The organism is Agreia sp. PsM10 (assembly GCF_030433855.1).
Lineage (GTDB): Bacteria > Actinomycetota > Actinomycetes > Actinomycetales > Microbacteriaceae > Agreia.
On the sequence record NZ_JARUXC010000015.1, the window covers coordinates 1 to 54,989 of the forward strand.

Annotated in this window: 59 protein-coding genes (1 of these 59 running past the window's edge); 25 read left to right on the top strand and 34 right to left on the bottom strand. The window is 68.1% G+C overall.

What is annotated here, in order from left to right:
• Window positions 1-487 precede the first annotated feature (487 nt).
• Window positions 488-1,474, bottom strand: a complete 987-nt coding sequence (locus QCD70_RS15800; RefSeq protein WP_441004950.1) for a 1,4-dihydroxy-2-naphthoate polyprenyltransferase — start codon at window positions 1,472-1,474, stop codon at window positions 488-490.
• A 127-nt stretch (window positions 1,475-1,601) separates the two neighbouring features.
• Between QCD70_RS15800 and QCD70_RS15805 the strand changes: the two genes are divergently transcribed.
• Window positions 1,602-2,783: a Na+/H+ antiporter NhaA gene (locus tag QCD70_RS15805; protein WP_301218014.1), complete on the top strand. Its 1,182-nt coding sequence runs from the start codon at window positions 1,602-1,604 to the stop codon at window positions 2,781-2,783.
• Here QCD70_RS15805 and QCD70_RS15810 read toward each other — a convergent pair whose 3' ends face one another.
• The 9 genes from QCD70_RS15810 to QCD70_RS15850 form a co-directional block, all read right to left on the bottom strand.
• Window positions 2,784-4,013: an AMP-binding protein gene (locus QCD70_RS15810; RefSeq protein WP_301218016.1), complete on the bottom strand. Its 1,230-nt coding sequence runs from the start codon at window positions 4,011-4,013 to the stop codon at window positions 2,784-2,786.
• Window positions 4,014-4,171: 158 nt separating this feature from the next.
• Window positions 4,172-4,639, bottom strand: coding sequence for a hypothetical protein (locus tag QCD70_RS15815; protein ID WP_301218018.1), 468 nt, complete (start codon window positions 4,637-4,639; stop codon window positions 4,172-4,174).
• A gap of 111 nt (window positions 4,640-4,750) precedes the next feature.
• Window positions 4,751-6,361 carry a sensor histidine kinase gene (locus tag QCD70_RS15820; protein ID WP_301218020.1) on the bottom strand — a complete coding sequence of 537 codons (1,611 nt, stop codon included), beginning with the start codon at window positions 6,359-6,361 and terminating at the stop codon, window positions 4,751-4,753.
• Window positions 6,351-7,028, bottom strand: a complete 678-nt coding sequence (locus QCD70_RS15825) for a response regulator transcription factor (protein WP_301218023.1) — start codon at window positions 7,026-7,028, stop codon at window positions 6,351-6,353. The genes QCD70_RS15820 and QCD70_RS15825 overlap by 11 nt, the downstream gene beginning before the upstream one ends.
• 153 nt (window positions 7,029-7,181) lie before the next feature.
• Window positions 7,182-7,604, bottom strand: a complete 423-nt coding sequence (locus QCD70_RS15830) for an organic hydroperoxide resistance protein (protein WP_301218025.1) — start codon at window positions 7,602-7,604, stop codon at window positions 7,182-7,184.
• An 11-nt stretch (window positions 7,605-7,615) separates the two neighbouring features.
• Window positions 7,616-8,128: a MarR family winged helix-turn-helix transcriptional regulator gene (locus QCD70_RS15835; protein ID WP_301218027.1), complete on the bottom strand. Its 513-nt coding sequence runs from the start codon at window positions 8,126-8,128 to the stop codon at window positions 7,616-7,618.
• Window positions 8,129-8,273: 145 nt separating this feature from the next.
• On the bottom strand, window positions 8,274-9,194 hold the full coding sequence (locus QCD70_RS15840; RefSeq protein ID WP_301218029.1) for a 1,4-dihydroxy-2-naphthoyl-CoA synthase: 921 nt from the start codon (window positions 9,192-9,194) through the stop codon (window positions 8,274-8,276).
• Between the two features lie 50 nt (window positions 9,195-9,244).
• Window positions 9,245-10,423: a hypothetical protein gene (locus QCD70_RS15845; protein WP_301218032.1), complete on the bottom strand. Its 1,179-nt coding sequence runs from the start codon at window positions 10,421-10,423 to the stop codon at window positions 9,245-9,247.
• A 29-nt stretch (window positions 10,424-10,452) separates the two neighbouring features.
• Window positions 10,453-11,460, bottom strand: coding sequence for a hypothetical protein (locus QCD70_RS15850; protein WP_301218034.1), 1,008 nt, complete (start codon window positions 11,458-11,460; stop codon window positions 10,453-10,455).
• A 75-nt stretch (window positions 11,461-11,535) separates the two neighbouring features.
• Here QCD70_RS15850 and QCD70_RS15855 point away from each other — a divergent pair, with 75 nt between their 5' ends.
• Together QCD70_RS15855 and QCD70_RS15860 are read left to right on the top strand one after the other, a co-directional pair.
• Window positions 11,536-12,063 carry a ribonuclease H family protein gene (locus QCD70_RS15855; RefSeq protein WP_367316737.1) on the top strand — a complete coding sequence of 176 codons (528 nt, stop codon included), beginning with the start codon at window positions 11,536-11,538 and terminating at the stop codon, window positions 12,061-12,063.
• Between the two features lie 41 nt (window positions 12,064-12,104).
• A complete protein-coding gene (locus tag QCD70_RS15860; RefSeq protein ID WP_301218036.1) occupies window positions 12,105-13,100 on the top strand; it encodes an o-succinylbenzoate synthase in 996 nt (331 codons plus the stop codon).
• A 90-nt stretch (window positions 13,101-13,190) separates the two neighbouring features.
• Here the strand turns inward: QCD70_RS15860 and ccsB are convergent, their stop codons facing one another.
• Genes ccsB through QCD70_RS15885 form a run of 5 tightly spaced genes read right to left on the bottom strand, consistent with a single transcriptional unit; the run spans window position 13,191 to window position 17,930 of the window.
• Entirely contained in the window at window positions 13,191-14,192 is a 1,002-nt protein-coding gene (gene ccsB, locus QCD70_RS15865) for a c-type cytochrome biogenesis protein CcsB (RefSeq protein ID WP_301218189.1), read from the bottom strand.
• Window positions 14,193-14,205: 13 nt separating this feature from the next.
• Complete coding sequence (gene resB / locus QCD70_RS15870) at window positions 14,206-15,933, bottom strand: cytochrome c biogenesis protein ResB (protein WP_301218038.1); 1,728 nt, start codon at window positions 15,931-15,933, stop codon at window positions 14,206-14,208.
• Window positions 15,917-16,672 carry a cytochrome c biogenesis CcdA family protein gene (locus tag QCD70_RS15875; protein ID WP_301218041.1) on the bottom strand — a complete coding sequence of 252 codons (756 nt, stop codon included), beginning with the start codon at window positions 16,670-16,672 and terminating at the stop codon, window positions 15,917-15,919. Before QCD70_RS15875 ends, resB begins: the two co-directional genes overlap by 17 nt.
• Before the next feature lie 5 nt (window positions 16,673-16,677).
• A complete protein-coding gene (locus QCD70_RS15880; protein WP_301218044.1) occupies window positions 16,678-17,289 on the bottom strand; it encodes a TlpA family protein disulfide reductase in 612 nt (203 codons plus the stop codon).
• Window positions 17,286-17,930, bottom strand: a complete 645-nt coding sequence (locus QCD70_RS15885; RefSeq protein WP_301218047.1) for a histidine phosphatase family protein — start codon at window positions 17,928-17,930, stop codon at window positions 17,286-17,288. The genes QCD70_RS15880 and QCD70_RS15885 overlap by 4 nt, the downstream gene beginning before the upstream one ends.
• A 166-nt stretch (window positions 17,931-18,096) precedes the next feature.
• On the opposite strand from QCD70_RS15885, the gene QCD70_RS15890 reads away from it, so the two are divergent.
• Together QCD70_RS15890 and QCD70_RS15895 are read left to right on the top strand one after the other, a co-directional pair.
• Window positions 18,097-18,225, top strand: a complete 129-nt coding sequence (locus QCD70_RS15890; RefSeq protein WP_301218050.1) for a hypothetical protein — start codon at window positions 18,097-18,099, stop codon at window positions 18,223-18,225.
• Window positions 18,226-18,327: 102 nt separating this feature from the next.
• On the top strand, window positions 18,328-18,648 hold the full coding sequence (locus tag QCD70_RS15895; RefSeq protein WP_055924682.1) for a helix-turn-helix domain-containing protein: 321 nt from the start codon (window positions 18,328-18,330) through the stop codon (window positions 18,646-18,648).
• A 4-nt stretch (window positions 18,649-18,652) separates the two neighbouring features.
• Here the strand turns inward: QCD70_RS15895 and QCD70_RS15900 are convergent, their stop codons facing one another.
• From QCD70_RS15900 to QCD70_RS15910, 3 genes are read right to left on the bottom strand one after another with little or no spacing between them, the layout of a single operon-like run.
• A complete protein-coding gene (locus tag QCD70_RS15900) occupies window positions 18,653-19,219 on the bottom strand; it encodes a GNAT family N-acetyltransferase (protein WP_301218053.1) in 567 nt (188 codons plus the stop codon).
• A gap of 4 nt (window positions 19,220-19,223) precedes the next feature.
• Complete coding sequence (locus QCD70_RS15905) at window positions 19,224-19,523, bottom strand: Dabb family protein (RefSeq protein WP_044442496.1); 300 nt, start codon at window positions 19,521-19,523, stop codon at window positions 19,224-19,226.
• Window positions 19,520-19,801, bottom strand: coding sequence for a glutaredoxin family protein (locus tag QCD70_RS15910; RefSeq protein WP_301218058.1), 282 nt, complete (start codon window positions 19,799-19,801; stop codon window positions 19,520-19,522). Before QCD70_RS15910 ends, QCD70_RS15905 begins: the two co-directional genes overlap by 4 nt.
• Before the next feature lie 60 nt (window positions 19,802-19,861).
• Here QCD70_RS15910 and QCD70_RS15915 point away from each other — a divergent pair, with 60 nt between their 5' ends.
• A complete protein-coding gene (locus tag QCD70_RS15915) occupies window positions 19,862-20,635 on the top strand; it encodes an HAD family hydrolase (protein ID WP_301218061.1) in 774 nt (257 codons plus the stop codon).
• A gap of 181 nt (window positions 20,636-20,816) precedes the next feature.
• Here the strand turns inward: QCD70_RS15915 and QCD70_RS15920 are convergent, their stop codons facing one another.
• Entirely contained in the window at window positions 20,817-20,915 is a 99-nt protein-coding gene (locus QCD70_RS15920; RefSeq protein ID WP_003792170.1) for a 30S ribosomal protein bS22, read from the bottom strand.
• A gap of 157 nt (window positions 20,916-21,072) precedes the next feature.
• Between QCD70_RS15920 and gabT the strand changes: the two genes are divergently transcribed.
• Entirely contained in the window at window positions 21,073-22,404 is a 1,332-nt protein-coding gene (gabT, locus tag QCD70_RS15925) for a 4-aminobutyrate--2-oxoglutarate transaminase (RefSeq protein WP_301218064.1), read from the top strand.
• A gap of 179 nt (window positions 22,405-22,583) precedes the next feature.
• Window positions 22,584-23,543, top strand: coding sequence for a type IV toxin-antitoxin system AbiEi family antitoxin domain-containing protein (locus tag QCD70_RS15930; protein ID WP_301218067.1), 960 nt, complete (start codon window positions 22,584-22,586; stop codon window positions 23,541-23,543).
• Between the two features lie 83 nt (window positions 23,544-23,626).
• Here the strand turns inward: QCD70_RS15930 and QCD70_RS15935 are convergent, their stop codons facing one another.
• Complete coding sequence (locus tag QCD70_RS15935; protein WP_044442490.1) at window positions 23,627-23,824, bottom strand: helix-turn-helix domain-containing protein; 198 nt, start codon at window positions 23,822-23,824, stop codon at window positions 23,627-23,629.
• Window positions 23,825-23,935: 111 nt separating this feature from the next.
• Complete coding sequence (locus QCD70_RS15940) at window positions 23,936-24,436, bottom strand: ArsR/SmtB family transcription factor (protein WP_301218070.1); 501 nt, start codon at window positions 24,434-24,436, stop codon at window positions 23,936-23,938.
• Window positions 24,437-24,578: 142 nt separating this feature from the next.
• On the opposite strand from QCD70_RS15940, the gene QCD70_RS15945 reads away from it, so the two are divergent.
• Both QCD70_RS15945 and QCD70_RS15950 read left to right on the top strand, forming a co-directional pair.
• Window positions 24,579-26,021, top strand: a complete 1,443-nt coding sequence (locus QCD70_RS15945; protein ID WP_441004951.1) for a TrkH family potassium uptake protein — start codon at window positions 24,579-24,581, stop codon at window positions 26,019-26,021.
• Window positions 26,014-26,682 (top strand): potassium channel family protein, encoded by a 669-nt coding sequence (locus tag QCD70_RS15950; protein ID WP_301218073.1) that lies wholly within the window; start codon window positions 26,014-26,016, stop codon window positions 26,680-26,682. The genes QCD70_RS15945 and QCD70_RS15950 overlap by 8 nt, the downstream gene beginning before the upstream one ends.
• Before the next feature lie 77 nt (window positions 26,683-26,759).
• Here QCD70_RS15950 and QCD70_RS15955 read toward each other — a convergent pair whose 3' ends face one another.
• Both QCD70_RS15955 and proC read right to left on the bottom strand, forming a co-directional pair.
• Window positions 26,760-27,491 (bottom strand): SGNH/GDSL hydrolase family protein, encoded by a 732-nt coding sequence (locus QCD70_RS15955; RefSeq protein WP_301218075.1) that lies wholly within the window; start codon window positions 27,489-27,491, stop codon window positions 26,760-26,762.
• Window positions 27,492-27,561: 70 nt separating this feature from the next.
• Window positions 27,562-28,410: a pyrroline-5-carboxylate reductase gene (gene proC, locus QCD70_RS15960; protein ID WP_301218077.1), complete on the bottom strand. Its 849-nt coding sequence runs from the start codon at window positions 28,408-28,410 to the stop codon at window positions 27,562-27,564.
• A gap of 71 nt (window positions 28,411-28,481) precedes the next feature.
• On the opposite strand from proC, the gene QCD70_RS15965 reads away from it, so the two are divergent.
• Entirely contained in the window at window positions 28,482-29,441 is a 960-nt protein-coding gene (locus tag QCD70_RS15965; RefSeq protein WP_301218079.1) for a cation diffusion facilitator family transporter, read from the top strand.
• A 79-nt stretch (window positions 29,442-29,520) separates the two neighbouring features.
• On the opposite strand, the gene tadA is transcribed toward QCD70_RS15965, so the two are convergent.
• Entirely contained in the window at window positions 29,521-29,952 is a 432-nt protein-coding gene (tadA, locus tag QCD70_RS15970) for a tRNA adenosine(34) deaminase TadA (RefSeq protein ID WP_301218195.1), read from the bottom strand.
• A gap of 90 nt (window positions 29,953-30,042) precedes the next feature.
• Here tadA and upp point away from each other — a divergent pair, with 90 nt between their 5' ends.
• The 4 genes from upp (at window position 30,043) to QCD70_RS15990 (ending at window position 33,516) form a co-directional block, all read left to right on the top strand.
• Window positions 30,043-30,675: a uracil phosphoribosyltransferase gene (upp, locus tag QCD70_RS15975; RefSeq protein WP_301218081.1), complete on the top strand. Its 633-nt coding sequence runs from the start codon at window positions 30,043-30,045 to the stop codon at window positions 30,673-30,675.
• A 400-nt stretch (window positions 30,676-31,075) separates the two neighbouring features.
• Entirely contained in the window at window positions 31,076-31,783 is a 708-nt protein-coding gene (locus tag QCD70_RS15980; RefSeq protein WP_301218083.1) for a winged helix-turn-helix domain-containing protein, read from the top strand.
• Between the two features lie 69 nt (window positions 31,784-31,852).
• Window positions 31,853-32,959, top strand: coding sequence for a carboxylate-amine ligase (locus QCD70_RS15985; RefSeq protein WP_301218085.1), 1,107 nt, complete (start codon window positions 31,853-31,855; stop codon window positions 32,957-32,959).
• Window positions 32,956-33,516 (top strand): SRPBCC family protein, encoded by a 561-nt coding sequence (locus QCD70_RS15990; protein WP_301218087.1) that lies wholly within the window; start codon window positions 32,956-32,958, stop codon window positions 33,514-33,516. Before QCD70_RS15985 ends, QCD70_RS15990 begins: the two co-directional genes overlap by 4 nt.
• Before the next feature lie 12 nt (window positions 33,517-33,528).
• On the opposite strand, the gene QCD70_RS15995 is transcribed toward QCD70_RS15990, so the two are convergent.
• Window positions 33,529-33,957, bottom strand: a complete 429-nt coding sequence (locus QCD70_RS15995) for a hypothetical protein (RefSeq protein WP_301218089.1) — start codon at window positions 33,955-33,957, stop codon at window positions 33,529-33,531.
• A 62-nt stretch (window positions 33,958-34,019) separates the two neighbouring features.
• The gene (locus tag QCD70_RS16000) at window positions 34,020-35,567 is read right to left on the bottom strand and encodes an ABC transporter C-terminal domain-containing protein (protein ID WP_301218091.1); all 1,548 of its coding nucleotides are present in this window, start codon (window positions 35,565-35,567) and stop codon (window positions 34,020-34,022) included.
• Window positions 35,568-35,700: 133 nt separating this feature from the next.
• Between QCD70_RS16000 and QCD70_RS16005 the strand changes: the two genes are divergently transcribed.
• Window positions 35,701-36,153 (top strand): hypothetical protein, encoded by a 453-nt coding sequence (locus tag QCD70_RS16005; RefSeq protein ID WP_301218092.1) that lies wholly within the window; start codon window positions 35,701-35,703, stop codon window positions 36,151-36,153.
• 45 nt (window positions 36,154-36,198) lie between these two features.
• Here QCD70_RS16005 and QCD70_RS16010 read toward each other — a convergent pair whose 3' ends face one another.
• The 7 genes from QCD70_RS16010 to QCD70_RS16040 form a co-directional block, all read right to left on the bottom strand.
• Window positions 36,199-36,852 carry an HAD family hydrolase gene (locus tag QCD70_RS16010; protein WP_301218094.1) on the bottom strand — a complete coding sequence of 218 codons (654 nt, stop codon included), beginning with the start codon at window positions 36,850-36,852 and terminating at the stop codon, window positions 36,199-36,201.
• 40 nt (window positions 36,853-36,892) lie between these two features.
• The gene (locus QCD70_RS16015) at window positions 36,893-38,587 is read right to left on the bottom strand and encodes a dipeptide ABC transporter ATP-binding protein (RefSeq protein ID WP_301218096.1); all 1,695 of its coding nucleotides are present in this window, start codon (window positions 38,585-38,587) and stop codon (window positions 36,893-36,895) included.
• A complete protein-coding gene (locus tag QCD70_RS16020; RefSeq protein ID WP_301218098.1) occupies window positions 38,584-39,435 on the bottom strand; it encodes an ABC transporter permease in 852 nt (283 codons plus the stop codon). Before QCD70_RS16020 ends, QCD70_RS16015 begins: the two co-directional genes overlap by 4 nt.
• A complete protein-coding gene (locus tag QCD70_RS16025; protein WP_301218100.1) occupies window positions 39,432-40,436 on the bottom strand; it encodes an ABC transporter permease in 1,005 nt (334 codons plus the stop codon). Before QCD70_RS16025 ends, QCD70_RS16020 begins: the two co-directional genes overlap by 4 nt.
• Window positions 40,433-42,079: an ABC transporter substrate-binding protein gene (locus QCD70_RS16030; RefSeq protein ID WP_301218102.1), complete on the bottom strand. Its 1,647-nt coding sequence runs from the start codon at window positions 42,077-42,079 to the stop codon at window positions 40,433-40,435. The genes QCD70_RS16025 and QCD70_RS16030 overlap by 4 nt, the downstream gene beginning before the upstream one ends.
• A 41-nt stretch (window positions 42,080-42,120) precedes the next feature.
• Window positions 42,121-43,542 carry an FAD-binding oxidoreductase gene (locus QCD70_RS16035; protein ID WP_301218104.1) on the bottom strand — a complete coding sequence of 474 codons (1,422 nt, stop codon included), beginning with the start codon at window positions 43,540-43,542 and terminating at the stop codon, window positions 42,121-42,123.
• 192 nt (window positions 43,543-43,734) lie between these two features.
• A complete protein-coding gene (locus QCD70_RS16040) occupies window positions 43,735-44,766 on the bottom strand; it encodes an ABC transporter substrate-binding protein (protein WP_301218106.1) in 1,032 nt (343 codons plus the stop codon).
• Between the two features lie 23 nt (window positions 44,767-44,789).
• On the opposite strand from QCD70_RS16040, the gene QCD70_RS16045 reads away from it, so the two are divergent.
• The 6 genes from QCD70_RS16045 (at window position 44,790) to QCD70_RS16070 (ending at window position 51,574) form a co-directional block, all read left to right on the top strand.
• The gene (locus QCD70_RS16045) at window positions 44,790-45,806 is read left to right on the top strand and encodes a FecCD family ABC transporter permease (RefSeq protein ID WP_301218108.1); all 1,017 of its coding nucleotides are present in this window, start codon (window positions 44,790-44,792) and stop codon (window positions 45,804-45,806) included.
• Entirely contained in the window at window positions 45,803-46,870 is a 1,068-nt protein-coding gene (locus tag QCD70_RS16050) for a FecCD family ABC transporter permease (RefSeq protein WP_301218110.1), read from the top strand. Before QCD70_RS16045 ends, QCD70_RS16050 begins: the two co-directional genes overlap by 4 nt.
• Window positions 46,871-46,947: 77 nt before the next feature.
• Entirely contained in the window at window positions 46,948-48,396 is a 1,449-nt protein-coding gene (locus tag QCD70_RS16055; RefSeq protein WP_301218112.1) for an amidase, read from the top strand.
• Window positions 48,397-48,627: 231 nt separating this feature from the next.
• The gene (locus QCD70_RS16060; RefSeq protein WP_301218114.1) at window positions 48,628-49,440 is read left to right on the top strand and encodes an isocitrate lyase/PEP mutase family protein; all 813 of its coding nucleotides are present in this window, start codon (window positions 48,628-48,630) and stop codon (window positions 49,438-49,440) included.
• 284 nt (window positions 49,441-49,724) lie between these two features.
• Window positions 49,725-50,168: a MarR family winged helix-turn-helix transcriptional regulator gene (locus QCD70_RS16065; protein WP_301218117.1), complete on the top strand. Its 444-nt coding sequence runs from the start codon at window positions 49,725-49,727 to the stop codon at window positions 50,166-50,168.
• The gene (locus tag QCD70_RS16070; protein ID WP_301218119.1) at window positions 50,165-51,574 is read left to right on the top strand and encodes a cryptochrome/photolyase family protein; all 1,410 of its coding nucleotides are present in this window, start codon (window positions 50,165-50,167) and stop codon (window positions 51,572-51,574) included. Before QCD70_RS16065 ends, QCD70_RS16070 begins: the two co-directional genes overlap by 4 nt.
• 293 nt (window positions 51,575-51,867) lie before the next feature.
• Here the strand turns inward: QCD70_RS16070 and QCD70_RS16075 are convergent, their stop codons facing one another.
• Window positions 51,868-53,061: a hypothetical protein gene (locus QCD70_RS16075; RefSeq protein WP_301218122.1), complete on the bottom strand. Its 1,194-nt coding sequence runs from the start codon at window positions 53,059-53,061 to the stop codon at window positions 51,868-51,870.
• Window positions 53,062-53,160: 99 nt separating this feature from the next.
• Here QCD70_RS16075 and QCD70_RS16080 point away from each other — a divergent pair, with 99 nt between their 5' ends.
• From QCD70_RS16080 to QCD70_RS16090, 3 genes are all read left to right on the top strand, one after another.
• Window positions 53,161-53,754, top strand: a complete 594-nt coding sequence (locus QCD70_RS16080; RefSeq protein ID WP_055924758.1) for a molybdopterin-dependent oxidoreductase — start codon at window positions 53,161-53,163, stop codon at window positions 53,752-53,754.
• Window positions 53,755-53,818: 64 nt separating this feature from the next.
• Entirely contained in the window at window positions 53,819-54,436 is a 618-nt protein-coding gene (locus tag QCD70_RS16085) for a hypothetical protein (protein ID WP_301218126.1), read from the top strand.
• A 125-nt stretch (window positions 54,437-54,561) separates the two neighbouring features.
• Window positions 54,562-54,989, top strand: partial view of a YcnI family copper-binding membrane protein gene (locus QCD70_RS16090; protein ID WP_301218128.1) — the 5' portion only. 319 nt of this gene lie beyond the right edge of the window; only the first 428 of its 747 coding nucleotides appear in the window; its start codon is at window positions 54,562-54,564; its stop codon lies off the right edge, out of view.

Consider the following 54,989-nt stretch of genomic DNA (forward strand, 5'->3'; position numbering starts at 1 on the left):
ACACCCACGGGTGGTCCGTCGAGTAGAAGGTCAAACACCCTCCCGGGCTACACACCCATTCTCAATGTCGAGTAGGCGCGCGACGTGGGAGCCGCCGTATCGAGACCACCGTCTCACTGAGGTGCGGAAAGTGGCCGCGTCGACCGTCGACGAAGCGGCCACTTTCCGCACTTCAGTGCGTCAGCAGATGCGGCTGGCAGCTCGACATCTCCGCCCAAGCTGGCGAACGGGAGGAGATACGCCACACCAACGCAGTATTCGGGCCGGATGTGCTCATCTCCTCCCATTGCACTGTCGAGTAGGCCACAAAACTGCCGTATCGACGCCACCGCGGGAAGCACTTCGATAACACCGGCTCGTTCCTCGCGCGGCTAATCGATCAACGCATGGGTGGGGGCACGTTTCCTGGGAGACCACAACCACGGCGGCCTCGATACGCTTCGGCCGCAGGCGGCCTCGGGCTACTCGACCAGCGCAGCGCCCTCGGCTAGAACGCGATGGCGGCGGCCAGCCCCAGTCCGTAGACCAGCCCCGTGAGGCTCGTGAGCTGCAGCGCCAGGATCAGCTCCTTCGGCGTCTTCGCGGTGAGCACGATGAGCGCGGCCGGGATGGCGATCAACAGAGCGAAGAACACCAGGATCGCGAGCGGGAACAGCTGGGTCAGGAATCCCACGACGAGGAAGGGGATCAGCATGAAGACGCAGTACAGGATGCGCGCGGGCCGGTCGCCGACGCGAACCGCGAGCGTCTTCTTCTTCGCGATGCGGTCCTGCGGGATGTCGCGGATGTTGTTCGCCATGAGAACGGCGCACGAGATGAATCCGATCGCGACGGCGGCGAGCAGCCCCTCGAGGCTGATGTCGCGCACGAGCACCCACATCGTGCCGAGCGTGGCGACCAGCCCGAAGAAGACGAACACGAAGAGCTCGCCGAACCCCGCGTATCCATAGGGACGCTTGCCGCCGGTGTAGAACCAGCCGGCCACGATGGCCACGGCGCCCACGGCGAGCAGCCACCAGATCTGCGTGATGATCACGATGGCGATGCCGGCTGCCGCGGCGAGGCCGAAGAAGACCAGCGCGACCGTGAGCACGAGCTTCGGCCGCACCGCGCCCGAGCCGGTCAGACGCGCGGGGCCGACGCGGAAGGCATCCGTGCCCCGGATGCCGTCGGAGTAGTCGTTCGCGTAGTTGACGCCGATCTGCAGGAACAGGGCCACCGCGAGGCAGAGCACCACGAGGGGCCACTGATCGTGCACGGAGCCCAGGATCGTGGCCGCGCCGGTTCCGAGCGCGACGGGCGCAATGGCGAGAGGAAGCGTGCGCAGACGGGCGCCCGCGATCCAGTCTCCCGCCGTGACCTTCTTCGGGCGATTCGGCGCGACTCGGGGCCCGGCCGGATGCCCGGTGGACTTCACGCGGCGGGCGTTGCGCGACGGGGACTTCTTGCGGGGCGACTTCTTACTCGTGGGCACCCGACGATTGTAGGGCTCGACGTAGAATGGATGCTGGTGCGCCGGGAAGTCTGGTCGGCAGACGATCACGGGATCGTTTTCATTCCGCTTCGCCATGCCTCCGAGCGGGAGGCAGCAAGGACACCGCATGACCTTCATCCGATCCGAACGGGTCGCCGCCCTCTTCCTGCTGGTGGCCGCAGCAGCCGGGCTTCTTCTCGCGAACACGCCCGCGGGCCCGGCGCTCATGGGCCTGCAAGACGCGCATCTCGCCATCCCCGGCACCCCGCTCGACCTCTCGGTGGGCCACTGGATCAGCGACGGCCTGCTCGCGATCTTCTTCTTCGTGGTCGCGGTCGAGCTGAAGAACGAGTTCGCCGTGGGCCAGCTGAACAGCGTCTCGAAGGCGGTGCGCCCGGCGATCGCGGCGCTCGGTGGCGTGATCGTGCCCGCCCTGATCTACATCGCGATCACGGCCGGCTCGGGCTACGAGGGCGGGTGGCCCATTCCCACGGCGACCGACATCGCCTTCGCACTCGGCGTGCTCGCGGTCTTCGGCAAGGGCATCCCGTCGCGCCTGCGCATCTTCATCCTCGCCCTGGCGATCCTCGACGACATCGTGGCGATCCTCATCATCGCGGTGTTCTTCACCGCAGACCCCAACCTGCTGTTCATCGGTCTCGCCGCCGTGGGCGTCGCGCTCTTCTGGCTGCTCAGCCGCAGTCTCGGCCGCCGCTACCGCGTGCCCGTCGGAATCGTGATGGGCCTCGTCGCACTGGTCACCTGGTCGCTCACCTACCTGTCGGGAGTGCACGCCACGATCGCCGGCGTCGCTCTCGGCCTGGCGATGGTGCGCCTGCCCGCGATGCGAGTTCGGCACGTGCTCGAGCCCGTCACCAACGGTGCGATCCTGCCCATCTTCGCTTTCTCCGCGGCCCTCGTCGCCATCCCGCAGGTGGCACCCGGCGAGCTCGCCGCTCCGTTCTGGGGCATTCTCGTCGCCCTGCCCGTGGGCAAGATCATCGGCATCAGCCTCGGCGGCTGGCTGTCGAGCTTCGTCGGCCCGCGCGAGAAGCGCCCCCACCTCACCCTGCACGGGCTGCTCGCCGCCGGTGCGCTGGGAGGAGTCGGCTTCACCGTGTCTCTGCTGATGAACGAGCTCGCGTTCGCCGGCGCAGAAGAGGTGGCCGACGAGGGAACCCTCGCGGTGCTTCTCGGATCGTCGATCTCCATCGTGGTCGCCGCCGTGCTCGTGTCGAGCCTCGCCGCGTACTACAAGCGGCTGCGGGTGCTTCGCGAGAACGCGGTCGAACGCATGCGCTCCGCCTGATCAGTCCGACGCGGAGGCGGACGCCGCGGCCGACGCCAGCGAGCGGGCCAGGCTGAGCCTGTCGGGCTTGCCGGATGCGAGGGTCGGCATCGCCTCGACGGTCACGATGCGCACGGGGGCGGCGGCCCGACCCGGCCCCGCGATCACCGCGTCGCGCACGCGCTGCAGGCTGTCGGCATCCACCGGGCCCTCGGTGACCACGACCGACACCTGCCCCCACTCGGTGCTCGGCTGGGGAACGATGACGGCCCCGCGAAAGCCGTCGAGCGACTGCACGACCCGCTCGACCCGGTCGAGCGACACCTTGATGCCACCCGAGATGATCACGTTGTCGATGCGGCCGGAGACGCGGACGACCCCGTCGACGACGTCTCCCGAGTCGGCGGTGCGATACCAGCGACGGCCGTTGTCGGTGTAGAACTTTCGGTCGGTGAGCTCGGGGTCTCCGAGATAGCCCTCGGCGAGCATCGGCCCCGAGAGCTCGAGCTCGCCCGCGGTGACCCGCGCCTGAACCTGGCTGAGGGGAATGCCGTCGTACACGCATCCGCCGGCCGTCTCACTCGAGCCGTAGGTGCGACGAACGGTGAGGCCGAGCTCGATCGCGCGCTGATAGAGGGCGGCCGGCAGCGCCTGTCCGCCCACGAGGATGGCGTCGAGGCGACGCAGCTGCTGCCGGATGCCCTCATCGGCCTCGCCGGCATCGATCACCCGGGCGAGCTGGGCGGGAACCAGCGAGGCGAAGCGCAGCGGGGCATCCATCTCGTCGACGAGCGAGGCGAAGACGCGGGCCGAGAAGTGACCGGGCGGCTGCACGATCGGTGTCGTTCCGCCGACGATGGATCGCACGAGCACCTGCGCGCCGGCGATGTAGTGGGTGGGCAGCGAGAGCAGCCACTGGCCGCTGCCGCCCAGCTCGCTCTCGACCGAGGCCGCGCTGGCGAGCAGCGCGCCCGTCGACAGGGCGACCCGCTTGGGCGCTCCCGATGACCCCGAGGTCTCGATCACGAGGGCGACGTTCTTGGCCACCCGATCGGGAACGGGTTCGTCGCGCGCCGCAGGCGTCTCGCCGGGGGCGGGTGCGGCGTGGCGTGGCAGCGGGCGCGCGTCGACCTCGCGCTGGTCGATGGTGCGAGGCAGGATGGCCGCGCCGCCCTGCGACAGGGCTTCGCGCAGGCGCGGAAGCACCGCCAGTGCGTCGTTCGCAACCACGATGTCGAGCGGGCGTGTCATCCGTTCACCCTACGTCAGCGCGTGTTTCGGGTAGGTAACGTCTGGGCCCCTGGACGGGGGCGGGGTGACTCCTGACCGACGGCGAACGCGGGTGTTCTCGCACAGCGCGGTGGTTCAGCCACCGCGGCGTGCGCGAACACCCGCGTTCCCGCGCTTCGTCAGTTGCGGTCGATGCGCAGAACGCTCAGGTCGGAGGCGAGCTCCACCTCGACCTCGCTGCCGTCGTCCATGACGAGCTCGACCTTGTAGGCGTAGTCGTCGTCGGAGTCGCCCGTGTCGAACTCGCGCACGGTGCCCTGGCCGATCTCGTCGAGGGCCGCGGCCTCGGCGGCGGAGCGCTCGTCGGCCGTCGCCGGCACGGTGTTGTCGTCGGAGCTGTCGTCGCGGTCGCCGCCGTCGTCGTCGCGGCCGCTGTTGCTGCTGCTGTCGCTGCGGCCGTCGGAGCTGTCGTCGCTGCGGTCGTCGCTGAGCGATCGGTCATCCGTGCCCGTGCCCGACGAGGTGCTGGTGGCGCGGTCGTCGTCGTCATCGAACAAGTCGCTCGATGCGACGGCGGCTCCCGCACCGCCGAGAACGAGTACGGCTCCGACGGCTGCGGCCGTGATCCACATGGTCTTCTTCTGCATGGTTGCCTCCTGGCGTCGTGGTGATGGAACCCACTGTGACGCGCGGGCGCTGAAGCGGCCCTGAAGCATCCTGAAGCGGCCTTCAGGTAACGGCCCGACCGGCTCGCACGGTCAGCTCGTCGAGAGCCTCACGACGAAGCGGGCTCCCCCGCCGGCGCCCCGTTCGACGGCCACTGTGCCACCGTGGGCCGCCGCGATCTCGCGCACGATGGCGAGCCCCAGGCCGCTGCCTCCGCCGTCTCTGGCACGCGCCTCGTCGAGGCGCACGAAGCGCTCGAACACGCGGTCCCTGTCGGCCTCGGGAACGCCGGCGCCGTCGTCGTCGACCACGAGCGCGACCGTGCCATCCGCATCGACCCGCACCGCGAGCGAGACCGTCGTCGTCGCGTGGCGTGCGGCGTTGTCGACGAGGTTGCGCACCAGTTGCGAGAGCAGGGTCGCGTCTCCGTGCAGCTGGGCCGCGCCGACCGCGCCGGAGTCGACCGTCAGGGAGGTGGAGCCGCGCAATCGCTTCGCCTCCGCGAAGACGATGTCGTCGAGGTCGACCGGGGTGGCTGGCCTCGTGAGCATGCGCTCGTCGGCCTTGGCGAGCACCAGCATCCCCTGCACGAGCCCCTCGAGGCGCGCCCCCTCGTCGAGCACGGCCGTCGAGAGCTCGTCGGGCGAGATGCGATCCGGATGCGCGCGGGCGACCTCCGCGTATTGGCGCAGGGAGGCGAGGGGCGATTTCAGCTCGTGCGAGGCATCCGAGATGAAGCGGTTCTGCGAGCGTCGGGAGTCGTCGAGGCGCTGGAGCATGCGGTTCATGGTGTGCGCGAGGCGGCCGACCTCGTCGTCTGTTCCGGGGTCGGCGACGCGGCGGTCGAGGCTCGACGCCGTGACCTCGTCGACCTGCTGCCGCATGCGGTCGACCGGGCGGAGGGCCCGACCCACGACGAACCAGATCGTGACGGCGAGCACGATGAGCAGCAGCGGCACGGCGGCCGCCAGAAGCCCCACGACGGTCGAGATCGTGCCGTCGACGGTGGCGAGACTGCGTCCCACCAAGATCCAGAGCTCTCGCCCCGAGCCGGCCTCCACTGCCGTGCGTGCGACAGCCGCGAACGACGCGCCGTCGGAGTCCGTCACGGTTCCGGTCGTGGTGTCGTCGACGAGCACCGGCGTCGACGTGGGCTGCGGCGCGGCGGGCGCGGTCGACGTCGGAGTCGGGTCGTCCGAGCCGCTCGAGTCGTCCGAACCACCCGAGTCGTCGTCCGAATCGTCCCCCGAGTCGTCGCTCGAGCCGCGCCCGGAACTTCCCGAGTCGGAATCGGAGTCGCCGTCGTCGTCGCTGCTCGACGGCGTGGGCGTGCTCCCGGCGTCGTCGTCCGCAACGGGAACATCGGTGCGCTGCAGCTGAGGAAGGGAGAGCAGCGGGCCGTCGTCGGCGTTGTCGCTCGCCGCCACGAGCGAGCCGTCGGCGGCCACGAGCTGCACGATCTGCTCGTCGTCGTCATCCGCATCCGTGTCGACCGACGTCACCCCGGTCGTCTCGACCTGGCCGACGAGCTCGGCGGCATCCCGTTCTGCGGTCAGCTGCACCCCCGCGACCAGCGACTCCCGCAGCACGCCGACGAATGCCGCCGATCCGACAGCGAGCGCGACGGCGACGGCCGCCGTGGCCACGAGGACGATGCGCCAGCGCAGCGAGAGCCGGCGACGCCTGCCCCGTTCAGCCGCCATGGGAGGCCAGCCGGTAGCCCGCGCCGCGGAGCGTCTCGATCGCGTTGCGTCCGAACGGCCTGTCGAGCTTGTTGCGCAGATGGCCGACGTAGACCTCCACGATGTTCTGCTCGCCGTCGAAGTCGTCGTCCCAGACATTGTCGATGATGTCGCGTTTCGACACCACGTCGCCCTTGCGCCGCATCAGGTATTCGAGGACGGCGAACTCGCGGGCGGTCACGTCGATGCGCTCGGCGCCTCGGGTGACCTGGCGGGTCGACGGGTCGACGCGGATGTCGCCGGCCTCGAGCACGGCCGGCCGCTCGGCGGCGCCCCGCCTGATCAGGGCTCGCATTCTCGCCAGCAGGATCGCGAACGAGAACGGCTTGGTGAGATAGTCGTCGGCCCCGGTGTCGAGAGCTTCGACCTGGTCCCATTCCCCGTCTTTGGCGGTGAGCATCAGAACCGGGGTCCAGTTCTCGGCGGCGCGCAGTCGCTCGCACACGCGGTAGCCGCTCATTCCGGGCAGCATGATGTCGAGGAGGATCACCGAGTAGTCCTTCTCGGTGGCCATCCAGAGCCCGTCGGTGCCGGTCGATGCGACATCGACGGCGAACCCCTCGGCCTCGAGCCCGCGTTTGAGGCCCTCGGCGAGGCGTTTCTCGTCTTCGACAACCAGCACGCGCATGCGCCCAGTCTGCCCGACGGGCGCTGAAGCGTGGCTGAAGCGCCACCGGATGCGCCGGGCACGCCGCGAGCGCGGGTGTTCGTGAACATCGCGGCGGCAAAGCCACCGCGATCGGCGGAAACACCCGCGCTCGGTGAGGCGAAGGGAGGAGGGTCAGCCCTCTTCGACGACGATCTGCACGTCGATGTTGCCGCGAGTCGCGTTGGAGTACGGGCACACCTGGTGTGCGGCGTCGGCGAGCTCCTGCGCGAGCGAGAGCTCGATGCCCGGGATGACGACCTCGAGCAGAACGGCGAGCTGGAATCCACCTTCGCCGTTGGGTCCGATGTGCACGCGGCCGCCGACGCTGGAGTCGGAGATCTTGATCTTGCGGGCACGGGCGACGCTCTGCAGGGCGGAGTGGAAGCAGGCCGCGTATCCGGCGGCGAAGAGGTCCTCGGGGTTCGCTCCGTTGCCCGAGCCGCCCATCTCCTTGGGAATGGCGAGGTCGAGGTCGACCTGTCCGTCGCTCGTGCGCACGTGGCCGTTGCGGCCCTCGCCGGTCGAGAGCGCTTCTGCCGTGTAGAGAATCTCCATGGGGTTTCCTTTCATCGACCGGCGTCGGGTGCGCCGGTGGTCTCGGTGGGGTCCGACGACGCCGCGTCGAACGCGCGGGTGTCGTCGGCCAGCTGGTGCAGCATGCCGCGCAGCTGCATGGCGGTCGACTGGTCGAGCTTCATCGCGCCGGCAACGCAGGCCGGAACGGCTGCGAGCTCCTCGCGCATCCGTTCGCCCTCGGCCGTGAGCGCGATCGTCACCACTCGGGCGTCGTCGGATGCGCGCAAGCGTTCGAGATAGCCGGCCTGCTCCATGCGGCGGGTCAGCGGCGAGAGGGTTCCGGAGTCGAGTTCGAGCCGTCGGCCGAGGTCGCCGAGGGGCATCGCTCCCTCGTTCCACAGCACGACGAACACGAGGTACTGCGGGTAGGTGAGCCCCCAGGGCGCGAGCACCGAGCGGTAGGTCTGCGTGATCGCGTGGGATGCGTTGTAGAGCGCGAAGCAGACGAGCTCATCGATCACGGAGTGCTGCGGCGCTGCAGCGGGAGCCGTCGATGTGGTCATGACAAAAGCATTGCGCACAATTCAGTTGTGCGCAACCTAATGGTCTCGATACGGCCGTGGACGGCCTACTCGACCGGCGCAGGGGTGGGCGCCGGTCGAGTAGCCGCGCGAGGAACGAGCCGGCGTATCGAGACCGCCGACGGGATCAGTAGTGGTACGGGAACGGCGACCAGTCGGGCTCGCGCTTCTCGAGGAACGAGTCGCGGCCCTCGACGGCCTCGTCGGTGCCATAGGCGAGCCGCGTGGCCTCTCCCGCGAAGACCTGCTGTCCCATCAGCCCGTCGTCGACCGCGTTGAACGCGAACTTGAGCATGCGGATGGCCGTGGGTGACTTGGTCAGGATCGTGCGCGCCCAGTCCAGCGCCTCGCGCTCGAGCTGCGCGTGCGGCACGACCGCGTTGACCGCGCCCATCTCGTACGCCCTCTGGGCCGAATACTCCCGGGCCAGGAAGAACACCTCGCGCGCGAACTTCTGCCCGATCTGCCGGGCGAAGTACGCGCTGCCGTAGCCGGCGTCGAACGAGCCGACATCGGCATCCGTCTGTTTGAACTTGCCGTGCTCCTCGCTGGCGATCGACAGGTCGCAGACCACGTGCAGCGAGTGTCCGCCGCCCGCCGCCCAGCCGGGAACCACGGCGATGACCACCTTCGGCATCGTGCGGATGAGCCGCTGCACCTCGAGGATGTGCAGCCGTCCGGTCGCGGCGCCGGCCAGTGGTCCATCGGGCACGGTGCCGTCGGCGTACTGATAGCCGTCGCGGCCTCGGATGCGCTGGTCGCCGCCCGAACAGAACGCCCAGCCGCCGTCTTTCGGGCTCGGGCCGTTGCCGGTGAGCAGCACGACGCCGATGCGCGGATTCTGCCGCGCGTCGTCGAGCGCGCGATAGAGCTCGTCGACCGTGTGCGGTCGGAACGCGTTGCGCACCTCGGGCCTGTTGAAGGCGATGCGGGCCACGCGCCCATCGTTCGAGTGGTGGTACGTGATGTCGGTCAGGGCGCCCGCCCCGGGCGCGACAGCCCACTCGGATGCATCGAAGATCTCGGAGACGAACGGCGTTTCAGACATGCAGCCAGTCTGCCAGCGATGCGCCGAGGCTCGTATTGCATGGGCGCAGATCAGAACGGCGGCGGCGCCTTCTTTCGAACGAATGGTTCACGTCGTTCGTTGAACTCCCGCTCGTCGGACGCGGCCAGAAGCCGGTCGCTGCGCACCGCGAAATGCACACTGTTCGGGGGGACTCCACCCTGCCGCTCGGTCTCGCTCGCAGCCCGGGCGAATCGGCCATCCGTGTCTCGGCTCAGATCGGTGATCGTCAGCTCGAAGTCCGTGAAGCGGTTTCCCTTGGCCTGCAGCCTCCAGATGACCTGGGTGGCCAGGGTGGAGCCACCGAAGTCGCTGTCGAGGTTGTAGCCCTGTCCCTCGACGGGGTCGTTCACGAGTTGAACCCCGTCATATCCGTGCTCGGCGAGCACGAATCGTGCCCGCTCGATAATCCGGGCCTTGGTGTCGAGGTCCGTGATCGGCTCCGTGGTGTACCAGTCTGCGGAACGCCACTCACTCAGCATGCTCGTCCCTCCCCAGTCGTTCTCCTGCCGGGTGAGGGTGTCGATGCCGCTCTGGTTCCAGCCGAGACCTGTCTCCTCGGAGAGAGCCTCTGCCATCGCCTCGACGAGGGCCGTGTCTGCCGCGATGATCTGCTCCTGCCTCTCGTTGATGAGCACCGACGGTGATTCTCCGTCGCTCACACCCGGATAGCTCGACCAGTCGAGGCCGTCGGAGATCGACGTCGGCGGGGATTCAGGCAGGTTCGCCACGACCAGACCCGTGCCGACACCTGCGACCAGAATGAATGCGCCGGCTACTCCCCACAGGCGCCTCCGCCGGGCCGAGCGATCGCGGGCGGCAGAAGACCGCCTCGCCACCCGCGGTCGTAGGGTCGCCGGGTCGCGCCCTGCCAACCGGAAGCGCTCGGCCCTGGCCTGATCGGCCTTGTCGATCCGGGCCTGTGCCCGCTGCGCCTCCCGCGCTCTCCTCTCCCTGAACGCCTGGACAGACGCTTCGGCCCTGGCCTCTTTCGCTCGACGTCGGTCCGCCGCCTCGCGCGCTCGCCTTGTGGCTGCGCGGGCACGGGCCGCCACATTCGCCGCCGCCTTGGGGTCGAAGTCGGAGACCGCATGCTCGATGGGCACAACGGAGTCCTTGCTCCCGTACAGAGGCAGGTTGGCGTCGGCCCCCGTCGGGGCACCATAGTCGGGTGTTGTCGGCTCCCCCACCGCCGCGTCCTCATCACGCATGCGTCCAGTGTGTCAGCCGAAGGCGCGCCTCAGCCGGCCGCCGGCGGATCGCGCCGCTCGTAGCGCTCCGCCCGCTCACGGAACTCCCCTGCCAACACCTCGGGCAGTGTTCCGCGAGAGACGATGCCGATGTCGACGGAGTTCATCGGCCCGCCACGCAGGGCGGCGCGTGCTCGTGCTCGCTCGAGAAAAGCGCCCGTTCGATCGAGGCGCAGATCGATGATCGTCAACTCGAACCTGCTGTCGGAGTGCACCTTCTCGTGGGCCACCAGTCGCCAGACGGGCTGGTCCCGCAGGGTGCGCCCGCCGAACTCGCGCTCGATCTCGTCGAGCCTCCGTTCGGCCTCCACGAGCGGGCTGGCATCGCCTGGGACCGGCCTGGACGCTCGACCCGGGTCATTCTCGAGCGTCACGTCAGTAAATCCCGCGGCCGCGAGCATCCGCGTCACCAACTCGACGAGTTGCTGTTTGACGAGAGGGTTCGTGAGCTTGGCCGTGGAACGCCAGACGCCCGTGGTACAGGTCTCGAGCAGGCTCTCCCCTCCCCAGTCGTTGATCTCCGGGTCGATGCGCGGAATCTCGCCGAACAGTCCCCAGCTGAGTCCGAAGCTGGGCGTGATGGCGTCGCGCAGGCTTGCCAGCACAGCCTCATTGCGCTCGATCGTCTGCTCCTGCGACAGGGCCGCCAGCGCGAACTCGGCGTCGCCCGCCCGCGTTCCGGGATACAGGGACCAGTCGACGCCGTCGGATACGGTCGGCAGGTCGTCGTCCGGGCCGATCCCGAGGTCGGACAGCACCGCCTGCGCCCGGTCCTGAAAGGCATCCAGAAACCCGGCGAAGCCGCCCTCATCGTCGCCGTCGTCGCCGCCGTCGGGGCGAGCCTCGGAATCCGACACCGGAGCATCCGACACCGTGCGCGACGGCCGGGCCGACCCGTAGGCCGGGCCGCCCACCCGCGCCGGCACGCCGCCCGGCGTTCCGTAATCGGGCACGCCGGGCGTCTCGTCGTCATGCACCAGGGCCGAGTCGTCGCGCATGCGTCCAGTGTGCCAGCCCGCGTCGCCTACCCTCGATAGTGCGCAACACCCGCCCCGCGCCAGAAGGAGTACCTCGTGACGATCGTCGCTTCCGCAGACGGCTCTGCCCTCGGCAACCCCGGCCCCGCCGGCTGGGCCTGGTACGTCGACGACGAGCGCTGGGCCGCGGGCGGATGGCCGCGCGCCACGAACAACATCGGCGAGCTGACGGCCGTGCTCGAGCTGCTGCGCGCGACCGAGGGCGAAGACGAGCCGCTGCACATCATCTGCGACAGCCAGTACGCCATCAAGGCGTGCACCGAGTGGATGGCGGGCTGGAAGCGCAAGGGCTGGCGCAAGGCCGACGGCAAGCCGGTGCTCAACGTCGAGATCATCAAGCAGCTCGACGAGGCGCTGCAGGGCCGCGTCGTGACGTTCGAGTGGGTCAAGGGCCACGCCAACCACCCCATGAACGAGGCGGCCGACTCTCGCGCACGGGCGGCATCCACGGCGTATCAGAACCGCACCTCCGTGCCGAGCGGCCCGGGATGGCCGGGAGCCGCCGCGGCGACGCCGGTCGAGCCCGTTCTGGCCGAAGACACGGCGCCGCCCTCGCTCTTCTAGGCTCGCGAAGCGCAGACGGAGCGTCGGCCTAGGCTGAAGCCATGGCCTCCCCCGCGCTTCCTCCCCTGGCAGATCTGCTCGCCGCCGCCCACGTCGTCTCTCTTCCGCTGACCACGCGGTTCCGCGGCATCGACACCCGTGAGGCCATGGTGTTCCGCGGTCCGGAGGGCTCGACCGAGTTCTCGCCCTTCGTCGAGTACGGCGACGACGAGGCGGCCGCCTGGCTGGCCGCCGCGATCGACTTCGGCTGGACCGCGCAACCCGCGCCGCTGCGCGACCGCATCCGCGTCAACGCCACGGTGCCCGCGGTCGATGCGTCCCGCGTTCCCGAGGTGCTCGCCCTGTACGACGGCTGCCGCACCGCGAAGGTGAAGGTGGCCGAGGCGGGACAGGTGCTCGCAGACGACGTGGCCCGCGTCCGGGCCGTGCGCGACGCGCTCGGGCCGGAGGGGCGCATCCGCATCGACGCCAACGGCGGCTGGAACGTCGACGAGGCCGAGCACGCGATCCACGCGCTGGCAGAATTCGATCTCGAATACGTCGAGCAGCCCTGCGCCTCGATCGCAGAGCTCGCCGAGCTGCGCGAGCGCCTGCACGACTGGGACATCCCGATCGCGGCCGACGAGAGCGTGCGCAAGGCATCCGACCCGCTCGAGGTCGCCCGCGCCGGTGCTGCGGACCTGCTCGTGATCAAGGCGCAGCCGCTCGGAGGCGTGCACGCGGCGCTCGACATCGTGCGCGAGGCAGGGCTTCCGGTGGTCGTCTCGAGCGCCCTCGACACCTCGGTCGGCCTGTCGATGGGCGCGTGGCTCGCCGCGAGCGTGCCCGAACTCCACTACGACTGCGGGCTGGGCACGGCGTCGCTGCTGGCGGCGGATGTGACGGCGCGGCCCGTTCGCGCGACCGGCGGTGTCATCGAGGTCGAGCGCGTGGAGCTCGACGCGGCCGCGCTGGCGCAGCAAGCGGCATCCGCCGATCGCGACGCCTGGTGGCGAGCCCGACTGGCCCGCTGCTACGAGGTGCTGGCGGCGCTGTAACTCAGGAAGAACGCGCGCGCCGCGTGCGAATGTGCGGCGTCGCGCCGGTTCTTCCTGCGTTGGAGCGCGAGGCCCGGAGACCCGAGTGGCCTACAGACCCGAGTAGGCGTGCAGCCCCTTGAAGAACACGTTCACGACGCCGAAGTTGAACAGCACCGCGGCGAAGCCGATGAGCGCCAGCCATGCGGAGCGCGATCCTCGCCAGCCCTTCGTGGCGCGGGCGTGGATGTAACCGGCGTAGATGACCCAGATGATGAAGGTCCACACCTCTTTGGTGTCCCAGCCCCAGTAGCGACCCCAGGCGCGCTCGGCCCAGACGGCGCCGGCGATGAGGGTGAAGGTCCAGAACACGAAGCCCACGATGTTGATGCGGTAGGCGAGGTTCTCGAGGCGCACCGAGTCGGGCAGCGTGTCGAGCAGACGGAAGTTCAGGAACTTCGAGCCCTTGGCCGTCTCTCGTCGGTTCTGCAGCAACTGGATGCCCGAGAGCGCGCCTCCGAGGGCGAAGAAAGCCGTTCCGAGGCTGGCCACGAACACGTGGATCACGAGCCACGCCGAGTCGAGCGCCGGAGGCAGCGGAACGACCGCCACGTAGTAGTTGACCGTCGAGACGCCGAGCAGGATCAGAACGAGTCCGGTGATGAACGTTCCGAGGAATCGCAGATCCTGGCGCATCAGCACTACCAGGAACACGCCCATGATCAGCAGCGTTCCGGTGATCGAAAACTCGTACATGTTGGCCCACGGCACACGCTCCGCCGCGATGCCGCGCAGAACCACGCCGACGAGCTGCAGCAGGAATCCGATCACGGTGAGGGCCACGCCGATGCGCAGGGTGACCGACCGCTTCGGGCCGGCATCGACACCGGATGCGCCGGCCGCGCCGGTGCTGGCGACGACAGGGGCGTCGGTCACGCCGCTGCGGCCCGACACGAATGCGCCGACCAGCTCGGCGGGCGCCGCGGCAACCTCGTCGGCCTTGATCTGCGACGACCGCTTGGCCAGGTCGAGCGCGAACGAGATGAAGGCGAGAGCGTAGATCGCCATCGCCGAATAGACGAGGAGAATCGAGTACTGTTCCAGCGTTTCCATCACGGAGGCAATCCTAAGCGTCGTCCGGCGTCTTCGCGCCGGTGATTTCGGGTGAAGGGGTCGCGGCCTGAGCAGAGGGAAGGCTCGCGATGTGCTTGTCGGCCAGTTCGGCGACCGCGTCGTCGAGGCGCGGATCGTCGCCTCGGGCCAGCCCCGCGTACTCGAGGGTCACGCCCGTGCCCTCGGCATTCTCGACGAGCTTCACCCACACGCGTCGGCGCGGGATGAAGAGCGAGGTGAGCAGGCCGCCGAGCACGAGGATCGCGAAGACGAGAACCCACAGCTGGGTGGGGTCACGGTGGATGTCGAACGAGGCGAAGCGCTTGATGCCGTCGAGCGTGACCGACCCCATGCCGTTCGGCAGCTGTGCGGTCTCGCCCGGCTTGAGCTCGATGGAGTCGACCCCGGTCTGGCCACCGGTGAGCTGCGTCATCTTGTCGGTCGCCAGCGAGTAGACGGATGTCGGCACACCCTCGTTCAGCCCCAGGTCACCCGTGTAGACGTTGAGGGTGACGACCGGGTACTCGGCCTCGGGGAACGACGAGAAGTAGGCGCCCGTCGACGACACGTCCTGGGTCGGATAGAAGAAGCCGATCATGCCCACCTGTTCGGGCAGCCCGTCGGTGATCTTCACGACTCCGAGCGACGTGAGGTTGGCGTCCTGAGGCAGGAAGGGGACCGAGTCGGTGAACACCACCGTGCCGTCGGCGTTCTTGACCGTGAGGGTGGGCGCATAGCCGTTTCCGAGCAGGTAGACATCGGAGCCGCCGATCTTGAGCGGGCTGTTGACCTTGACCTCGCCGTCGGCCTCGTCGCCGTCTTCTGACGTCGTGACGTGCGCAGTATAGTCGATGGGCTGCCCGAACGCATCGAGGTTCTGGGTCTCGTAGGTCGCGTCGAACTCGTCGAGCCGAAGGGTGAACGGGGTCAGCGTGTCGTCGGAGAAGAAGCGTCCGGGGTTGAACGAGTCGAAGGCCAGGAGCGTGTTCACGAAGGTCTGCCCCTCGACCACCACGCGCTGCCCCGCATAACCGAAGCCGCCGCCGATGCCGACGGTGATGAGGATGCCGACGAGCGCCGTGTGGAAGACGAGGTTGCCGGTCTCCCGCGCGTAGCCGCGCTCGGCCGAGACCGACGTGGAGCGCGCATCCTGGTAGGTGCGCACCCGGTAGCCGGACTTCTTGAGGATCGAGCGCGCCGATTCGAGGATCGCGGCGCTCCCCGCATTCCGCTCGTTCCCCGAGCCTGTCGAAGGGCCCGCTTCGACGGGCTCAGCGAACGCATACTGCCGCGTGATGAAGCCGCCGAGCCTGTTCAGCCTCGCGGGTGTCTTGGGCGGAGCCGAGCGCAGCGCGTCGAAGTGATGCTTGGTGCGCGGAATGACGCAGCCCACGAGCGAGATGAACAGCAGCAGATAGATGCTCGAGAACCACACCGAGCTGTAGACGGCGAACATCTGCACGCTGTCGAGGATCGGGGCGAGCGTGGGGTTGTCGACGAAGTACTGCGTGACCCCGTTCGGGTCGCTCGAGCGTTGAGGAACGAGCGAGCCGGGAACAGCGGCGAGCGCGAGCAGAAGCAGCAGGAACAGCGCCGTGCGCATGCTCGACAACTGCCGCCAGAACCAGCGCAGCCAGCCGACCACGCCGAGCTTCGGCTGGGTGATGGATGCCGAGCCGGCCTCGCGTGCGGACTCGGGCGCCGGGCTCGGAGAGTCGTAATGATCAGACGGGCGTGACAAAGGAGAACATCACCCCCTGCAGGTTGTTCATGACGATGGTCCAGATTCCCGAGACCATGAGCAGTCCGACGGCGATGAGCAGCGCTCCGCCGATGATGTTCACGGCGCGAATATGCCGCTTGAGGAATGCGACCGATCCGGTGACCCAGTTGAAGCCGAGGGCCACGAGGAAGAACGGTATGCCGAGTCCGATGCAGTAGACGAGCCCGAGCAGTGCGCCCCGCCACGGCGACGCTCCGTTGAGACTGAGTGCCGCGATGGCCGAGAGCGTCGGGCCTATGCACGGTGTCCAGCCGAGGCCGAAGACGATGCCGAGCAGGGGCGCGCCCGCGAGGCCGGTTGCCGGAGCCCACGACGGCTTGATCGTTCGCTGCATGAAGGTGAACTGTCCGATGAAGACCAGGCCCAGGGCGATGACCACCACCCCGAGGAGGCGGGTGATCAGGTCCTGCCAGGTGGTGAGCCAGGCGCCGACAGCGCCGAACGCCGCTCCGTATGCCACGAACACCAGCGAGAAGCCGAGCACGAACAGGGCCACGCCGAGCAGGAGCCGGCCTCGGCCGCGTGCGCGACCCGTCGCATCCGGAGCGGACGCGAAGCCGCCGATGTAGCCGAGGTAGCCGGGAACGAGCGGCAGCACGCAGGGCGACGCGAACGAGACGAGCCCGGCGAGCAGTGCGATGGGCAGGGCGAGCAGCAACTGCCCGGAGAGCACCGCCTCCGCGAAAGGATTGTTCACCGGTGCTAGCTCGACTCGGCGATGGTGTCGCGGATCAGCGTGTCCAGGATCGACGGCTCGCTGACCTGGCCCAGGATGCGTGCGGCCACCCGGCCCTGCTTGTCGATCACGAGCGTGGTCGGCACCGCGTTGGGAGACACGTCTCCGCTGAACGCGAGCTGCAGAGCCCCGTCGGTGTCGATGACCGAGGGGTAGTCGATGCCGTAGTTCTCTTCGAAGCTGATGGCCTGGGGCGCCTGGTCGCGCACGTTCACGCCGAGGAAGCTGGCTCCCTCTCCGTCGTACTTCTCGCTGAGCTTGGCCAGCTCGGGGGCCTCGACGCGGCAGGGCGCGCAGCTGGCGTACCAGAAGTTGAGCACCACCACCTCGCCCGCGTAGTCGGCCTGGCTCACGCTCGTGCCCTCGGCAGTCGTTCCCGCGAAGTCGACCGGCTGCTGCCGCGAATCGGGTTCGATCTCGGTGACGGTGCCGTCGCCCGCGATGTAGTTCTTGCTGTCGCCCGAGAGGTACTGGTCGGCCAGGGGGTCGTTCGCGCATCCCGCGAGCAGCACCGTGCCGGCCACGACGAGACCGGCCAGGCCCACGCGGGTCGCCCGACGCATCCGGATGCCCGTCATACGGCACCCACGTCGGTCGCGTTCTCGGCGAGTTCGGCGGCGGGGTCGGCGTAGCCGGTCTCGACCCAACGGTTGCCGATGCGCTCGAAACTGGTGATGCTCGACAGCTCGCAGCGGCGACGGCGCGGGTCGTGGAAGAGGGGCTTGCCCGCGATGGCGAGGTGCGTCGTCCAGATCGGCAGCTGGTGGCTCACGAGAACGACATCGCCCGACTCGACCGAGTTGTAGGCGTCGCTCATGGCCGACAGCATGCGGGTTCGGATCGAGGCGTAGGGCTCGCCCCAGCTGGGAATCGTGGGATTGCGCAGCCACGGCCAGGTGCGGGGATTCTTCAGAGCCGAACTGCGCCCGCGCATGTTCAGACCCTCGAAGCGGTTGGTGGGCTCGATGATGCGCGGATCGGTGATGATCGGCAGTTCGAAGGCCTGCGAGATGGGCTGTGCCGACTCTTGCGTGCGCTGCAGGGGCGACGCGTAGAGGGCGCTGATGGTGCGTCGGCGTTCGACCAGATCGGCCGCGGCGGAGCGCGCCATCTCATGCCCCAGGTCGGAGAGCCCGAATCCGGGGAGTCGACCGTAGAGCACGCGTCGGGGGTTGAATACCTCGCCGTGACGCACGAGATGGATCTGGCTGGCTACCACGGAGTCCAGTTTACGTAGGGCTGATCGGGGAAAAGGCTGATAGCCGATTCGTCGTCCTCCGACGGGCGCTGAAGCAGTAGCAGAAATACACGTGGATGGAAGAAATAGTTAGTTGTGCTTCCGCGTTAAGAAGATGAGACTTACTTACAAGAAAGGTTCACAACTCATGCTCATCGCCATCGTCGTATCGTCCATCTTCGCCGTCATCTCCGTTGTCGGCATCACCGCGACCGTTCGCGCCGTCGCCACCGACGGCTACCGTCGCCAGCCCACCCGCGAGTACGCCGCGCGCTGATCGACCGGGCGCCCTCGCGGCGTCCATCGCCGCGATTGTGGCATAAAAGCATAAGGTTGCGACCCTCTGGTCTCGCTTCTCTTATGCGCGACCTCATGACGCGTGACCAAAACGCACTCGGATGCCGCCGCCATTCTCGGCGAGCGAGTGCGCCAGCAGCGGCTCAAGCTGGGCCTCACGCTCGAAGACCTGGCGTCGCTCTCCGAGATGCACTGGACCAGCGTCGGCAAGATCGAACGCGGTCAGGTCCACCCCAACGTCGAGACGCTCGTGCGCCTCGCGACGGCCCTCAACGCCGACCCCGGAGTCTTCGTCGAGGGCCTGAACTCGTCGATGTACGAGAAGCGGGTGCACGGCCTGACCGCCGCCGACTTCATCCGCGAGCGCGAACGCGAGGCGGCTCGTCGCTCCGAGGCGTCCTGACGCGTCACCGCATCCACTCGTCTCGAGTGAGCACGTAGCGAACGTGCGCCCTGATGGGCGAGCCCTCGGGCACGACCGGATGCGCGAAGTCGTCGACGTGGCGCATTCCGAGACGACGCATCACGGCGCGCGACGGCTCGTTGATCACGGCGGTGATGGAGTTCACCTCGAGAAGCGCTGCAGAGGAGGCGTCGGGGTCCGGCGCGAACGCGGCGTCGAGCGCCGCCGTCGCCGCCTCGATCGCGAATCCCTGCCGCCAGTGCGCACGGGCCACCCGCCAACCGATCTCCATTCCTCCGGAGCCCGGCACATCCGCCGGCATCGGGCCCAGCCCCGTGAAGCCGATGAACTCTCGTGTGTCACGGCGCTCGAGCGCCCAGCGCCCGTGTCCATGCAGGTCGAACCCGGCATCCAGTCGTTCGGCGAGACCATCGCTCGTCGCCCTGTCGAGCACCGAGGGGAAGTAGCGCATGACCTCGGGATCGGCGTTCATCGCCGCGAAGGGTTCACGGTCGGAGGATTTCCACCGGCGCAGGATCAGTCTGGGCGTCTCGATGCGAAGCGCCGCCACCGGCTCAGAGTTCGAAGTCGACGCTCGCCCGCGCCGACACGAGCGGCTTCACGATGTCGACGGCCTTCAGGTGCTCGGGGTGCACCTGGTAGGTCTCGAGGCCATCGAGGTCGTCGTAGTCGGCGACCAGGCAGATGTCCCAGTTCTTGTCTGCGTAAGCGACGTTCGGCCCGATCGAGAAGGTCTTGATCTCGGGGATGATGGCCGGAAGAGGGGCGAGCGCGGCCTGAATCGCGGCGGCCGCGGCCACCCGGCCTTCCTCGTCTTCTGCGGCGAGCTTCCATGCGACGACGTGACGGATCATGCGGACTCCTCGAGTTCGGTGGTGAGTGCGGTGCGCAGGCGTTCGGGATCGACGCGCCAGATCGTGTGCACCCGCCCGTTGACGAGCACCACGGGAATCTCCTCGACGTACTCGTCGAAGAGCTCGGGGTCGTCGAGGATCGACTTCTCGTCGAAGACGACCGCCGCGGAACCCTCGCGGGGCGGGAACGTCGCCAGGACATCTCTCACCACCTCGCGGGCGTCATCGCAGAGATGACAGCCCGGCTTCGAGAGCAGGGTGAGCTGGATGGCGGGCACCCATTCACCCTAGACCCCGGGCGCCGCCCGGCACCCGGGATGGGTACCATGAGAGAACCCATGGCGAATACCGAGCTCCCCTCCCACGGCGACCCCGCGTCGCCCGCAGGAGGACGACCTGTCATCGCCTTCTTCGATGTCGACAACACCCTTCTGCGCGGTGCGAGCATCTGGCACGTGGCGATCGGCGCGTGGCGCAGGGGCATGCTCTCGCCCCGCGACATCTGGCGGTTCTTCTGGCAGCAGCGCCACTTCATCAAGGTGGGCGAGAACATGGGCCACCTCAGCGACATCAAAGAGAAGGCGCTGCTTCTCATCGCGGGCAAGACTCAGGCCGAGATCCGCTCGCTGAGCGAGGACATCTTCGACCGGCGCATCAGCCGACGGCTGTGGCCCGAGACCGTCGCCCTCACCAAAGAGCACCTCGCCATGGGGCACCAGGTCTGGATCGTGTCGGCCACCGCCAGCGAGGTCGCCGACGTGTTCGCGCATCGCCTGGGCCTGACCGGCGCACTCGGCACGCGCTTCGAGTCGAAAGACGGCATCTACACGGGTGTTCTCGAGGGTCCCGTCATGCATGCACAAGACAAGGCAGACGCGTCGATCGCCCTCGCCACCGGCATGGGCGTCGATCCTGCCGAGTGCTGGGCCTACTCCGACTCGAGCAACGACATCCCGCTGCTCACGTTCGTGGGCAATCCGGTCGTGGTGAACCCCGATCACGCCCTGCACGCGCACGCCACGAAGCATGATTGGCCGGTCATGCGCCTGAACCCGTCGAGCATCAAAGAGGCCCGCAAGCGCGTTCGCCGAGAGGCCCGTCGGGCCCGCTGACCGGCATCCGCGCCCGTCCGGCGCATGCGCGCCCGGTCGTCCATCAGCGGATGCGCCGAACGGGCGCGGATACGGCGGTTCCCTGAGCCTGTCGAAGGGCGCATTCGGGCGCAGCAAAAGCGCCAGACCTCAGGCCTGGCGCTTCGGCTCCATCGGCAGCGCTCGAGCGCTGCGCGACGTGCTACTTCTTGTTGCGGCGCTGGTGACGTGTCTTGCGAAGCAGCTTGCGGTGCTTCTTCTTCGCCATACGCTTGCGACGCTTCTTGATTACTGAACCCACAGGGACCTCACGATTTTGGGCTTCGCTGCGCAGGTCGCAGCGGAAGAGAATTTTTGCCTCGGAGCAGTCTACAAGGCCGAACGCCGAACGACTAATGCGCGTCGATCCCCTTCGTTCCCTGAGCCTGTCGGAGGGATCAGCCGCATAGGCTGGCAGCATGGTTCGCGACTTCGACATCCCCCAGCAGCGCTCGCTCGTCACAGAACTGCCCGGGCCCAACTCGGTCGCCCTGCAGGAGCGCCGGGTGCGCTCCGTCTCGCGCGGCGCCGGCACCCTCGCGAACATCTACATGGACCGCGGCGCCGGAGCGATCCTCGTCGACGTCGACGGCAACCACCTGATCGATCTCGGGTGCGGAATCGGTGTCACCACGATCGGCCACGCGCATCCGGATGTCGCCGCAGCAGCGGCCGCGCAGGCCGGCAAGCTGACCCACACCCTCTTCACCGTCACCCCGTACGAGAACTACGTGCGAGTGGCCGAGAAGCTGGCCGAGATCACCCCGGGCGACTTCGAGAAGCACTCGATCCTGGTGAACTCGGGCGCCGAGGCGGTGGAGAACGCGGTGAAGATCGCCCGCAAGTTCACCGGACGACGCGCGATCGTGAGCCTCGACCACGCGTTCCACGGCCGCACCAACCTCACCATGGCCATGACCTACCGCCCCTGGCCCGAGCGCGCCGGCATGGGCCCGTTCCCCGGCGAGGTCTACAGCGTTCCCACGAGCTACCCGTTCCGCGACGGGCTCACCGGCCCCGAGGCGGCTGAGAAGACCATCGACTACATCACGACCCACATCGGCGCGTCCGAGATCGCCGCGTTCTTCGTGGAGCCGATCCAGGGCGACGGCGGCGTGGTCATCCCGGCACCCGGATACTTCGCCCGCATCGCCGAGTTCTGCCGCGAGAACGGCATCGTCTTCGTCGCCGACGAGATCCAGGCCGGCATCGCCCGCACCGGAACCTGGTACTCCATCGAGCACCACGACGGCGTGATCCCCGACCTCATCACCACGGCCAAGGGCATCGCGGGCGGGTTCCCTCTCGCCGCGGTCACGGGTCGCGCAGAGATCATGGATGCCGTGCAGCCCGGTGGCATCGGCGGCACGTTCGGCGGCAACCCGGTCTCGACCGCGGCCGCCCTCGAAGTGTTCGACATCATCGAGCGCGAAGGCCTGCTGGCCGAGGCGCAGCGTGTCGAGGCGTCGCTGCGGGCGCGCATCGGCGACTGGGCCGAGAAGTTCGACGTGGTCGGCGAGGTGCGCGGCAAGGGCGCCATGTTCGGTGTCGAACTCGTGAAGCCGGGCACCCGGGAGCCCAACCCCGAGGCGCTGACCGCCATCCTGAAGTACGCCACCACGCACGGCGTGATCGTGCTGGATGCGGGCAGCTGGGACTCGGTGCTGCGCATCATGCCGAGTGTGGTCATCAGCGACGAGCTCATCGACGACGCGGCGACGGTCCTCGAAGAGGCCCTGGCCCTGCTGTAGCCACGCCGCATCCGCGCCCGTTCGGTCGATCCGCGCCCGGCTGTCCGGCAGCGGATGCGCCGCAGGGGCGCGGACACTCGGCTGCTCGCCGCTCCTCCCCGAGTGGACCGAACGCGAGTTGTGCACACTTCTCGGGCGTGGACGCTCGTGGCCCGTGCTGAGGCTGCACTCTGACGGGCATGACAAGCAGCAGCAAGACCCGTCTCGTGCTCGCCCGCGAATTCGAGCGCCTCGGAGGCGACCGCCACGCACTTGCTCGTGCGCACACGTCCGGTCGCGCGATCAGACTTCGGAGAGGTGTCTACGCGTCTGCCGCCGAGTGGACGGATCTCGAGGATCTCGACCGGTATCTCCTCCGCATACGTGCTGTCGGGGAGACTCGTCGCGAGCGACCGGTGCTGTCGCACTGGTCCGCGGCCGCGATATGGGGCATCCCGATCATCGGCCGATGGCCGAGCGACGTTCACCGGGTGATCGATCGCGCATCCGGCGGACGTTCGAAGAACGGAGTCGTCGCGCATGTCACCGAGATGGCCTCGGTCGACGTGGTCGAGATCGACGGGCTGCTCGTGACGTCGTTCGCGCGAACCATCGTCGATCTGGCCACGGTGAGTTCGGCCATGTCGGGAGTCGCCGGCGCCGACTACGCCCTTCACCGCAAGCGATCCGGGCACTTCAGCAAAGATCAGTTGCTGGCCGAGTGGGAGGCGGCCAAGCCGCTGAAGGCCCACGCCCGGTCACTGCGCATCCTCGAGTTCGCCACCCACCTCGCCGACTCACCCGCCGAGTCTGCGGGGCGCGTGAACATGTATCTCGCGGGCTTCCCCGAACCCCGGCTTCAGACTCCCTTCTTCGACGTAGATGGATTCATCGGTGAACCCGACTACGACTTCGAGGGCTACGACCATCTGGGCGAAGTCGACGGCAGGTTCAAGTACTTCAAGCCCGAATACCTGCGCGGCCGTGAACCAGGCGACGTGATCTACGAGGAGAAGATCCGCGAGGACAGGTTCAAAGCCCTCCCCAAGAAGGTCACGCGCTGGGACTGGGCGGTCTGCATCAGCATCCCGAAGATGCGAGCCCGGCTGCTGCGCGACGGCCTGCCCATCGTCGACCCGCATCGCCGGTGGCGACGCTGAGCATCCGCGCCCCGCAGGTGCATTCGCTCCCGGCCGTCCAGCGGCGGATGCGCCCAGTGGGCGCGGATACTGCAGGCGGGCGGCTACGCCGTGTCTGCCGCGTGCTGCGTCAGAGCCTCAGCGACCGCGGTCTCGGGCACGCGGAAGCTGCGGCCGAAGCGGATCGCCGGCATCTCTCCGGAGTGCACCATGCGGTAGACGGTCATCTTCGAGACGCGCATCATGTCGGCGACTTCGGCGACCGTGAGGAAGCGCACGTCGGGCAGGTCTGAGCCGGCCATGCTTCCCCCTCGTGACGAGAACCCGTGAGTCACAGGAGTGACGAACGAGACTCCGTGATGATTCGTAACTCTAGGGGGTGCACCGGATGCGGGGCAACCGGGTGCGAGGGGCTACTTGCGCAGCCGCGACACCAGCTTGCTCGCGTTGGCCTGCAGGTCTTCGACCACGCTGCGCGCCTGGTGGCTCGACGTCGCGACCGTGCGCCCGACGTTGCGGGCGAACTCCGAGGCCACGCCCGCGGCATCCGGAGCCTGCACGCCGGAGGCGGTGTCGGCCCACTCGACGTCGTCGTCTTTGACCGAGCCGTCGAAGTCGGCAGAGAGGAACGGGATCACCCAGTCCTCCACGTCTTCGAGCGGCGACGCGTCGAGCTTGTAGTACCGGTGCTGGCCCTCTTCGCGAACGGCGACGAGGCCCGCGTCGCGCAGCACCTTGAGGTGCTTCGACACCGTGGGCTGGCTGAGGTCGAGCGCGTGCACGAGCTCCGACACGCTCGACTCCCCTGCGTGGGGCGACGCCTCGACGGCGTCGGCGGCCGCATATCGCTCGAGCAGCAACTCGAGAAGGTGGCGCCTCGTGGGGTCAGCGATCACGGAGAAGATGTCGGCCATGGCACAAGGCTAGTCAGTAGTCGCCCGATTGCTCCTCAGTTCGGGGGCCTGGCGCGCCGACCGGATGCCTCGCCGGAGTACCATGACTGGAATTCAATCGGCCGACCGAGCACCTGTCGGCCATGTCGACGAAGGACGCACGATGCGCATACCCGCACCCACGCGACGCTCCGTCTACGCCAGCCGCACGCCGATCGGCCGCGTGCGAGACATGATCGACGAGTTCTCCGAGCAGTCGCCCTCCCGCTTCGCGATCCTGATCTTCACGGCGATGATCCTCATCTTCACGGTGCTCTTCTCCCTGCCCATCTCGCAGGCCGACGGGGCGACCACCCCCATCGCAGACGCCCTGTTCACGGCCGTCTCGGTCATCTGCGTCACCGGCCTCTCGACCGTCGACATGGCCACGCACTGGTCGGTCGTCGGCCACATCTTCATCTTCATCGGCGTGCAGATCGGCGCCCTGGGTGTGCTGACCCTCGCCTCGATCCTGGGTCTCGCCGTGTCGCGCAAGCTCGGCCTGAAGAGCCGCCTGATGGCGGCGGGCGACACCAACCCCATGCGGATGCGCCACGGCGCCGTCTCGGAGGGCCAGGCCGTGCGGCTCGGCGAGATCGGCGGGCTGCTCGCGACGGTCGCGGTGAGCTCCCTCGTGATCCAGCTCGTGATCGCCCTGCTTCTCATCCCGCGCATGCTCGTCGACGGCGTCGAGCTCGCGCCGGCCATCACCGACAGTTTCTACTACTCGGCCATGGCGTTCACGAACACCGGGTTCTCCCCCAACGCCGAGGGACTCGCTCCGTTCGAGAACGACTACTGGTTCCTCAGCATCCTCATGCTCGGCGTGTTCATGGGAAGCATCGGGTTCCCGATCATCTACGTGCTCTCGCGCAACCTGAAGAAGCCCAAGCGCTGGTCGCTGCACGTGAAGCTCACGCTCGTCACCTCGTTGATCCTGATCGTGGCCGGGGCGGTGCTCTACATCGTGCTCGAGTTCGACAATCCGAAGACCTACGGAGACCTCAACGCGGGCGACACGATCTTTCAGTCGCTGTTCCTGTCGGTCATGACCCGGTCGGGCGGCTTCTCCACGATTCCCATCGACGACCTCAACGGCTCAAGCCTCCTGGTCACCGACATGCTCATGTTCATCGGTGGCGGCTCGGCATCGACGGCCGGCGGCATCAAGGTGACCACGCTCGCCGTGCTGTTCCTCGCCGCCTTCGCGGAGGCCCGCGGAAACGAGTCGATGGAGGCGTTCGGCCGCCGCATCCCGGGCGACGTGCTGCGACTGGGCGTGAGCGTGGTGCTGTGGGGCGCGACGACCGTGGCCGTCGCCACCATCGTCATCCTGCAGATCACCAAGGCGCCGCTCGACTTCGTGCTCTTCGACGTGATCTCCGCGTTCGCCACCTCCGGGCTCACGACCGGGCTCACGGCATCCCTGCCCGACTCGGGCATCTACGTGATGGCCGCCACGATGTTCATGGGCCGCGTTGGTACAGTGACACTCGCCGCCGCGCTGGCAGCGAGCCAGCGCAGGCAGCTGTTCAGACGACCCGAAGAGAGGCCCATCGTTGGTTGATCGCATCAAGCACGACGCCCCCGTCCTCGTGATCGGCCTCGGCCGGTTCGGTGCCGCCACGGCCGGACAGCTCGACCGCCTCGGCCGCGAGGTTCTGGCGATCGACGACAACGACGGCCTCGTGCAGAAGTGGTCGGAGCGCATCACCCACACCGTGCAGGCGGATGCGCGCAACATCGACGCGCTGCGCCAGATCGGGGCGGGCGAGTTCTCGATCGCCGTCGTCGCCGTCGGCTCGTCGATCGAGGCGAGCGTGCTCATCACAGCCAACCTGGTCGACCTGAAGGTTCCGCAGATCTGGGCCAAGGCCATCTCGAAGTCGCACGGCAAGATCCTGGAGCGCATCGGCGCCAACCACGTGATCTATCCCGAGGCCGAGGCCGGAGAGCGCGTCGCCCACCTCGTCTCGGGCCGCATGCTCGACTTCATCGAGTTCGACGACGACTTCGCCCTGGTCAAGATGTACCCGCCCAAGCCGATCCGCGGAAAGAACCTCACCGAGTCGGGCGTGCGCAGCCGGCACAACATCACGGTCGTCGGCGTGAAGTCGCCGGGCAAGCCGTTCACCTACGCAACCGAGAAGACGGTCGTCACCGACCACGACATCATCATCGTCTCGGGCACCTCGAGCGACATCGAGAAGTTCTCGGCCCTCGAGTAGCGGCTCGCCTGTTGCCCCGGGCGACGGATGTTGCCGGTCGCCCGGTAACGTTCGTCGCGTCGGGCAACAGGGGCGTCTCAGGCCACTGGGCGCGGCTCCGTGCTCGCGCGGACGCTCTGCGCACGGCGCGAGACCGTCGGCAGAAAGGCCGACGCCCAGACCACGTAGCCCCGGTCGTTCGGGTGGAAGAGGTCGCCGGCCGCCTGGTAGACGGCGCGCACGATCCCCTGGCGCTTCGTCACCGCATACAGCGGCGCAACGGTCAGACCGTGCCGGGCTGCGGTCGCGCGCACGATCCGATTCGCCACCGAGACCAGACGCTCCCTCTGCGGAATGTGGAAGCAGGGCAGGTCGGCGACGATGGCCGACGACGGCAGCTGCGCGTACACCTCCTCGAGTTCGCGCGTGAAGCGCTCCTTCTCGAAGCTGTTGATGTCGTTCGCGCCGATCGACACGGTGAGCAGGTCGGGTTGCACGTCGCGCAGCAGCGTGGCCAGCTTCGGCATCTGGATGGCGATCGCCTCGCGCAGACGGGCGCCCGCAACGCTGAGATTGACGATGCGAACGGTGCGCCCCGTCTCCGCCGCGAAGCGGTCGGCCACGATCTGCACGTAGCCGCGGTTGGGCTTGGACGCGCCGATGCCCTGGGCTGCGGAGTCCCCGATCACGACATAGAGCAGCTCACCCGCCTTCTTCTGGCGAGCCCTCCAGAACGCCGAGTTGACCGGAATGGTGAGGTTGATGCGGGCGGCCTCGGCCTCGCGATGGCGCACGATCAGGCTGATCGGCCAGAGGGAGAGAAGATTCACGCTGAAACGCTACGCCCGTTCCCTGAGGTTGGCGAAGGGGTTGATCTCGATCAGCGCAAGAACGGGTGGGTCAGCCGGCGGCGAGCTCCCGGGCGCGGGCGAGGGCCGCATCCGTCGCCCGGGCGAAGAGGTCATCGACTCCCCCGTCCTGCAGCACGGCGATGGCGCGCTCCGTCGTTCCGTTGGGGCTCGTCACCTGTCGACGCAGCTCCGTAGGCGTCGACCCCGACGCGGCGAGCAGTTGCGACGCGCCCAGGAATGTGCCGTTCACGAGAACGGCCGCCTCCTCCGGAGTGAAGCCCTTCTGCATGGCGACCGCGGTGAGCTGCTCGATGAGGAAGAACACGTACGCCGGACCCGACCCCGAGATCGTGCTCAAGGCATCCAGTTTCTCTTCGGGAACGACCACGACCTCGCCGACCGTCTCGAACACCCGCGTGACCAGGGCGAGCTGCTCCGACGTCGAGCGGGTGCCCGCCGACAGCCCGGTCACCGCGCTGCCCACGATCGCGGGCGTGTTCGGCATCGACCGCAGCACGGCGACGGAATCGGGCAGGCGCTGCTCGAACGTCGCGACGGTCACGCCGGCCGCCACGCTCACGACGATCGCGCCGGGCTCCAGCGCATCCGCGATCTCGTCGAGCAGCGCGGGCACCATGGGCGGCTTCACCGCCACCAGAACGATGGATGCCCCGGCCACGGCCAGGCGGTTCGCCTCGGGCTCGTCGTCGGTCGCCCAGGCCGTGACCGCGTCGACATCGTCGAACTCTGCGGCGCGCGAGGCCGAGCGGTTCGTCACGCGGATTCCGCCGGAGACGTCGACCGTGGGCGCGAGCAGCCCGGAGAGGATGGCGCGGCCCATCGATCCGGCGCCGAGGATGGCGATGGCGGGCAGGGAGACGGGAGAGGTGTCGGTCACCCGTCCATCCTAGGATTGGGGTTCGACGGGGAAGCCGCCATCGGAACACAGAGCGCGCAGAGGTCACACACATGAGCACATCCGGAGGCAGCAAGGCGATCCTCGCCGCGCTGGCGGCCAACATCGGCATCGCCCTCACAAAGTTCATCGCGTTCCTCTTCTCCGGGTCGTCGTCGATGCTCGCCGAGAGCGTGCACTCCGCGGCCGACTCCGGCAACCAGCTTCTGTTGCTGCTCGGTGGCCGCAAGTCGCGCAAGCAGGCCGACCGTGCGCATCCGTTCGGCTACGGCCGCGAGCGCTACGTCTACGCCTTCGTCGTGTCGATCATTCTGTTCTCGGTGGGTGGGGTCTTCGCCCTCTACGAGGGAATCGAGAAGGTGAACGACCCGCATCCGCTCGAGGTGTGGTGGCTGCCTCTGCTGGTGCTCGCCATCGCCATCGGGCTCGAGGGCTTCTCGCTGCGCACGGCCATCGGCGAGTCGAACCACACGCGCGGCTCGCAGAGCTGGCTGCAGTTCATCCGCCGCGCGAAGGCGCCGGAGCTGCCGGTCGTGCTGCTCGAAGACACGGCCGCCCTTCTGGGGCTCGTCTTCGCGTTCGCCGGCGTGGGCCTCACCGTGCTCACCGGCAATGGCATCTGGGACGGCATCGGAACGATCTTCATCGGGGCCCTGCTCGTGCTGGTCGCCATCATTCTCGGTATCGAGACGAAGAGCCTGCTCGTGGGCGAGGGCGCCACCGACGAAGACCTCGCGAAGATCGAGAACGCCATCACGTCGAGCCCCGAGGTCGAGCACCTCGTTCACCTCAAGACCATGTACCTCGGGCCCGACGAGATGCTCGTCGGCGCCAAGATCACGCTGCCGGCGGTCACGACCCTCACCGACATCGCCCTCGCCATCAACGCGGTCGAGGCGCGCATCCGCGAGGCCGTGCCCATCGCCCGCGTCATCTATCTGGAGCCGGACGTGTACGCGCCGAGCGTGGCGGAGGCCGTCGCAGACGCAACGGATACACCCGCCGCGAACTGAGCGCGGACGCCGAGCGCGCGTGTTCCAGCCGCACGCGCGGTCACTGCACGCGCGCTCGTCAGAAAAGGGCGCGCTCGACCTAAAGTCGCGAGCGGAAGAAGGTCGTCAGAGCGGCAGCGCACGCATCCGCCTCGACGCCCGCCCACACCTCGACCGTGTGGTTGAGGCGCCGGTCGCGAAGCACGTCGTAGACGGAGCCGACCGCGCCGGCCTTCTCGTCCCACGCGCCGAACACCACGGTGGGCACGCGCGCCGCCAGGATCGCCCCACCGCACATCACGCACGGCTCCAGGGTGACGATGAGCGTGCACCCCTCCAGGCGCCAGTCGCCGGTCTGCTCGGCGGCCGCCCGCAGCGCCAGCACTTCGGCATGCGCCGTGGGATCGTGCCGCAGCTCGCGCTCGTTGCGGCCGCGCCCGATGACCCGACCCGAGGCATCCAGAACCAGGGCCGACACGGGAACGTCGCCCGACGCCTCGGCCAGCCGGGCGTCTGCGAGCAGCTCGCGCATGCGCTCGCCGTACGCGGCAGGCCATGGATGCGCGGGGCTCGGTCGTTCGGACATGCCGCCAGTACCTTTCCGCTCCAGTAGATTGAGCCTATGCGAGTTCACGTTGCCGACCACCCGCTCATCACGCACAAGCTCACCGTGCTGCGAGACAAGTCGACGCCGGCACCCACATTCCGGGCGCTCACCGAAGAGCTCGTCACCCTGCTCGCCTACGAGGCCACCCGCGAGGTGCGCACCGAGGTCGTCACCATCCAGACGCCGGTGGCCGAGACGCAGGGCCTCGCGATCTCCGAGCCGCGTCCCCTCATCGTTCCCATCCTCCGCGCGGGCCTCGGCATGCTCGAGGGCATGGTCAAGCTCATTCCCAGCGCCGAGGTCGGATTCCTCGGCATGGTGCGCAACGAGGAGACGCTCGAGCCCACCACCTACGCCGAGCGCCTGCCCGACGACCTGAGCGACAGGCAGTGCTTCGTTCTCGACCCGATGCTGGCCACGGGAGGGTCGCTCGGAGCGGCCATCGAGTTCCTCTTCGACCGCGGCGCCGTCGATGTCACCGCCATCTGCCTGCTTGCAGCACCCGAGGGCGTCGCCGCTCTCGAGAAGGCCACCGAGGGCCGCGAGGTGCACCTCGTGCTCGGAGCGATGGACGAGCGTCTCAACGAGAAGGGCTACATCGTTCCCGGCCTCGGAGACGCGGGCGACCGGCTCTACGGCCTCGTCTGATCGGGCGCGGGGCATCTCGATCGGCCCCGTGTCAAAAAAATGCTTGACATGCGGAGTCATATTCCGCTTAGCTTTCGTTCATGACTGACAACGCGCTCGCCCTTACCTCCTTTGAGGCATTGGGGACTGCTGGCATGATGATGCCCAGCAGCGCTGTCATGTGTTGCCGAATGTGTGCTTGACCAGACACTGCGCCTGACACGTCAGGTTCGCTGGGTTCCGAGGTCTACGTCTCTTTTCACGAAAGAGACCTCCGAATCCCCCGCCTGGTTCTGAACCACAGAACCGTCCGCGGTCTACGGCTATCCAGCCGCACCATTCGCACGACCCGCCCACAGGCATCCGTTTCTTCGCCGTATCCGGCCGGATGACCTGGGCACTTCATCGAAGGATCTCTCCCATGTCTCTCGCACACCTCGACACTCGTCCCTCCGCCCCCATCGCCTCGATCGGCCGCCCCGAGCAGTTCGCCGCCGAGTCGACGCCCGCCCGACTCCGCGCGGTTCCCACGGGCACCGAAGCTCGCGGTTTTGTCCTCTACGTCGGAATCGACGAAGACAAGGCCGCCGCCGACGGCACCGACCTCTCGGAGATCGTCGCCCAGCTGCGGGCCCTCGCCGCGCAGCTCTCCCCCTCCTCCGAGACCTATGCCGCCGTCGCCCTCGCGCCCCGCGGTGCCGGCGGGCGCGACGTCGACGTGGTTCGGCTCGCCCTTCAGGACCCGGCGGCCCTGGCCAAGCACCGCCACGCTCCCGCCGATGAGGATCGCGCCCGCGACGGCGTCGTCATCGACCTGTCGCGCAAGCGCGTGCTGCTCGACAACGAGGCGGCCAACCTCACGTACAAGGAATTCGAGCTGCTGCAGTACCTCGTTCTGCGCGAGGGCCGCACCATCGACCGCGCCGAGCTCATCGGGTCGCTCTGGTCTGCAGACGACAGCGACATTCCGAACGAGCGCACCATCGACGTGCACGTGCGCCGACTGCGCGCGAAGCTCGGCGACTACGAGGACATCGTGCGCACGGTGCGCGGCGCCGGCTACCGCTTCGATCGCCACGCCGATGTCTCGGTGCAGCACACGTCGACGCCGTCGCCCGACCTGTTCTAAGCCGATAGCACGCCGGCCCGCGGTCCGCTCCCGGTCGCTTTGTTCGGGAGACCGCATTAGGTTGTGGTCATGAGCGCGGAACTGACGCTGGGCGCAGAAGAAGAGCTTCACCTCATCGACCTCGACTCCTGGCGGCTGTCCGCCTCGGCGCCGCAGCTACTCAAGAGGCTCCCGTCCGGCAGTTACGCTGCCGAGCTTCAGCGCACCACCGTCGAGACGAACACCGAGGTCACCGAGACCCTGGCCGGGTTGCGAGCCGAGCTCGTGCGGTTGCGACGAGGCGTGATGGATGTCGCCGGGCCGCTGGGCGTCGGAATCGCCGCCGTCGGCACCGCACCCCGCTCGGAGATCTCCGACTTCGAGCTCACCTCGTCGCAGCGCTTCGGGGCCATGCAGGAGAAATACCGGCTGCTCGTGGACGAGCAGCTGATCTGCGGTTTCCAGGTGCACGTGGGAGTCTCCGACCGCGATCTCGCCATCCAGCTCGCGCAGCGCGTGGCCGAGCATCTGCCCGTTCTGCTGGCCCTGTCGGCGAGTTCGCCGTTCTGGAACGGACATGACACCGGCTATTCGAGCGTGCGCAGCCTCGTCTGGCAGCGCTGGCCGAGCGCCGGAGCGACCGGCCCGCTCGAATCCGCCGCCGAGTACGACGAACTCATCGCCGACCTGATCGGCACCGGTGTGATCGCCGACGACGGCATGGCCTACTTCGACATCCGGCCGTCGGCACACGCGCCGACCCTCGAACTGCGGGTGTGCGACGCGCTGCCGCTCGTCGACGACGCGGTGCTCGTCGCCGGCCTGTTCAGGGCGGCCGTACGCGCCGCCGAGATCGACATCGAGAACGGCGTTCCCCTGCAGCCTCGGCGAGCACCCGTGCAGCGGGCCGCGCTCTGGCAGGCCGCGCGCACAGGACTCTCGGCCGAACTGCTCAGCGCCGGAGCACGACCGCATCCCATCGAAGCAGCGGAGGCGGTTCGCAGCCTGGTCGACGGCCTCCGGCCCGCGCTCGACGAGTTCGGCGACTACGACGAGGTGCGGGCCCTGGCGGAGGACGCCCTCGCCCGAGGCAACTCGTCAGACAGGCAGCGCACGACGTTCGCACGCACACAACAGCTCGACGACGTCGTGAGACTCGTGGTCGCCGAGACCCAATCGATCGGAGCACGCCCATGACGACGAACCCGCGCCGCGCGATCGGCTTCACCACCGAACTCGTCGCGGGCGCCGTGGCTCTCCGCAGTTGGACTGTCGCACTCCAGACGCCGCCCACCGAGTTCTACCCGCGCTTCGGCCCGCTGCCCGCGGTCGTGGGCGTCGTGGGCCAACCCGACACGTGGGATGTCGTGGGCTACACGCGCACCCTTCGATTGTCCGACGGCGGCACCGTCGTCGAGACGATCACGCACAGCGAGCCCGGCGTGTTCTTCGCCTACGACCTGAGCGAGTTCACGGGCTTGCTCGGCCGACTCGTGAGCGGAGGACGCGCCGAATGGACCTTCACCCCGGCAGGTCCCGGTGGCTCCGACGCCTCGGGTGGCCCCGGCGGCTCGAGCCCCCACTCCGAATCGGCGACCACGAACATCCGCTGGCAGTACCGGTTCTTTCCGCTGCGGGGCCGGGCGTTCATCGTGCGTGCGATCGTGGGGCTGTTCTGGGCGCCGTACATGCGTCGCGTGCTCGGCACGATCGTCGAGACGATCGAGGCTCGGGGCAGCCGGCCTCACGACTGAGCCGGGCGCGGGCTACAACGTGGCGCAGGGGCTGGACGCCGACAGGATGATCGCGGGCGCGCCCTGGCCGGCGTCGCTCACCTCGTCGATACGCACGTAGTACCCCGCTTCGGAACGCAGGGACAGGCCCGAGGTGGCGTCGGACGAACCGTCTGCCGCGACCTGCTTCGACACCGTCCAGCCGCCGTCCGCAGAGAACGTCGCGGCTACCGAGTCGATCCATGACGAACGGTCGAAGCCGTCGGCCACCCGTATCGTGCGGGTTCCGTCGTATTGGCCCGTATCGCCCGCCTCGTCACAGGGAATCAGGTTGTCCGCGTCAGTCGAGTCCGTCACGTATTCGGACGGCAGCGTCTTCTCGATGTCGTCGCGCAGCGCGAGAGCGCTCTGCTTGGCCTCGTCGAAAGTCTGCTGTTTGCTCGTCGGGTTCAGATTCATCACACCGCATCCTGTCACTGTCGTCATACACGCGATCGCCACGATGGCGAGAACTACGCCGCGCCTCACGACCCGGCCGGCTTCTTGCCGAAGAGCAGGTTCGTGAGGCCGTCCTTGACCTCATCACTGGTACGACCCGAGGCGACGAGGCTGTGGTTGTCCTTGGACTCGTTCACGAGGTTCCATCCGGCGAACGGATCGAGGAGGTCGGGTTTGGTCAGGCCGATTCCCGAGTCGAGAACGGTGAATCCGTTCTCCGCACTGGGAGTCAGGGGGAAGCCCATCTCCACTTCGGTGATGTGAATCTGAGGGTCGAAAATCGATCCGCTGATATCGATCTCGGGGATCGAGGCGTGCAGCCCTCGAGCCGCGAGGATCATGTCGCCCTCGGTCGTGTAGTCGTAGTACGACGTGCCGGATTGCGGCTTCCAGCCGTCGTCCATGCCGATTCCCGAGAGGGAGACGACATTCTCGTAGTGAGCACCGGCCTGCTCGCTCGCCGTGAGGATGGCGAGGCCCGCCGAGTGTCCGACCGCCGTGGTCGGCAGCGGCGGCAGTCCGGATGCGTCGAGCCCCGTCTGGAACTGGGCCATCGTGCGCCCGAGATCCATCGCGATCGAGGTGTCCGACGGGGGATGCGAGAGGTCCCACTGGGGGTAGTAGCCGTCTTTCGTGACGAAGACCAATGTTCCCGGCACGCGGTCCGCGAGCGACGACGACAGAGCCTGGATGTCGTTGCCGTAGCCGATCTTCGCGTTGCCGTAGAACGAGTCCATGGTCGTCGCCGTGCCCGGAATCCATGTCATCTGCTGGGTGGCGGTCTCGGGGTTGCCGATCATCTCGACTAGCCGGTCGGCGTCTTTGTCGTAAGTGTAGAGCTGCACGTCGCCGTCGACTGCCTTCTGCAGGTAGCCGTTCTCGTTCTTGAGTGCGCTGAGTTCGTCGCGCAGGGCCTGGATGTCGCCGGCTCCCGTGATGGAGCTGAGTGCATACCTCCACGGCTCTGCGAGCTGCTGCTCGATCTCTTCGATGCGGGCGTCGTTCGCCTCGATCTGGTCGCCGGCGATGTTCGCGTTGGCAGCGACGCGGTCGAGGGCGGGAACACCATCGAGACCTCCGACGAGTTCGGGAGCGTTCTCGATGAGGCGTGCCTGCTCCTCCGGCGTCAGAGACTCCCACCAGTCGTGGGCCGCGTCGGGGTCTTTGCTGTACTTCTCTGCGAGCTCGCGCAGCTCGTCGGTCGACAGGTCTTCGAGGTCGTCGACGGACTTGCCGCCGAGTTCACCGGACGGCGTGCCGTCGCCAGGCCCCTGCCCCGAACCGCCGGGCCCTGCGCCACCACCGGCATCCGAGCTCGTGGCCTCCTGCTCGTCGGCGTTCTTGACGAGGATCGTCACGAGACCGTGCAGGCTGCCGCTCGCGCGAGTGAGCCCCGGCCTGTACTGAGAGTTCCAGTGGGCCGTGAACTCGGAGCCGTCTGGTCCGAGCCAACGCGTGCTGCCGAGCGCTGCCGACAACCCGTTCGCCGTATCGTCGAGTTGACGGCTCGCCGTGTCGACGAGTTTCGCGAATGCACGAAGCTCGTTGACGTCCGCGCCTACGAATCCGGCCATGAACCGACTCCTTCGTTCCCCGATGTGCAGTGATTCCCCACGTGACTCAGAGTAGGAGGCGGCGGGGCGGAAGGCCATGGGGAGAGGTCCCCATCGGCCTCCGCGCCGATGCCCGCGCTGGTAGATTCTCCGCGTGTCTCAACAACCACGGCCCACCACAGAGTTCCGCTGGGCCGCAGGCCTGCTCATCGCCCAAGGCGTTCTGATGGAGGGTCTCGTCGTCATCGGGCTTGCCGTGCTTCTCGCTACGGGAGTCACGCAGGACGTCATCACGAGGAATGCAGAGATCTTCGCCCTGGATTATCTGCAGGACAACCTGTACCTCATGATGGCGATGAGTGGAGTCTTCGCGGCCCTGCGGGTGATTGGCGGCATTGCTCTCTGGCGGGATCGCCTGTGGGGATTAGCCCTATCGCTCGTCAACTGCGCGGTGACACTCACGCTCATGATCTTCCTGCTGCCCGCCGGAATCGCTGACGGACTGCTGTCGGGAGCTGCCTTGGTGCTCATCCTGCATGGGTGGCTCGGAAAGGATCGCGATGGACGACCGCGATCGATCGCACGCACGAACCCGCGCCCTCGCTGATTCTCCATCGAGTACCAACGTCTATCCTTGCGGCCACGAAAGCACTCAGCGGCCCGCACGAATGCGGTTCTCGACAACGCCGAGCAGCGCGGCAGTCGTGCCCTCCACCACTGTCGGAGCCCATTCTTCGGACCAGGATCGCCCATGGCTGACCCACGCCGTCTCGAAGCCGGCAGCCCGTGCGCCGGCGATGTCGGCCTCGACATGATCGCCGACCATCCAGGCGACTCCGTCTGTATCCGCGAGCGCGCGGGCAGCCTCGAAGATCCGAGCGTCGGGCTTCTTGAAGCCCAGTTCTCCTGAGATCGCGCTTCCGGCCACGATGTCGGCGAGGCCCGTGCGCTGCAGTTTCATCCGCTGCTGCCGGGCATCCCCGTTCGTGATGATGACGAGGCGTTCGCCGATCGCCCTCAACGCGTCGAGCCGGGCCAGCACACCGGGGTAGCACTCGATGCGGTCGACATGCTCGTAGCGCAGCTGGTCGACGAGGCCCTTGAGGTCAACGGATGCCAGGTGCAACCGCTCGATGATCATGGACGCGATCGAGGGGCGCGGTGTGTACCCGTGTGCATCCACCTCGATGAGCCACTCGACATCGGTTGCGTCGCCACCCCACGCGATGACCGACTTCTGCGCCCAGCTCGCGAACGCGCCGTCTCGATCGACGAGGGTGTTGTCGAGGTCGAGAAATACGGTCACGGGGAGATCCTAGGAGAGCCCTGGCCTCGAACTCGAGGCATCAGGCGATCGGATGCCCCGGGCCGGGGCTCGTGCGCGGGATCGCCGCGAGCAGGGCGCGGGTGTACGCATGCTTAGGGCGCGCGAAGATCTGGTCGACGGCGCCGCTCTCGATGACCTTCCCCCGCTGCAGCACCGTCACCGTATCCGCCAGCTGCCTGACCAGCGCCAGGTCGTGCGAGACGAGCAGATACGAGAGGCCGTGCTCTCGTTGCAGACGCGACAGCAGCTCGAGGATGCCCGCCTGCACGCTCACGTCGAGGGCCGACGTCGGTTCGTCGAGCACCAGGACATCCGGCCGCACGATGAGGGCCCGGGCTATGGCGACGCGCTGGCGTTGACCGCCCGAGAGCTGGCCCGGTCGGCGCGAGAGCACGGATGCCGGCAGCCCGACCTCCTCGATCGTTTGCTCCACGAGACGGGCGCGGTCGGCCCGCTCGCCGACGTGGAAGCGGTCGAGCGGTTCCCGCACGATCTTGCTCACCCGCCAGGTGGGGTCGAGCGATGTGAAGGGGTTCTGGTAGACGAGCTGCAGGTGGCGCCGCAGACCGCGCAGCCCCACCGACGTCTGCCCGTGCACCTGAGTGCCCGCCACCTCGATCCGTCCGGCATCCGGCTGTTCGAGGCCCAGCAGTAGGCGCACGGCGGTGGTCTTGCCCGACCCCGATTCGCCGACGAGCGCATGGGTCGTTCCCCTCGCGACCGTGAACGAGACGCCGTCGAGCGCGGTCACGTCCACGTCGCGCGCACGGAACCGCTTGGTGGCGGCGTGAACCTCCACCGCGGGTGAGGCGTCGGCCGGTGTGGTGCCGGATGCCGCGCCGCGCTGGATGCGATACCGGTCGGGGTTCAGGGCGGGCACGTCGGCGTGCAGCTGCCGCGCGTACTCGGACGTGGGGGTCGAGAAGACCTGGCTCGACGAGCCGCTCTCCTCGACGATCCCGTTCTTCAGCACCACGATCGAATCCGCCCGCTCGGCGGCGACCGCGAGGTCGTGCGTGATCAGCAGCAGGCTGATGCCCAGGTCTCGGCGCAAATCGGAGAGCAGGTCGAGGATCAGCTTCTGAATCGTCACGTCGAGCGCCGAGGTGGGCTCGTCGGCGACGATGAGCGCCGGCCTCGGCAGCACGGTCAGCCCGATGAGAACCCGCTGCAGCATGCCGCCGGAGAGCTGATGCGGATACGAGGCGTAGACCCTCTCGGGGTCGGGAAGGCCGACCCGCTCGAACACCGACAGGATGTCTCGGCGCCGGACCCGCGCATCCGATTCGCCCGTGAGCGCCGCGGCCTCGTGGGCCTGCGAGCCGATGGTCCGCACCGGGTTGAGGGCCGACGACGGATCCTGCGGAATGTAGCCGAGAAGCCGGCCGCGCAGCGGCCTGAACTGCCGCTCTGGCAGGCCGAACAGCTCGCGACCGTCGAGGCTCACGCTTCCACTGACGGCGCTCTCGCCCGCCGGAAGCAGGCGCAGGATGCTCTTCGCCACCGTCGATTTTCCCGAGCCCGACTCGCCGATCAGCGCCAGGCTCCTCCCGCGCTCCAGGGTGAATCCCACGTCTCGCACGACCGTGGTGCCGCCGTACGAGACAGACAGCCCCTCGACGCTGAGCAGAGGTCGGCCGTCGGTTCCGCTGGTACGAGCGGGTGGCACGATCTGCGGGAGCGCCGGCCGCGTGGTGTCGATCGATACGGTCATTGTGTTCTCCTCAACCAGGTACTGATGCGGTTCACGGACAGCACGGTGATCACGATCACCAGCGCCGGAGCGTAGATGAGCCACGGTGCAGTCGCGTACGACTTGCCCGAGGCAACGAGCAGGCCCCAATCGGATGCCGGTGGCGGGTCCCCGTAGCCGAGGAACGCGAGCGACGCGATCACCAGGATCGAGGTGCCGAACTGGAGCACGGCCAGCGCGACCACCGACTTGTAGGTGTTGGGGAGGACGTGGCCGAGCAGCGCGTGGAGCCGGTTGCCGCCCTGCAGGTAGGAGGCCTCGACGAAGACCGACCCGCGCGCCCGCAGAACCTCGGCACGCATCAGTCGGGCGAAGATCGCGATGGCGGAGACTCCGGTCGCGATCGCCGCGTTGATCGTCTGGAAGCCGAGCGAGCTCACGATGACGACGGCCAGGAGGAAGCTCGGGATGGCGAGCAGAACGTCGACGACTCGGCCGAGCACGACGTCGACCGCCCCGCGAAGAAATCCGCTCGCGAGGCCGATGACGCTGCCGACGACGAGCCCGATCGACACGGCCACGAGCGCGCTCGTCACGGACGATGCCGTTCCGTACACGACGCGAGCGAACACGTCTCGTCCGAGGTGATCGGTTCCGAACCAGTGGGCGCCGCTCGGCGCCGTCAGCTTCTCGGCCGTGTCTCCGACCGACGGATCGTACGAGGTGAACAGCCAGGGCACCAGCGACCACAGCAGCACGATCACGATGACGACGGCGGCGATCGCCACCGTCGGCGGCACGCGAACGGCCGAACGCCCAGCGGCGCGGATGCGCTCCGTCGGTGCCACGAGTCCTGTCAGGCTGGTCATGCGGGCACCTCGAGCTTTCGTTCGGACGTCGCGTCTCGTTCGCGCGTCGCCTTTCGTCGGGACGTCGCGTCGAGCCGGGGGTCGAGCAGCGGCGACACGAGGTCGGCGAGCAGGTTCACCGTGACGAAGACGACGGCGGCCAGCGACACCACGGCCTGCAGCACCGGCACGTCCTGGCTGGTGACGGCTTTCTGCACGACCGTGCCGAGCCCGTCGCGACCGAAGATCGTCTCGGTGATCACGGCCCCTCCGAGCAGTTCGCCCACGATGAGTGCGATCATCGCGACGGCCGGAAGCATCGAGGGCTTGACCAGGTGCCGCGCGAACAGTCGAGCCTGGCTCAGCCCGCGGGAGCGTGCGACGAGGGCGTACTCCTGCCGGGACTCATGGTCGAGGTTGGCGATGAGCACCTCGGCCAGCGGCGCCGACACCGGGATGGCGAGGGTCAGGGCGGCGAACAGGGTCGCCGCCGCACTGTCGGGATCGATCGTGGTGAAGGCGTGCAGCCGGAACGCGAAGATCTCGATCAGGATGAGGCCGACGACGAAGTTGGGAACCGACAGGAAGAGCGACGGCACCGATCGCAGCACCCCGCGCGCCCACCGGCTCGGCAGGTACTGCACGCCGTAGGCGATCACCACCGCGATCGCTACCGACAGCAGCAGCGCGGTGCCCGCCAGCGTCAGCGTCGAGGGCAGGGCATCGCCGAGCAGTTGCGACACGGGCAGATTCGACTGCAGCGAGAACCCCAGGTCTCCGGTGACGAAGCGCCCGAGCGACAGGATCAGCTGGATGACGACGGGTTTGTCGAGTCCGTAGTGCGCGACGACCTGCTGGATCTCATCGTCCGTGAGACCGTTCTGCGGATCTCGGAGCATGTTCGTGATGGGATCCCCGGGCAGCACGCTGATCACCAGGAAGGTTCCGACGTAGGCCAACAGGATGACGATCACGGCCTGCGCGGCCCGCAGCAGCGCGTATCGCCCGTACGACCTGCTCACGGCGCGATCCAGGCGGTCGCGAAGTTGGCGTACGCCAGACCGTTGAAGGTCACGCCCTTCACCTTCGGCGACAGCAGGTAGAGGCGCTGTACGAGCTCGACGGTCGGAATGGAGTACCCCTGCTCGAGCACGTACTGCTGCAGGTCGTCGACGAGCGCCTGTCGCGAGTCGCGATCCGAGGCCGTGGCGATTCCGTTCGCCAGATCGTTCAGCTTCTGGTCGCTCGTTCCCGTTTTGAACCAGTCCTCGCCCTTGTTCTGGCTCGTGAGGATTCCCGCGACGGTGCCCACATCGACGAAGCTTCGCGACGTCTGGAACAGGGGCGGATGCGCGGCGAGGACCGCCGCGTAGCCCGACACGTCGACGACGTTCAGGTTCACCTTGATGCCGATGCGCTTCAACTGCTGGGCGATCAGCTCGTCCTCGGCCTGAGTCGAGGGAACGTAGGGATTGGGGGTCACCGTGAACTCGAGCGTGGTGCCGTCCTTCGACCGGTAGCCGTCGGAGCCGAGCACCCACCCCGCCTCATCGAGCAGTTCTTCCGACTTGTCGGGGTCGTACGAGAGCAGCTCGCTGTAGTCGCCGGCCTCGGGAACGTTGCCCTGGAGGAACGACGTGGCCACGTCCCATTTGTCGGTGTACACGGTGTCGACGATGTCCTGGCGATCGATGCCGTGCTGGATGGCCTGTCGGACGGCGAGTTCGTTCGTGGGCGCCACACTGGTGTCGACCTGGAACCCGTCGGTGAAGCCCAGGTAGCGAGGGGTGTCGACGACGAATCCCTGGTCGGTGAGCGACTCGATCTCCTGCGGTTCGACGTTGTATGCCACGTCGGCCTGCCCCGACGCCACGGTCGAGGTGCGCACGGAGGTGTCCTTGATCACCTTGTAGGTGATCGTGTCGAGGTACGCGGCGCCGGTGTGGCCGATCGCCTCCGGTCCCCAGTCGTAGTCGGGCCGCTTCTCGAGAACGTAGCTGTCACCCTGCGTGAACGACTTCACCGTGAACGGCCCGCTGCCGATCTGCTTCGCGAGATCGGCCTGATCGTCGATGGACAGGGCCAGGGTCGCGGGCGACAGCAGGATGGTGCCGTGGTAGGCCAGCGTCGGGATGAAGCTCAACGCCGGCGAGGTGAAGAAGACGTGCACGGTCGAGCTGTCCGTCGCTTCTGCCCGATCGAAGTTGCCCGAGGGGAAGAGACCCACCTTGCTGATTCCTCGGTCGGGATCGCCCTTGGCCCAGATGTTGATGTTGTCGACGACCGCGGCCGCATCGAGCGGGCTGCCGTCGGAGAAGGTGACGCCCTCCTTGAGGTGCAGAACGAACTCGGTCGCCCCGTTCAGCTCCTCCCAGCTGGTGGCGATCCACGGACTGAGCGTTCCCTGCTCGTCGACGTAGATCAGCTTGTCGGTGATCTCGCCCCACAGGTTGCCCTCGTAGCTCGAGATCGACGTCTTGCTCGACACCCAGCCCGCGTCGTAGCCCTGGATGAGGAAGGTCAGGTCACCGCCCTCGACTGGAGCGGAGTCGGAGGACGATGGCGCGGAGGCCGTGCCCGCGGCGCACGCGGCGAGCAGTGCTGTCGTTGCGGCGGCGGCCACGACGGCGCTGGCGGCCCGCCGTATTCTCTTCGAGATGATCATGGTGTTCTCTTTCTGCTGGAGAGGTGCGAGGGGATGAGTGCCTAGATGGCCTTGCCGGGATTGAGCAGGTGCTGGGGATCGAGCGCGGTCGCGATGGCACGCTGCGCGGCGATCGACCGCGGGGAGAGTTCGAGGGCGGCCCACTCGCGCTTGAGCGTGCCGATGCCGTGCTCACCCGAGACCGTTCCGCCGAGTGCGAGCGCGATTCGAACGAGCTCCGTGGCCGCATCGGCGAGAGACTCGGGAACGACCGCGGGGTCGTCGCCCGGGCCGATCTCCTGTGTGATCAACGGGTGGAGATTTCCGTCACCCGCGTGGGAGACGGCCGAGATCTCGACTCCGAACCGGGCCTCGAGGGCGGCGAAGGACCGATAGACGGCGGGGAGCGCCGACTTCGGAACCGCGATGTCCTCTCCGATGAACCGGCGCGATCCGGGCAGGCCCCGGCCGTGTCGGCGCAGCTCCCAGAGCGCCGCCGCATCCTCGTCCGATTCCACCGTGACGCGTGCGCCGACCCTGGCGAGAGCATCCTCGAGGTCTGCGGCCTGCTCGTCGATGCCGTAGCCGTCGAGCTCGATCAGAATGAGCGATTCGCCCCGTTCACGGAGCCGCGTGCCGGAGTGCGCATCGATGCCCTCGAGGCTGACCCTGTCGAAGAACTCGACGATGGCCGGGCGCACGGGCGAGAGCGTGATCGCGCCCAGACCGTCGGCACCGGATGCCGTGCTGTCGAAGAACGCGGTGACGGTTCGACGGGCGACGGGAAGGGGACGCAGGCGAAGGGTGGCACGCACCACGATGCCCAGCACGCCCTCCGACCCCACGAAGAGCGATGTCAGGTCGAGGCCGGTGACTCCCTTGATGGAGCGGTGACCGACGCTGATCAGGCTGCCGTCGGCGAGCACGACGTCGAGGGCCAGCACCGACTCGCGGGTCACCCCGTACTTGGCGCAGCGCAATCCGCCGGCGTTCGTGGCGATGTTTCCGCCGATCGACGAGATCTCGAAACTGGCCGGATCAGGCGCGTAGAACAACCCGAACTGGTGCAGATGCGCGTTGAGGTCTCCGTTGATGACGCCCGGTTCGACGACCGCCACCTCGTCGAGAGGCGAGACCTCCACGATGCGGTTCAGCCGCTCGGTCGAGATGACGAGCTGGTCGTCGGTCGCGCCCGCGCCGCCGGCCAGACCGGTTCCCGCACCCCGGGCGACCACGGTGACACCGAATTCGGCTGCGAGACGCACGAGCGTCTGCACCTCGTGGGCGGTCGTCGGGAAGGCCACCGCGGGGCCCCGGCGGCCGTCACGCACCGCCTCGGGCCGCGGCGCAGTCGCATAGTCGTAGCGATAGGCCGCGGTGTCGGTGGATGCCGGCCGCACCTCGATCTGCGGGTGCCGGTTCTGCACGGCGCTCGTCAGGGCGCTGGCAGGGCTGATCGTCGCGGTCGTCTCGGCTGTTGTCATCGTGGATCGGTCCATTCCTCGTAAGGAGACCGATACTGATGGAGCCACGACCGCCGCAGCGGTTCAGCGCGTAACTTTCAGACGCCGACGTAACACAACGTCAGGTGCTTCCGGTGCGCCCGACTGCTGGCTAAGATCCTGCGCCGGGCTGCGCGCGTACGGCGCTGTGCGACAAGCACGACCCGACGAGTGCTACCCGGCGAGCGTCTCCTCGAGCTGGGAGAGAACGCCCCGCGCGGCGGTCGGGCCGACATTCAGGTAGAACACGTCGTCGTCGACCGCGACGACCTGCTCGTCGTCGACCGCTGCGAGGGTGGGCCAGAGGGGTAGCGACGTCAGCTGCGAGTCATCGCCGCCCTGAACCCCGTAGAAGATCCAGTCGGCGTCTGCCTGGTCGAGCTGCTCCGAACTGATGTCGACCGACGTGTCGTCGACGAACTGCTGGCTCTCCGGACGAGCGAGCCCCGCATCCTCTGCCACGGATCCACTGAAGGAGGCGACACCGAAGACCCGGGTTCGGTCGGCGTTCTTGCGCAGGAACGACACGGTGGGCGCTCCCTCCACCGTGGCGCCGAAGGCCTGTGCGTCATTCTGGTAGTTGTCGAGCCACTGCTCGGCCTGGCCGGTCTTGCCGATCGAATCGGCGAGCAGGAGAAAGTCCTGCTTCCAGTACAGGCCCGTGCCCTGGGTGACGACGGTCGGGGCGATGGCGCTCAGGCTCGCATACAGAGCCGTCGCGTCCTTGCCCGCGCTGCTCATCAGGATCAGGTCGGGGGCGAGGTTCGCGATCGTCTCGACATCGGGCTCGAAGCGACTGCCCACGTAGGTGACCGCATCGAGGGCATCCTTCTCGTCGGGGAACGCGTCGTAGAGGTACGGCGGAACCATGTCGGCGCCGTCACCCGACGTCGAACCGATCGGCACGACTCCGAGCGTCAGCAGCGCGTCGGCCTGCCCGGTCGAGATCACGACCACCTTCTCGGGGGCGCGGTCGATGACCGTCTCGCCTGCGAAATGGGCCACGGTGCGGGGAAAAACGCCGTCGTCCGCGCCGCTGCCCTTGCCCTCCGGCATGGTGCGCGGGGTCACATACTCGACCGGATGCGCGTCGGCCGTGGAGGGCGAGGTCGATTCGGGCGTCGCGGTCGAGCATCCGGTGAGTGCAAGGGCGGCAAGGAGAACGGCGGCAAGCGAGGCGCGCCTCGTCGATTGGATGGCAGGCATCAGATAAGCATAGGCTTACCTAAGTGAGCGACGAGACGAGACGACGTTCTCACACCGGCAGGGTGGTCGCCTGCCTCGTAGCGGGATGCGCACTCGTTGTTCTGCTCGCCCTGCTGAGCCTGGCCATCGGATCGAAGAATCTGAGCATCGGCGAGGTGTGGAGCGGGCTCCTTGCCGGCGACGGCTCGCGCGAGTCGATCATCGTGTGGCAGCTGCGCATGCCCCGCACCGTCCTCGCCATGCTGGCGGGGACCGCGCTCGCCGTCTCGGGTGTGCTCATGCAGGCGCTGACCCGCAACCCTCTCGCCGAGCCCGGGCTTCTCGGCGTGAACGCCGGAGCCGCCTTCGCCGTCGTGATCGCGATCTCCGTCTTCGGCGCCGCACGCAGCGGCGACTACCTGTGGGCAGCCTTCGCCGGGGCCGGCCTCGCCTCCGTCTTCGTCTATCTCATCAGTGTCCGCCGCACTCGAGCGAGCGACCATGCCCGACTCGTGCTGGCGGGCGTGGCCCTCACGGCCACCCTGGGCGCCTGCACTCGAATCATCACGCTGTTCGACGCGACCGCCTTCGACTCCTACCGGTTCTGGGTGATCGGCTCGGTCGCTGACCGCGGCATCGACGTGGTCATGTCGGTTCTGCCCTTCATCGCGGCGGGGCTGATCGTCGCCCTGCTCCTCGGGCCGTCGCTCAATGCCCTCGCGCTCGGCGACGATCAGGCCGTGGCCCTCGGAGTGCCGGTCGCGGCACTGCGCATTCTCGTGATCGCCACCATCACCCTGCTCTGCGGCGCGACCACGGCAGCAGCCGGACCCATCGCGTTCGTCGGCCTCGTGGTTCCGCACGTGCTGCGGCTTGTCGTCGGCGTCGATCAGCGCGCCATCCTCGGCCTTTCCGCCCTCGTCGGCCCCTCGCTGCTGCTGGCGGCAGACGTGATCGGCCGGGTCGTCTCCCAGCCGTCGGAGCTCGAGGTGGGCGTGGTCACCGCCTTCATCGGCGCCCCCGTGCTCATCGCGCTGCTGCTTCGACGGAGGCCGGCATGACCGGCCCGGGCAGAGGCTCGGTGCCGCGCGGCTACGCCCGGTTCCGGATGCCGGTCGGCAGCTCCCTGCTCGTGCACCGCCGCTCCGCCGTCGTCGCCACAGTCCTGCTGCTGTTCGCCGCGACGCTGGCGATCGTCGAGATCTCCACGGGAACCTACGACATCACCCCGAGCGGAGCCTTCCGCGCCCTCCTCGGCGAAGGATCGGACGTCGACCGATTCATCGTGGTCGACCAGCGCCTGCCCCGCGCGGCCGCGGCCCTCCTTGTCGGAGCCGCGCTCGGCGCATCCGGAGCCATCTTTCAGAGCGTGTCGCGCAACCCGCTGGGCAGCCCCGACATCATCGGCTTCACCACCGGCGCCGCGACCGGCGGCCTCGCCGTGATCCTGCTCCTCGGCGCGTCGACGGCCACGACCATTCTGGTGGGCACTCTCGTGGGCGGTTTCGCCACGGCCGCCGTGGTGATCGCACTGGCCGTGCGCCGCGGAGCGACGGGAGACCGGCTGGTGCTCTCGGGCATCGCCGTGGCCGCGATGCTGGCCGCCACGAACGATTACCTCGTGAGCCGCGCCGATATTCAGGACGCCGAGGTGGCCCAGGCCTGGCAGTACGGAAGCCTCAATGCCATCTCCTGGGCGCCCCTGCTGCCGCTGGCCGTGGTGCTGGTGTTCGCCATGCCTGCGGCGCTGGTCGCGTCACGATCCCTGCGCATCCTCGAGCTCGGCGACGACACGGCCGCCGCCGTCGGCCTGCGACTGGTGCGCGCCCGAACCGTCGCCCTGGCCCTGGGCGTGTGCCTGGCCGCCATCGCCGTGGCAACGACCGGACCCATCGGCTTTCTCGCGCTGGCCGCGCCCCAGCTCGCCCGACGCGTCGCCCGATCACCGGGCGTGACCGTGCTTGCGTCGGCGGCCATGGGGGCCGCGATCCTCGTGGGCGCCGACCTTCTCGCGCAGCGGCTGCTGTCGCCGTTCCAGATTCCCGTCGGGCTCGTGACGGCGGCCGTCGGCGGGGCGTACCTCGTGTGGATGCTTGCGCTGGCCCCTGCTCACAGGTCGCGGTGATCGCCGGCCGGCCATCCCGAAATCCGCGCGAAACGATGCGGCTATAGCGTAGGCACCGAGACGAAGGCGGGAGCCAGATGCGCGAACTCACGTACAGCTCGGTTGTGCAGCAGGCGGAGTGGGTCGCGTCGGGTGAGGTCAGCGCGAGGGAGCTCGTCGAGCACTCGCTCGAGATCATCGGCTCCCGCAATCCGTCGCTCAACGCCGTCGCCACGGTCATGGCGGACGAGGCCCGGCTGCGCGCCGATGCCCTCGATGAGCAGCGCCGCAGCTCCTCCGAGCTCGGGCCGCTGCATGGCGTGCCCATGGTGATCAAAGAAGAGAACGACATCGCCGGAATCCCCACCCGGTACGGCAGCGCGGCCTACTCGACGCCCGCCCGCGCCGACAGCGAGGTGGTTCGCCGGCTCCGCACGGCCGGCGCGGTCATCATCGGCACGACCCGCATGCCCGAGTTCGGGATCTGGCCTTTCACCGAGAGCGAAGCCTTCGGGATGACGCGCAATCCATGGAATCTCGACAGGTCTCCGGCCGGATCGAGCGGCGGCACCGCGGCCGCAGTGGCAGCCGGTCTTGTGGCCGCCGGTATCGGCGGCGACGGCGGCGGATCCATTCGGCTGCCCGCCAGTTGGTGCGGCCTGTTCGGGCTCAAGGCGCAGCGCGGCCGAATGAGCCTCGCACCGAATGCCGATCTGTGGCGATCGCTGGGCGTCATCGGGCCGATCACGCGCACGGTCGCCGACAGCGCGCTCATTCACGACGTCATTGCCGGCACATCGGCGATCGATCGATTCCACGCCGCGCCGCTGGCGGGGTCGATGTATGCGGCGGCGACGAACGAGACCGTGCCGTCGCTCAGAATCATGGTGTCGACGAAGAACCCCTCCGGCGGGCCCTTGCCCGACGCCGAGACCACGGAGTCGCTGCAGCGAACCGCGGCTCTTCTTGCGACGCTCGGCCACGAGATCATCGAGGCGGATCCCGCCTACCCCGCCCTCAACCTGCCGTTCCAGCTTCAGCTGAGTGGCGGCATCGGAGATGAGGCGGCCCGCGCAGACGAGCCCCGACGCCTGGAGCGTCGGACGAGGACCATGCTGCGCATCGGGCGCCCGCTCCGCCGCCTGGGAGGCTGGGCGGAGCGAACCGCCGCTCGGTTGGGCGAGCCGTTTCTCGATGAGCTGTTCGGCAGGGTCGACCTCCTGCTGACTCCCACCACGCCCACTGCCGCCCTGCCCATCGGGCAATTGCAGGATGCCGGCGCGCTTGCCGCGGTGAGACGCGCCACGCCTGTCAGCTCGTACACCTCGATATGGAACGTGCTGGGCAATCCGGCCGCCGCCGTGCCCGCCGGGTTCGGTGCCGACGGAATGCCCCTCAGCGTGCAGGTCATCGGGCCGCCGAATGGCGAGCTCACCGTGCTCGCCCTGAGCGCCCAGCTCGAACACCACCAGCCGTGGGCCGGTTCGCGTCCTGCGACAGGCGGGCCCGTGACCCCCGAACAGGGGCTCACAGGCAACTCCCAGTAAAATAACGTTTTGGTAACTGGCGCTCCGTTACTCAACCGTTATATGGTTCAAGAGCGTTAGTTGTTTGCTGTGGCAGCTACCGCGGAATGTGATTGCAGGACACTCTTGGTGCAAGGGAAGAAAGCCCGTCGTTAGCCTCTACGACGGGCTTTCGTCCTTTAACCGGCCCATTCGATAGCCGGCACGCCGCGAACGCAATCGGCCAGACCCGGGGCGTGTTGGAATTGCTGGATGAGCACGAAACTCGAGCGAGCACGCGCCTTTCACGCAATGCATGCCCAGGCCACTCCCCTCGTCCTCCCGAACGCGTGGGACGTAGCGTCCGCCCGCGTCGTTCTCGCGTGCGGCGCTCGCGCGATTGCGACGACCAGCGCCGGTGTCGCGTGGTCGAGCGGACACCGCGACGGGAACGAGCTGACTCGCGACGCCGCACTCGATGCCGCGAGGCGGATCGCAGCCTCCGTGACCGTGCCGATCTCGGCGGACATCGAGGGGGGATACGGAGAGACGTCGAGCGACCTGGCCGACACCGTGAGCTCGTTCATCGACGCCGGTATCTCCGGCGTGAACATCGAGGACTCTCTCCGACCGATCGGTGAACAGCAGCGGAGGATCGCCAGCGCCCGAACCGCAGCAGACGACGCGGGCATACCGCTGTTCATCAACGCCCGCATCGACACGCATCGTCTCGGCAGCATCGGAACTGACGACTGGTTCGAGGAGACGGTGACGCGTGCCACGTCCTACGCTCGCTCCGGAGCGAGCGGAATCTTCGTACTCGGCGCCCTATCGGCAGACACGATCACGAGACTCGCCGACGCGACGTCATTGCCGCTCAACGTCGCCTTCGGCCCCGGCACCCTGTCGATCAGCGAACTCTCGAGGGCAGGCGCACGTCGAATCAGCGCGGGCTCCTCGATCGCCGAGGCCGCTTACAGCGTCGCGCAGCACTGGGCCTCCGCGATGCTCGAGACGCCGGATACTGTCGTCTCATCGCCCCCTGCTCTCGGCTGGGCCGCATTGAACGGACTCGTCCGCGACTGACTCCCGTGACCCCCGATCAGGGGCTCTCAGGCACCTCCCAGCAAAATAACGTTTTGATAACTGGCGCTCCGTTACTCAACCGTTATATGGTTCAAGAGCGTTAGTTGTTTGCTGTGGCAGCTACCGCGGAATGTGATTGCAGGACACTCTTGGTGCAAGGGAAGAAAGCCCGTCGTTAGCCTCTACGACGGGCTTTCTGTCTGTCTGCGGCCATGTCAACCCGCCCTCGAGTTTCGGGGAATCCTCAGGAGCCGCCCTAGTGTGGAGGCCACGAGAGGATCTCAATGACCAAGCCTGTCTCCCCCGTCGCCGCCTGGGAATCGCTCTTCCGCGCGCAGGTCGCCGTGATGCGCCAGATCGCCTCGGAATTCCCCTCCGACGTCATCTCGCTCAACGAGTACGACGTTCTCTTCACCCTGTCGCTCGCTGAGAACCGCACCCTGCGCATCCGCGAACTCAACGAGAACGTGCTCCTGACGCAGCCGAGCATCTCCCGCCTCGTCGATCGCCTCGCCGCGCGCGGACTCGTGACCAAACTCACCGACCCGAACGACGGGCGCGGCACTCTCGTGGCGCTCACCGACACCGGCTTCGCGCTGTTCCGTGATGCCGCCCACATCCACGGCCGCTCCATCGCCAGCCGCATGAGCTCGGCGCTGTCACCCGACGAGCTCACCGAACTCGCGCGCCTCACGCGCAAGCTGTACGCCAGCGTCACCGCCCGATGACCGCCCCGAGCATCGTCTGGTTCCGCGACGACCTGCGCGTCTCAGACAACCCGGCCCTGCATGCCGCCGCAGAGCACGGCGGGCCCATCGTGTGCCTCTACATTCTGGATGACGCCAGCTCAGGGCTCCGGCCGCTGGGCGGTGCGGCCCGCTGGTGGCTGCACCACAGCCTCTCGTCGCTCGCCGCGTCGCTGCGCGACATCGGACTCGAGCTCACGCTTCGTCGCGGCGCTGCCGCCGAGGTCATCGACTCCGTCGTCACCGACACGGGCGCGCAGGCTGTCTTCTGGAACCGGCGCTACGGAGAGGCCGAACGAACCGTGGATGCCGGCATCAAGTCGTCGCTGCGAGCCTCGGGGCTCGAGGTGCAGAGCACGCAGGCCTCCCTGCTGTTCGAACCCTGGACGGTGATGACCGGCCAGGACGCTCCGTATCGGGTCTTCACCCCGTTCTACCGGTCGTGCCTCGCCCGGCAGGAGCCACGGCATCCATTGCCTGTCGACGACGACGTGACGGCTCTGCCCGATGTGGCCGGCGACGATCTCGCCGACTGGGATCTGCTGCCCACGACCCCTGACTGGGCCGGCGGCCTTCGCGAATCGTGGACACCGGGCGAGGCGACCGCCATGACGCGTCTGCGCTCGTTCCTCGAGACCGAGCTGTCGTCGTATGTGGCCGAGCAGGACCTGCCGGCGCAGGATGCGACATCCGGGCTCTCGCCCTATCTGCGCTGGGGCGAGATCAGCCCGTTCCAGGTATGGCACGAGACGCGCTCGTACGTGGCTTCGCTCGACCGTCGCACCGCCGAGGGCGCACGCGCATCCGAGGGGGCGAGCGCGTTTCTGCGCCAGCTCGTGTGGCGCGAGTTCTCATACCACCTGCTGTTCCACTGGCCGCAGATCACGCACTCGAACATGCGGCCGGCCTTCGACGACTTCCCGTGGGCCGAGCCGACCGATGTCGTCATGGAGGCGTGGCAGATGGGGCGCACCGGCATCCCCCTCGTCGACGCGGGCATGCGCGAGCTGTGGAAGACGGGCATCATGCACAACCGGGTGCGCATGGTCGTGGCGTCGTTTCTCGTGAAGAACCTGCGCATCGACTGGCGGGAGGGCGAGCGGTGGTTCTGGGACACGCTCGTCGACGCCGACCCTGCGGCGAACGCGGTGAACTGGCAGTGGGTGGCCGGGTCGGGTGTCGACGCGGCGCCGTACTTCCGGGTGTTCAACCCCGAGCTGCAGGCCACGAAGTTCGATCCGCACCGCGAGTACATCCGTCGCTTCGTGCCCGACATCGACGCCGAGACCTATCCCCCGCCGCTCGTCGATCTGAAGCAGTCGCGCGCGGCTGCCCTGCATGCCTATGCCTCGATCTCGAAGGATCGCGCGTTGGGCGAGCCCGGCTAGGGCCCCGTTCCCTGAGCCCGTGGAAGGGGCCCGCTCCCTGAGCCCGTCGAAGGGCAGCACATCGACTAGCAACATATGCACCTTCCATGTCCACGGAAGGTGCATCTCCGACGACTGGATCCGCGCCGCGCGATCGACCCGGCGCTTATGCACGCAAAGACCGACCCATGGACACCTTTGGGCCGAGTCGATGCAGACGCGCGGGTGACTTCTCGGCCGGCGGCCCTTCGCCAGGCTCAGGGAACGGGCATGACGTCGCTCCCTGAGCCTGTCGAAGGGCTGAACCGCGGCGGCTAGATCCCCTCTCCGGGCACGATCGTCGAGTCGATGCTGCGGTTCAGCGCCTGCGCGTCGGCGTCGAGATCGCGCAGCTGCTGCTGCAGGTCTCCGAGCTGGGTGATCTTGTCGTTGATGGCCGTCCGACGCGTCTCAAGGTCGGCGTCGCGAGCGATCAGCGCGGCCTTGTCGGCGTCGAACGCCGCGGGATTGTCCGAGTATCCGTAGGCCTGGTTCTTGGCGATGAACGCGTCGATGTCTGTGTTGAGCTGCGTCTGGTCGGCGTTGAACGTGTTCGTGTCGGACTCGATCTCATCCGCGAGCGCGAGGATCTGGTTCGACAGGTCGGTGGTCTGCTGCTCGAGGTCGCTGAACACCTTCTCGTATGCGGCGTGGAGGCCGACGACGACGCTGCGATCGGTGAAGTACGTCTTGTAGTAGGTCTCGAGCTCCGGGTCGAGGTCGGTGAATTCGGTGCCGATGATCGAGTGCAGCTCGGTGAGGCGGGTCCCCGGCTGCGAGACCGCGTAGGCGTCCATACGCTCCGCCAGTTCGGGATCGTCTCCGTGAGCGGTGTACGCCTCCTCGAGCAGAACGCCGAGGCGCTCCTGAGACGCGGCGTCGAGCCTGTCGAATGCGGCGTGCAGCATCTCGTGGGCGGCGGTGACCTCGCGCAGCCCGTCGAGGCGCTCCTCGGTGACGTCGTACAGGTGGATGGTCTCGCCGGTGTAGCAGCCGAGCAGGAACTGCTCGGGCCTGATTCCGCAGGCGGTGTTGAACTCGCTGGCCGTGTTCAGCTCGGGGTGGCTCGTGTAGAAGAGGAAGGTGCCGACCTCGTTCATGTCGGCGCGTTCGACGAGAGACTCGATGTTCTCGCTCGGGGTGAACTCCGCGACCGACTGGCGATCGGCGATGATCCGGGCGTTCGCGGCGTAGTAGATGCCGCCGGAGACGGGCAGCGCGATGGCCAGCAGTGCCGCGACGCCCACCATCAGGCCCTGCCACCAGGTCATTCCGCGGGTTCGCTTGGGCTTCGGCGATCCGGATGCGTACGGGTGCGGCGACTGCGCCGGGAACTGCTGGGTCTGCTGCGGCGGATACGGCTGCTGTTGAGGCTGCTGCGGGAACTGCTGCGGCGGCATCGGCGGAACCGGCGGTCGACCTTCTGCGCCGCCCTGCTCAGGGCCGGCGGGATACGGGGGCAGACTCACAAAGATTCCTCACACTCGTCGCAATGCCTCCACGATAGCGGGACTCTGATTTTGCGAGAATGGAGCCGATCGTCGACGACGCCACGAAGGGCGGTGCTCATGGGTGTGTTCTCTCCCGGATTCCTCGGTCGCAGACGCGAGCGCGACCCCCGTCTGCCACCCGGCCAGCACGCGGTCACGAACTTTCCCGTGCTGTCGGCCGGCCCCATTCCGAACGTGCGCCTCGACCGCTGGACGTTCGGAATCACGAACGAGCGCAACCAGACCACGGGCTACACCTGGGAGCAGTTCCAGAAGCTCCCGACAGAGGACGTCACCGTCGATCTGCACTGCGTGACCCGATGGTCGCAGTTCGACATGCCCTGGCGGGGAGTCTCGCTCGACCTGCTGCTCGAGGGGGTCGAGACGACCGCCTCCTTCGCGGTGGCCCGGAGTTACGGCGGCTACACGACCAACATCCCCCTCGACGAGCTGCGCGGCGGAAAGGCCTGGATCGCGACGCGTTACGACGGCAAGCCGTTGAGCGACAGCCACGGCGGCCCCGCCCGTCTGCTCGTTCCCCACCTCTACCTCTGGAAGAGCGCGAAGTGGATCAATCGCATCACGCTCCACGCGCACGACCAGCCGGGATTCTGGGAGACCAACGGCTACAACAACCATGGCGACCCGTGGCGCGAGGAGCGGTACTGGTGACCGGTCGGCGTCGTGCGCGCAGACCCGAATAGACTCGGGTGATCACTGCGAGACGAGGAGCACGATGAGCGCACGCTGGACACGCGTCGCTCGCGGCAGCCTCGCCGCCGCCTTCTCCACCTTCGTGGCGGCGTTCTCGCACGCCGTCTCCGGCGGCTCCGCGCCCGGCGTCGCGGCGCTCTCGCTCGCGGTCGCCTTCTCCACTCTGGTGTGCGTGGCCCTCGCCGGCCGTGGCCTGTCGTACTGGCGCATCGGCGCCTCGGTGGCCGTGAGTCAGGTCTTCTTCCACACACTGTTCAGCCTCATCGTGGAGCCCGCTCCCACCTCGCCGGCGGCACCGACGACGGCCCACGCCGGCCACGACATGGCCGCCATGTTCCTGCCCACGGGAGCCGCGGCATCCGGCGGCGCGGCGATCACCGTCGACGTCGCCATGGTGGCCGGCCACGTGCTCGCGGCCGTCGCGACATTCGCCGCGATCGTGTGGGGCGAGCGGGCCGTTCGAGGCCTGCTGGCCGCCGCGCTCCTGCGCGCGACCCGCTTCGCCGCACTGCTTCTTCCCGCCCCGGTCCTCGCCCCGCGCACCGTGCGCCTCGGCCGCGTCGCACGCATCGACGCCCCTGCCGTGCTCGAGGTGCTGCGCGCATCCGTCTGGCACCGCGGCCCGCCGCTCGCCGCCTGACCCCACCCCACGCATCCGGCCGGCACTCGCCCGCGCGCCGGAATTCTTTCGCGCACCCTGCGCATCCACTCGCCGGAGCACGCGCGCGTTCGACGCGCCCCTCCGCACAGATTCAAGGACCCACCATGAAGAAATCCACCCCACTCGCCCTCGCCTCGACCGGCCTCGGAGTCGGCCTGCTGCTCGCCGTCGCCGTTCCCCTCTCGGCCAGCGCCCATGTGAGCGTCACCCCCGGCGCGACCGCGGCCGGCTCGTACACGGTGCTCACGTTCGCCGTTCCCCATGGATGCGACGGGTCGGCCACCACGACCATCGCCATCGACATTCCCGAGCAGATCGCCTCGGTCACTCCGACGGTCAACCCGAACTGGGATGTCTCGAAGGTCATGACCCCGCTGGCGACGCCCTCGACGAGTGCTCACGGCGAGGCGGCGACCGAGCGCGTCGGCCAGGTCGTCTACACCGCCAAGACCCCGCTGGCCGACGGGTACCGCGACACGTTCGCGCTCTCGCTGCAGCTGCCGGCAGACGCGGCCGGCACGACCCTCGACTT

What these genes read in the sequence shown, in the direction of transcription:
- QCD70_RS15805 (WP_301218014.1), top strand. Translation starts at nt 1,602, where the DNA reads ATGACCTTCATCCGATCCGAACGGGTCGCCGCCCTCTTCCTGCTGGTG.
- QCD70_RS15810 (WP_301218016.1), bottom strand. Translation starts at nt 4,013, where the DNA reads ATGACACGCCCGCTCGACATCGTGGTTGCGAACGACGCACTGGCGGTG.
- QCD70_RS15815 (WP_301218018.1), bottom strand. Translation starts at nt 4,639, where the DNA reads ATGCAGAAGAAGACCATGTGGATCACGGCCGCAGCCGTCGGAGCCGTA.
- QCD70_RS15820 (WP_301218020.1), bottom strand. Translation starts at nt 6,361, where the DNA reads ATGGCGGCTGAACGGGGCAGGCGTCGCCGGCTCTCGCTGCGCTGGCGC.
- QCD70_RS15825 (WP_301218023.1), bottom strand. Translation starts at nt 7,028, where the DNA reads ATGCGCGTGCTGGTTGTCGAAGACGAGAAACGCCTCGCCGAGGGCCTC.
- QCD70_RS15830 (WP_301218025.1), bottom strand. Translation starts at nt 7,604, where the DNA reads ATGGAGATTCTCTACACGGCAGAAGCGCTCTCGACCGGCGAGGGCCGC.
- QCD70_RS15835 (WP_301218027.1), bottom strand. Translation starts at nt 8,128, where the DNA reads ATGACCACATCGACGGCTCCCGCTGCAGCGCCGCAGCACTCCGTGATC.
- QCD70_RS15840 (WP_301218029.1), bottom strand. Translation starts at nt 9,194, where the DNA reads ATGTCTGAAACGCCGTTCGTCTCCGAGATCTTCGATGCATCCGAGTGG.
- QCD70_RS15845 (WP_301218032.1), bottom strand. Translation starts at nt 10,423, where the DNA reads ATGCGTGATGAGGACGCGGCGGTGGGGGAGCCGACAACACCCGACTAT.
- QCD70_RS15850 (WP_301218034.1), bottom strand. Translation starts at nt 11,460, where the DNA reads ATGCGCGACGACTCGGCCCTGGTGCATGACGACGAGACGCCCGGCGTG.
- QCD70_RS15860 (WP_301218036.1), top strand. Translation starts at nt 12,105, where the DNA reads ATGGCCTCCCCCGCGCTTCCTCCCCTGGCAGATCTGCTCGCCGCCGCC.
- ccsB (WP_301218189.1), bottom strand. Translation starts at nt 14,192, where the DNA reads ATGGAAACGCTGGAACAGTACTCGATTCTCCTCGTCTATTCGGCGATG.
- QCD70_RS15880 (WP_301218044.1), bottom strand. Translation starts at nt 17,289, where the DNA reads ATGACGGGCATCCGGATGCGTCGGGCGACCCGCGTGGGCCTGGCCGGT.
- QCD70_RS15890 (WP_301218050.1), top strand. Translation starts at nt 18,097, where the DNA reads ATGCTCATCGCCATCGTCGTATCGTCCATCTTCGCCGTCATCTCCGTT.
- QCD70_RS15905 (WP_044442496.1), bottom strand. Translation starts at nt 19,523, where the DNA reads ATGATCCGTCACGTCGTCGCATGGAAGCTCGCCGCAGAAGACGAGGAA.
- QCD70_RS15915 (WP_301218061.1), top strand. Translation starts at nt 19,862, where the DNA reads ATGGCGAATACCGAGCTCCCCTCCCACGGCGACCCCGCGTCGCCCGCA.
- gabT (WP_301218064.1), top strand. Translation starts at nt 21,073, where the DNA reads ATGGTTCGCGACTTCGACATCCCCCAGCAGCGCTCGCTCGTCACAGAA.
- QCD70_RS15930 (WP_301218067.1), top strand. Translation starts at nt 22,584, where the DNA reads ATGACAAGCAGCAGCAAGACCCGTCTCGTGCTCGCCCGCGAATTCGAG.
- QCD70_RS15935 (WP_044442490.1), bottom strand. Translation starts at nt 23,824, where the DNA reads ATGGCCGGCTCAGACCTGCCCGACGTGCGCTTCCTCACGGTCGCCGAA.
- QCD70_RS15940 (WP_301218070.1), bottom strand. Translation starts at nt 24,436, where the DNA reads ATGGCCGACATCTTCTCCGTGATCGCTGACCCCACGAGGCGCCACCTT.
- QCD70_RS15945 (WP_441004951.1), top strand. Translation starts at nt 24,579, where the DNA reads ATGCGCATACCCGCACCCACGCGACGCTCCGTCTACGCCAGCCGCACG.
- QCD70_RS15965 (WP_301218079.1), top strand. Translation starts at nt 28,482, where the DNA reads ATGAGCACATCCGGAGGCAGCAAGGCGATCCTCGCCGCGCTGGCGGCC.
- tadA (WP_301218195.1), bottom strand. Translation starts at nt 29,952, where the DNA reads ATGCGCGAGCTGCTCGCAGACGCCCGGCTGGCCGAGGCGTCGGGCGAC.
- upp (WP_301218081.1), top strand. Translation starts at nt 30,043, where the DNA reads ATGCGAGTTCACGTTGCCGACCACCCGCTCATCACGCACAAGCTCACC.
- QCD70_RS15980 (WP_301218083.1), top strand. Translation starts at nt 31,076, where the DNA reads ATGTCTCTCGCACACCTCGACACTCGTCCCTCCGCCCCCATCGCCTCG.
- QCD70_RS15985 (WP_301218085.1), top strand. Translation starts at nt 31,853, where the DNA reads ATGAGCGCGGAACTGACGCTGGGCGCAGAAGAAGAGCTTCACCTCATC.
- QCD70_RS15990 (WP_301218087.1), top strand. Translation starts at nt 32,956, where the DNA reads ATGACGACGAACCCGCGCCGCGCGATCGGCTTCACCACCGAACTCGTC.
- QCD70_RS16000 (WP_301218091.1), bottom strand. Translation starts at nt 35,567, where the DNA reads ATGGCCGGATTCGTAGGCGCGGACGTCAACGAGCTTCGTGCATTCGCG.
- QCD70_RS16015 (WP_301218096.1), bottom strand. Translation starts at nt 38,587, where the DNA reads ATGACCGTATCGATCGACACCACGCGGCCGGCGCTCCCGCAGATCGTG.
- QCD70_RS16020 (WP_301218098.1), bottom strand. Translation starts at nt 39,435, where the DNA reads ATGACCAGCCTGACAGGACTCGTGGCACCGACGGAGCGCATCCGCGCC.
- QCD70_RS16030 (WP_301218102.1), bottom strand. Translation starts at nt 42,079, where the DNA reads ATGATCATCTCGAAGAGAATACGGCGGGCCGCCAGCGCCGTCGTGGCC.
- QCD70_RS16035 (WP_301218104.1), bottom strand. Translation starts at nt 43,542, where the DNA reads ATGACAACAGCCGAGACGACCGCGACGATCAGCCCTGCCAGCGCCCTG.
- QCD70_RS16040 (WP_301218106.1), bottom strand. Translation starts at nt 44,766, where the DNA reads ATGCCTGCCATCCAATCGACGAGGCGCGCCTCGCTTGCCGCCGTTCTC.
- QCD70_RS16050 (WP_301218110.1), top strand. Translation starts at nt 45,803, where the DNA reads ATGACCGGCCCGGGCAGAGGCTCGGTGCCGCGCGGCTACGCCCGGTTC.
- QCD70_RS16055 (WP_301218112.1), top strand. Translation starts at nt 46,948, where the DNA reads ATGCGCGAACTCACGTACAGCTCGGTTGTGCAGCAGGCGGAGTGGGTC.
- QCD70_RS16060 (WP_301218114.1), top strand. Translation starts at nt 48,628, where the DNA reads ATGAGCACGAAACTCGAGCGAGCACGCGCCTTTCACGCAATGCATGCC.
- QCD70_RS16065 (WP_301218117.1), top strand. Translation starts at nt 49,725, where the DNA reads ATGACCAAGCCTGTCTCCCCCGTCGCCGCCTGGGAATCGCTCTTCCGC.
- QCD70_RS16070 (WP_301218119.1), top strand. Translation starts at nt 50,165, where the DNA reads ATGACCGCCCCGAGCATCGTCTGGTTCCGCGACGACCTGCGCGTCTCA.
- QCD70_RS16080 (WP_055924758.1), top strand. Translation starts at nt 53,161, where the DNA reads ATGGGTGTGTTCTCTCCCGGATTCCTCGGTCGCAGACGCGAGCGCGAC.
- QCD70_RS16085 (WP_301218126.1), top strand. Translation starts at nt 53,819, where the DNA reads ATGAGCGCACGCTGGACACGCGTCGCTCGCGGCAGCCTCGCCGCCGCC.